General features: G+C 69.5%; 40 protein-coding genes (1 of these 40 running past the window's edge). 6 read left to right on the forward strand and 34 right to left on the reverse strand.

The genetic code is table 11. The features are described from left to right. From H7347_RS03365 to H7347_RS03385, 5 genes are all read right to left on the reverse strand, one after another. Window positions 1-4,561: VaFE repeat-containing surface-anchored protein (locus H7347_RS03365; RefSeq protein WP_186337198.1), on the reverse strand; the 4,561-nt coding region annotated here is incomplete at its 3' end. A 1,408-nt stretch (window positions 4,562-5,969) separates the two neighbouring features. Beyond that, complete coding sequence (locus H7347_RS03370; protein WP_152821381.1) at window positions 5,970-7,634, reverse strand: SIP domain-containing protein; 1,665 nt, start codon at window positions 7,632-7,634, stop codon at window positions 5,970-5,972. Window positions 7,635-7,637: 3 nt separating this feature from the next. Beyond that, complete coding sequence (locus tag H7347_RS03375; RefSeq protein ID WP_152821383.1) at window positions 7,638-8,885, reverse strand: SidA/IucD/PvdA family monooxygenase; 1,248 nt, start codon at window positions 8,883-8,885, stop codon at window positions 7,638-7,640. Continuing rightward, on the reverse strand, window positions 8,882-15,388 hold the full coding sequence (locus H7347_RS03380) for a condensation domain-containing protein (RefSeq protein ID WP_152821384.1): 6,507 nt from the start codon (window positions 15,386-15,388) through the stop codon (window positions 8,882-8,884). The genes H7347_RS03375 and H7347_RS03380 overlap by 4 nt, the downstream gene beginning before the upstream one ends. A gap of 53 nt (window positions 15,389-15,441) precedes the next feature. Beyond that, entirely contained in the window at window positions 15,442-17,013 is a 1,572-nt protein-coding gene (locus tag H7347_RS03385) for an amino acid adenylation domain-containing protein (protein WP_152821386.1), read from the reverse strand. Window positions 17,014-17,092: 79 nt separating this feature from the next. On the opposite strand from H7347_RS03385, the gene H7347_RS03390 reads away from it, so the two are divergent. Then, the gene (locus H7347_RS03390) at window positions 17,093-17,719 is read left to right on the forward strand and encodes a GNAT family N-acetyltransferase (protein ID WP_152821388.1); all 627 of its coding nucleotides are present in this window, start codon (window positions 17,093-17,095) and stop codon (window positions 17,717-17,719) included. Window positions 17,720-17,763: 44 nt separating this feature from the next. On the opposite strand, the gene fepB is transcribed toward H7347_RS03390, so the two are convergent. The 10 genes from fepB to H7347_RS03440 form a co-directional block, all read right to left on the reverse strand. Next, window positions 17,764-18,801 carry a Fe2+-enterobactin ABC transporter substrate-binding protein gene (gene fepB, locus H7347_RS03395; RefSeq protein WP_152821390.1) on the reverse strand — a complete coding sequence of 346 codons (1,038 nt, stop codon included), beginning with the start codon at window positions 18,799-18,801 and terminating at the stop codon, window positions 17,764-17,766. 122 nt (window positions 18,802-18,923) lie between these two features. Next, window positions 18,924-19,703, reverse strand: a complete 780-nt coding sequence (locus tag H7347_RS03400; protein ID WP_152821392.1) for an ABC transporter ATP-binding protein — start codon at window positions 19,701-19,703, stop codon at window positions 18,924-18,926. Continuing rightward, a complete protein-coding gene (locus H7347_RS03405; protein WP_370513900.1) occupies window positions 19,703-20,761 on the reverse strand; it encodes a FecCD family ABC transporter permease in 1,059 nt (352 codons plus the stop codon). The genes H7347_RS03400 and H7347_RS03405 overlap by 1 nt, the downstream gene beginning before the upstream one ends. Before the next feature lie 17 nt (window positions 20,762-20,778). After that, window positions 20,779-21,813 (reverse strand): FecCD family ABC transporter permease, encoded by a 1,035-nt coding sequence (locus H7347_RS03410; protein ID WP_370513901.1) that lies wholly within the window; start codon window positions 21,811-21,813, stop codon window positions 20,779-20,781. 73 nt (window positions 21,814-21,886) lie between these two features. After that, window positions 21,887-24,166 (reverse strand): phosphoribosylformylglycinamidine synthase subunit PurL, encoded by a 2,280-nt coding sequence (purL, locus tag H7347_RS03415; RefSeq protein WP_152821394.1) that lies wholly within the window; start codon window positions 24,164-24,166, stop codon window positions 21,887-21,889. A gap of 11 nt (window positions 24,167-24,177) precedes the next feature. Further along, window positions 24,178-24,849: a phosphoribosylformylglycinamidine synthase subunit PurQ gene (purQ, locus tag H7347_RS03420; RefSeq protein WP_186337199.1), complete on the reverse strand. Its 672-nt coding sequence runs from the start codon at window positions 24,847-24,849 to the stop codon at window positions 24,178-24,180. Beyond that, window positions 24,846-25,091, reverse strand: a complete 246-nt coding sequence (gene purS, locus H7347_RS03425; RefSeq protein ID WP_186337200.1) for a phosphoribosylformylglycinamidine synthase subunit PurS — start codon at window positions 25,089-25,091, stop codon at window positions 24,846-24,848. The genes purQ and purS overlap by 4 nt, the downstream gene beginning before the upstream one ends. Window positions 25,092-25,158: 67 nt before the next feature. Next, on the reverse strand, window positions 25,159-25,860 hold the full coding sequence (locus H7347_RS03430; RefSeq protein WP_152821398.1) for a DUF2334 domain-containing protein: 702 nt from the start codon (window positions 25,858-25,860) through the stop codon (window positions 25,159-25,161). Window positions 25,861-25,903: 43 nt separating this feature from the next. Next, complete coding sequence (locus H7347_RS03435; protein ID WP_152821400.1) at window positions 25,904-27,376, reverse strand: cation:dicarboxylate symporter family transporter; 1,473 nt, start codon at window positions 27,374-27,376, stop codon at window positions 25,904-25,906. Between the two features lie 141 nt (window positions 27,377-27,517). Continuing rightward, the gene (locus H7347_RS03440) at window positions 27,518-29,641 is read right to left on the reverse strand and encodes a S9 family peptidase (protein WP_152821402.1); all 2,124 of its coding nucleotides are present in this window, start codon (window positions 29,639-29,641) and stop codon (window positions 27,518-27,520) included. A 153-nt stretch (window positions 29,642-29,794) separates the two neighbouring features. On the opposite strand from H7347_RS03440, the gene rhuM reads away from it, so the two are divergent. Continuing rightward, window positions 29,795-30,751 carry a virulence protein RhuM/Fic/DOC family protein gene (rhuM, locus tag H7347_RS03445; RefSeq protein WP_152821403.1) on the forward strand — a complete coding sequence of 319 codons (957 nt, stop codon included), beginning with the start codon at window positions 29,795-29,797 and terminating at the stop codon, window positions 30,749-30,751. Here the strand turns inward: rhuM and H7347_RS03450 are convergent. From H7347_RS03450 to purD, 6 genes are all read right to left on the reverse strand, one after another. After that, entirely contained in the window at window positions 30,735-31,364 is a 630-nt protein-coding gene (locus H7347_RS03450; protein ID WP_152821405.1) for an aminotransferase class IV, read from the reverse strand. The genes rhuM and H7347_RS03450 overlap by 17 nt on opposite strands. Then, the gene (pabB, locus tag H7347_RS03455; protein ID WP_152821407.1) at window positions 31,361-33,136 is read right to left on the reverse strand and encodes an aminodeoxychorismate synthase component I; all 1,776 of its coding nucleotides are present in this window, start codon (window positions 33,134-33,136) and stop codon (window positions 31,361-31,363) included. The genes H7347_RS03450 and pabB overlap by 4 nt, the downstream gene beginning before the upstream one ends. A gap of 29 nt (window positions 33,137-33,165) precedes the next feature. Then, window positions 33,166-33,597 (reverse strand): MarR family winged helix-turn-helix transcriptional regulator, encoded by a 432-nt coding sequence (locus tag H7347_RS03460; protein ID WP_152821409.1) that lies wholly within the window; start codon window positions 33,595-33,597, stop codon window positions 33,166-33,168. A 108-nt stretch (window positions 33,598-33,705) separates the two neighbouring features. Next, the gene (locus H7347_RS03465; protein WP_152821411.1) at window positions 33,706-34,599 is read right to left on the reverse strand and encodes a phosphoribosylaminoimidazolesuccinocarboxamide synthase; all 894 of its coding nucleotides are present in this window, start codon (window positions 34,597-34,599) and stop codon (window positions 33,706-33,708) included. 48 nt (window positions 34,600-34,647) lie between these two features. Continuing rightward, window positions 34,648-36,087: an adenylosuccinate lyase gene (purB, locus tag H7347_RS03470; protein ID WP_152821413.1), complete on the reverse strand. Its 1,440-nt coding sequence runs from the start codon at window positions 36,085-36,087 to the stop codon at window positions 34,648-34,650. Window positions 36,088-36,108: 21 nt separating this feature from the next. Beyond that, window positions 36,109-37,386: a phosphoribosylamine--glycine ligase gene (purD, locus tag H7347_RS03475; RefSeq protein ID WP_152821415.1), complete on the reverse strand. Its 1,278-nt coding sequence runs from the start codon at window positions 37,384-37,386 to the stop codon at window positions 36,109-36,111. A gap of 36 nt (window positions 37,387-37,422) precedes the next feature. On the opposite strand from purD, the gene H7347_RS03480 reads away from it, so the two are divergent. After that, window positions 37,423-37,866 (forward strand): HIT family protein, encoded by a 444-nt coding sequence (locus H7347_RS03480; protein ID WP_152821417.1) that lies wholly within the window; start codon window positions 37,423-37,425, stop codon window positions 37,864-37,866. Then, window positions 37,866-38,540, forward strand: coding sequence for an alpha/beta fold hydrolase (locus tag H7347_RS03485; protein ID WP_152821419.1), 675 nt, complete (start codon window positions 37,866-37,868; stop codon window positions 38,538-38,540). The genes H7347_RS03480 and H7347_RS03485 overlap by 1 nt, the downstream gene beginning before the upstream one ends. Here the strand turns inward: H7347_RS03485 and H7347_RS03490 are convergent. From H7347_RS03490 to H7347_RS03505, 4 genes are all read right to left on the reverse strand, one after another. Beyond that, window positions 38,491-39,891: a HAMP domain-containing sensor histidine kinase gene (locus H7347_RS03490; RefSeq protein ID WP_186337201.1), complete on the reverse strand. Its 1,401-nt coding sequence runs from the start codon at window positions 39,889-39,891 to the stop codon at window positions 38,491-38,493. The genes H7347_RS03485 and H7347_RS03490 overlap by 50 nt on opposite strands. Window positions 39,892-39,968: 77 nt before the next feature. Next, window positions 39,969-40,688, reverse strand: a complete 720-nt coding sequence (locus H7347_RS03495) for a response regulator transcription factor (protein ID WP_227658991.1) — start codon at window positions 40,686-40,688, stop codon at window positions 39,969-39,971. A gap of 130 nt (window positions 40,689-40,818) precedes the next feature. Continuing rightward, window positions 40,819-42,156: an aspartate aminotransferase family protein gene (locus H7347_RS03500; RefSeq protein WP_186337202.1), complete on the reverse strand. Its 1,338-nt coding sequence runs from the start codon at window positions 42,154-42,156 to the stop codon at window positions 40,819-40,821. Between the two features lie 92 nt (window positions 42,157-42,248). Continuing rightward, entirely contained in the window at window positions 42,249-43,016 is a 768-nt protein-coding gene (locus H7347_RS03505) for a MerR family transcriptional regulator (RefSeq protein WP_152821421.1), read from the reverse strand. Window positions 43,017-43,480: 464 nt separating this feature from the next. Between H7347_RS03505 and H7347_RS03510 the strand changes: the two genes are divergently transcribed. Then, window positions 43,481-44,461: an ornithine cyclodeaminase family protein gene (locus H7347_RS03510; protein ID WP_152821423.1), complete on the forward strand. Its 981-nt coding sequence runs from the start codon at window positions 43,481-43,483 to the stop codon at window positions 44,459-44,461. A 16-nt stretch (window positions 44,462-44,477) separates the two neighbouring features. Here H7347_RS03510 and H7347_RS03515 read toward each other — a convergent pair whose 3' ends face one another. Then, window positions 44,478-46,214: a pyruvate dehydrogenase gene (locus tag H7347_RS03515; protein WP_152821425.1), complete on the reverse strand. Its 1,737-nt coding sequence runs from the start codon at window positions 46,212-46,214 to the stop codon at window positions 44,478-44,480. A gap of 171 nt (window positions 46,215-46,385) precedes the next feature. Between H7347_RS03515 and H7347_RS03520 the strand changes: the two genes are divergently transcribed. After that, window positions 46,386-47,822, forward strand: a complete 1,437-nt coding sequence (locus tag H7347_RS03520) for an MFS transporter (protein WP_152821427.1) — start codon at window positions 46,386-46,388, stop codon at window positions 47,820-47,822. 22 nt (window positions 47,823-47,844) lie between these two features. Here the strand turns inward: H7347_RS03520 and H7347_RS03525 are convergent, their stop codons facing one another. From H7347_RS03525 to H7347_RS03560, 8 genes are all read right to left on the reverse strand, one after another. After that, a complete protein-coding gene (locus H7347_RS03525) occupies window positions 47,845-49,146 on the reverse strand; it encodes a C1 family peptidase (protein WP_152821429.1) in 1,302 nt (433 codons plus the stop codon). A gap of 23 nt (window positions 49,147-49,169) precedes the next feature. Further along, a complete protein-coding gene (locus tag H7347_RS03530) occupies window positions 49,170-50,471 on the reverse strand; it encodes an aminopeptidase C (protein WP_152821431.1) in 1,302 nt (433 codons plus the stop codon). A 512-nt stretch (window positions 50,472-50,983) separates the two neighbouring features. Next, a complete protein-coding gene (locus tag H7347_RS03535) occupies window positions 50,984-52,090 on the reverse strand; it encodes a type II toxin-antitoxin system HipA family toxin (RefSeq protein WP_227658992.1) in 1,107 nt (368 codons plus the stop codon). A gap of 67 nt (window positions 52,091-52,157) precedes the next feature. Continuing rightward, the gene (locus H7347_RS03540; RefSeq protein WP_152821433.1) at window positions 52,158-52,370 is read right to left on the reverse strand and encodes a helix-turn-helix domain-containing protein; all 213 of its coding nucleotides are present in this window, start codon (window positions 52,368-52,370) and stop codon (window positions 52,158-52,160) included. Between the two features lie 59 nt (window positions 52,371-52,429). After that, window positions 52,430-53,227, reverse strand: a complete 798-nt coding sequence (locus H7347_RS03545; RefSeq protein ID WP_152821435.1) for a heme ABC transporter ATP-binding protein — start codon at window positions 53,225-53,227, stop codon at window positions 52,430-52,432. Beyond that, the gene (locus H7347_RS03550; protein WP_370513902.1) at window positions 53,224-54,270 is read right to left on the reverse strand and encodes a FecCD family ABC transporter permease; all 1,047 of its coding nucleotides are present in this window, start codon (window positions 54,268-54,270) and stop codon (window positions 53,224-53,226) included. The genes H7347_RS03545 and H7347_RS03550 overlap by 4 nt, the downstream gene beginning before the upstream one ends. Beyond that, entirely contained in the window at window positions 54,267-55,361 is a 1,095-nt protein-coding gene (locus tag H7347_RS03555) for a hemin ABC transporter substrate-binding protein (protein WP_152821437.1), read from the reverse strand. The genes H7347_RS03550 and H7347_RS03555 overlap by 4 nt, the downstream gene beginning before the upstream one ends. Continuing rightward, a protein-coding gene (locus H7347_RS03560) for an HtaA domain-containing protein (protein ID WP_152821438.1) crosses the window boundary here: on the reverse strand, window positions 55,351-57,671 show its 3' portion. 112 nt of this gene lie beyond the right edge of the window; the window shows 2,321 of its 2,433 coding nt (coding positions 113-2,433); the start codon falls outside the window, past its right edge — the gene reads right to left on this strand; the stop codon is at window positions 55,351-55,353. Before H7347_RS03560 ends, H7347_RS03555 begins: the two co-directional genes overlap by 11 nt.

The raw sequence follows: 57,671 nt of genomic DNA on the forward strand, positions 1-57,671 counted from the left end.
GACCATTGCCCTCAATCGCGGCATCCGTAGTGATCTTCGGGGCCTTACCCGGCTTCGGCTTCGGGGCCACAGCCTTACCCGGCTTAGCAGGCTCGGCGGGCTTGTCCTTAGGCTTAGCAGGCTCGGAGGACTCCTCGCCCGGCTTCGGGGTCACGGCGTGCGCAGGATCCTCGTTCGAGGGCACCTTCGTCTGATCCACGCCGGGCTCGTCCGGATTCTCCGGGCTGGGGGGAACGCCCTCGGCCTTGGCCACGTCCTTGTGCTCCTCGCCCTCGGCAAGCGTCAGCTCGCCGGTGAACTCAGCGGACTCGCCCACGTTGAGGCGATCGATCTGCTCGGGAGCGATGTTCTCCACGGTGCCAACGCCCTCCACCGTCTTATCGGACAGCGCGATGTTGAACAGATCCACGCCGCCGGTGTTGATCACCACGAACTTCACGGTGGCCTTCTCACCCGGCTTCAGCGCCTCGGCGGTGGCCCAATCCTGAGCGTCGTTGTCGTTAATGTACTTCTTCAACTCCAACTTCGGCTCGCCCGGCTCCGAGGAATCATCGGAGGGCGTGGTGTTCTCCTCCGGGTTGTCCCCCTCGGGCTTGCCCGGGGTGGGCTTGGTCGGGCGGGCTGGCTGAACCATGCCCTTATCCGAGGTCACCGTCTGCTTCTTGTCGTTGATGTCGTGGTGCACGGCGATCACCCCGCCGCGCTCCACGCCCTGCGGCAGGACGACGATGCCGCCCTTATCCGGGGAGCCATCGAGAACGGCGTCGGCGGCCTTAGCGGCCAGGGCCTCCTCGTCGGACGAGGTCAGCGTCTCGAACGCCACCGCGGCGGGCACCGGCTTCTTGACGTCGGAGTTCACCACGATGGGAACCTCGACCTTGCCCTTGCCGTGCTTATCGGCGGTGAACTTCTGGGAGCCAGAGCCCACCACCGCACCGGTGGTAAAGGGCTTCTTCTCGCCCTTGCGCTCGATCAGCTGCGCCTCCAGGGTGTAGGCCTTGCCCGGAACCAGACCGGAGTAGGTCACCTTATCGACGATCGTCGCACCGGCGACCACGACCTTATCCTTACCGTTGAACTTGGCGGAGGTCTTCAGCACCGGCTTCGCCGCCTCCGGCGTGAGGGCGTGGGCCTGATCCTCGTTGGACTCCACCGGCGTGCCCGCTTGCTGGGGCTTGCCCTTGGCGTTCACGAACGACGTCGGGTTGCCCTTCTCGTCCACCGGCGTACCGGAGGTCTTGGCCTTATCGGCGTGCAGCTTACCAGCCTCGGGGGCCTTGAGGTCGGCTACAAAGACGACCTTCTCGCCCGGCTTGAGCAGCTTCTGGTTCTCCGCGTTACCCGCGAACTCGGCCAGGCGGATGCCCGTGACCTGCGGGGTCTTCTTGTCCAGTCCGGCGCGAGTGCCATCCAGCTGATTCTGGAAGGCCTTGGTGATGCGCTCGTCGGACGGAGTAGCGACGTCCTTCAGGGTCAGGTCACCGGTGTTCTTGACCACGAAGGCGACCGTGAGGTCCGCACCGGCGGTGGCCTGGTGGGCCGTCTTCTTCTCCTGGGAGTCGTTCAGCTTCTCGGCATCGGCGATGGAGGCGATCTCCGTCTTATCGCCGATGTACTTCTTGAGCTGAATGTCCGCCTTCTGCGCGTCCTTCGGAGTCACGGCGTGCGCGGGGTCCTCGTTGGACGGCACGAAGCCGCTGCCGGGGACGTCCTGCACGAGCGGGTTGCCCTTCTCGTCCACCTGCGGGTTGCCCTTCTCGTCCACCGGAACGAACGTGGTCACGGGGTTACCCTTATCGTCCACGGGTTTGCCCTGCGCCTGGGCGACATCCCCGTGCACCTTCTCCGCGCCCAGGGCGGGCAGGGTGACGGTAAACGTCTCCGACTTGCCCGGGGCCAGCTTCTTGACCGTGGCGGGCTTGACCTTGACCAGGTCGATCGCCTGACCGGCGGTATCGACGTCCTTGATGAGGTCATCCTTGCTGATCGAGACGTCCGTCATGGTCGTCTCGCCCACGTTGGTGACCACGTAGGTGATCGTGAGATCCTGATCCGCCTTGGCCTTGTAGGCCCGATCCTGCGTCTGGGCATCCAGAACGCCCGAGGAACCAAACTCCTTATCGCCGGACTTCTGCGGCTTCTCCGAACCCCGGAACTCGCGGTCGCCGATGTACTTCTTCAGCGACAGGCCGGACTTCGGGGTGTCTTTCGGGGTCACCGCGTGCGCGGGATCCTTCTCGGAGCGCACCGTATCCGTACCCGGCTCCTCCGGGTTGCCCGGCTTCGGGGCAAGACCCTTGGCCTCGGCCTCGTCAGCGTGCAGATCGCCCGGCTTCGGCGCGGGGATCGTACCGGTAAAGGTCACGCTCTCACCCGGAGCCAGCATCGTGGCCTTGGCCGCATCCTCGTCCGTGGCGGGCTTGGGATCCTTCACCCACACCTTGGAATCATCCGTGGCCAGCAGGCGATCCCTCACCTCTAGGTTGAAGACGTTCACGTCACCCACGTTCTTCACCACGAAGGTCACCGTGAGGTTCTCGCCCTCCTTGGTAGCCTTCACGGCCTCGTCCTCGGTCTGAGCGTCCTCGCCGTTGATGTACTTCTTCAGCGCGATCTTCGGCTCACCCGGCTGCACCGGAGGGGTGTCCTCCTTGGGCTGGGCGTACGCGGTGTCCTTGTTGGACGCCACCTTCTCCTCCGGGGACTTCTCCACCGGGGTGTTACCGGAGTTATCCACCCACGCGATCGGGGTGGGATCCTCCTTGCTCTTCACCGGGGTACCCATCGCCTCCACGTAATCGGCATGGAGGTTCAGCTTCTCCGCCTCCGCAGCGGTGATCGTGCCCGTCACCCGAGCGGTCTCGCCCGGGGCGAGGAAAGCAATCTCCTCGAAGCTCTCCACCTTCACCTTGGACTCATCAGGATTGGGCAGCACGTCTTCAACGGTCACGCCCTTGAGCGTGGTCTCGCCGGTGTTCTTCACCACAACGGTGATCTTCAGCTCGCGGTTATCCGGCGTGAAGTTGGTGAACTTGGACTGAGCATCCTGTGCGTCCTGCACCGTATCCAGGCCAGTATCGTGCACGGGCTGCTTGGTGCCGGCCTTCTCCTTGGTCACAATGGTGAAGTCGATCGCGGCATCCTGGCTCTGCGGCAGGAACTCCGTACCGATGAACTTCTTGACCTTCAGCTCCGCAGAAGGAATTTCCTCCTTGGGTTCCTCGGGGGTGAGGGCGTGCGCGGGATCCTTCTCGGAGCGCACCGTATCCGTACCCGGCTCCTCCGGGTTGCCCGGCTTCGGGGCAAGACCCTTGGCCTCGGCCTCGTCGGCGTGCAGCTTACCGGGCTCCGGAGCGGGGATCGTGCCGATGAAGGTCACGCTCTCCCCCGGAGCCAGCATCGTGGCCTTGGCCGCATCCTCGTCCGTGGCGGGCTTGGGATGCTGCACTCGCGTCTGGGACTTATCTATGGCCAGCAGGCGATCCTGGAGCTTGAGGTCAAAGACGTTCGTGTCGCCCACGTTGGTGACCACGAAAGTCACCGTGAGCTCATCGCCAGCCTTCTTGGCCTGGAAAGCATCCTGCTCGGTCTGGGCATCGATCACGCCCTCGGCACCAGGCTCGGCCTGCTTCTTCTCCTGGCCCTGGAAGACCTCGGTACCGATGTACTTCTTCAGCCCGATCTTCGGGGTACCCGGAGTGGGCTCCTCCGGCCTCTCCGTCACAGTGACAGTCTGAGCAGCATCATCAATATTCTCATGCTTCGCAATCTCCACCGGCTCCCCAGGAGTCTCAGCAAGATCATTACCCGAAGCATCCACCTCCGACGAAGTCAAACGCTCAAACACCACACCAGACTCACCCGGCTGCAACGCCGACGCACCCGGAACCTGAATCACAATCGAACCCGACACCGAACCATCAGCGTTCTCCACCAGACCCGTCAAATCCGCCGACGTAAACTCCCTCGGCTTAGACGTACCCAGATCAGACGAATCCGACTTCTTCTTCAGAACACCCTCCAGGACATACTTCTTACCCGGAACAATGTTCTCCACCTTCACCGTGTCAAACACAACATCCGACGGAGCCACACCCTCAACAGACTTCTCATCCTTCTCCTCAGAAAACGACGCAGACGTCGAAACCGCAGGCTTGAAATCCTTCTTCGGCTCCTCCGGCCTCTCCGTCACAGTGACAGTCTGAGCAGCATCATCAATATTCTCATGCTTCGCAATCTCCACCGGCTCCCCAGGAGTCTCAGCAAGATCATTACCCGAAGCATCCACCTCCGACGAAGTCAAACGCTCAAACACCACACCAGACTCACCCGGCTGCAACGCCGACGCACCCGGAACCTGAATCACAATCGAACCCGACACCGAACCATCAGCGTTCTCCACCAGACCCGTCAAATCCGCCGACGTAAACTCCCTCGGCTTAGACGTACCCAGATCAGACGAATCCGACTTCTTCTTCAGAACACCCTCCAGGACATACTTCTTACCCGGAACAATGTTCTCCACCTTCACCGTGTCAAACACAACATCCGACGGAGCCACACCCTCAACAGACTTCTCATCCTTCTCCTCAGAAAACGACGCAGACGTCGAAACCGCAGGCTTGAAATCCTTCTTCGGCTCCTCCGGCGGCGTAACAGGTCCATCAGGATTCAACCCAGGCTGATCAACGGGCATAACACGCTGATATGCATCAGCAGAAGCATCTCCAACCGGCGGAACGTAGACAACGTAAGCATTAGGATTGGCCTTGAAGGAGAAATTACTATCATCGACTTTTTTAAGCTCACGATTATCAGTAATCTCAAAGCCCGTCAGATCCTTAAACTCTTGACGACTCAGCTTCGGAGTTTCAGCACCCTCCACATCTCCCACAGGCTGGAGTTCTTTTTCTTTAACAATATTACTCCTGGCAGACCGAAGACCGTCAGCTTTTTCCGTGGTAAGTGCCCGCAAGTAATTATGATACCTGGGCAGCCTAACGTCCCAACCACCGCGCGCATCTCCACTGCGCACCTCTTCAATCTCCTTATTCATGAGAGTGGCGAGATTAATGACAGCGTCGAAGTACCCTTCGGGGTAATTTTTAGAAAAATATGATTTATCTAATTTTAAGGCATTTTCAGCCCTGTAGACAGGAAATTCTTTAACCCCAGTATGCTTTTGGCCAGGATTTAATGCCTCAAGGTCTATACACCATCCCCAACCAACATCATTGGTCGGATGACCAACGCCCTGATTTCCATCGGCCGGACCACCAGCCCAGAGAAGATCTCCAAACTTTGAATCCTCATTACCCGCAGCAGGACCCACAATAGGATCTTTCGGATCCTTCATCTTTGGCAGGTTAGAGTTCTCATCAAAGGACTCTCCATAGTCCGGGGTGAACAACCCCTCCTCGGCCCGCGCCTGCCCAGCAGCCACGACAACACCGCAGAGCAGCGCCAGGGCAGCGAGGAACGCCACCATGATTCGTGAATACCCTACAGGCAGCACAGGGTCGAGGCTGTATTTTTGTTTATGCATCAAAATAGTTCTCCCTCTTCCGTATACCGTTTCGTACGCTGTCTAGGCCACCTACAGAGCCTAGACCAAAGTGACAACTAATAATTATATCCAATCCGTAAAAAACTTATACAACTTTCAGGGTTCTCAGAAGTGAAGAGACATCATTCGTCCTACCTCCATCGTGATCATTCCGTTACCGAGGCACCCTGGAACCACACGAAGCACGATATCTTACTGGGAAAATAGAAAAATCCGGCGGACCTCGCCCCCTCTCGGGTTCCGCGATGGCCCCGGGTTCCTTCTCCTCCCCCTAGCACACCCACCACGCGAGCCGCTCGTCCGGTCTTTACGCACCGCAGCGGAGCAAGACCTTTTCCCTTATCTCTCTTTTCTCACGGCGCATGGCGGAGCGATACAGCCCGCGCAAAGGAGACGAATCCCCCTACCTCCCCAACCGCACCAGCGTGGAGGACCACCCAACACGGGCGGTGTCACGCACCGCCCACCCGGCCTTAGCGGCCACGGCGTCGATGTCCTCGGCGGTGGGCACGCGGGTGCCGTCCTGGCATAGCCGCACGATGTCCTCGGCAAAGTCGTGCTCGCTGTTGTTGTCCTGCGGGGTGATCTTGGTGAGCACCACCACCTCGGCGGCCTTGACGCGGCGCAGGTAGTCAGCCAGCTCCTCGCCGCCCAGGTGGTCAAAGGGGTCGAGGAGCACCAGCAACCCCGCGCGCTCTGCCGGGGCCTGAGCCAGCGGCACCGCCCTAGCCGTCATGCCCCGGCGCGCGCATTCCTCCGCGTACACCCCCGCTCCCGGGCCCGCCACTACCACGGGGCCGGGGGAACCCAGGGCCTCGGCCAGCGCCGGGGCCACCCACTGGGCGGCCTCCTCGGTTTCTTCCTCCCACTCGGCGGCGTCGTAGGGCACCGGGCGCGGCGCGCCCGTGCGCAGCACCTCCTCGATCCCGGCCACGGCTAAGGTGCGCTGTGCGGCCACCCCGGCGAGGTGTTCGACGAGGTGGGAGTCCTCATCCGCCAGCTCCCGGGAAAGCGCGGTGAGCGCGTAGGCGTGGCCGTCGTAAACCACCAGGTCGAGGGATTGCAGGTAGCGCAGGAGGCGGCGCAGCGCGTCCGAGGTGATGCCGGTGGTGCGGGCGAGCACCGCGAGGGTGGCCTCGGGGGCGTCCGCGATGGCGCTGAAGACCCCGGCTCGGATCGCGGCGCGCACGGCGAAGCCGGGCACGGGGTCGAGCAGGGCGGCCAGCTGCGCGTACATCGCGTACCCGGTGGCCTGGGGCTCCTCGCTGTCGGCCACCTCGCGCTGACGCCAGTAGCCTGTAACCTCCAGGTTTTCCGGGGCCACACCGCGCTCCTTGAGGTCGCGGCGCAGCTGGCGGAGGTTGCCCGCCTCGCCCGCCACCCAGGCATAGGCCTCCCCCTTGGGGAAGTCCAGCCCGCGCACGGCCTCCACCATGCCGCCGCCCTCGGCGCGCACCACCCAGTGGGCCTCCACCTCGGCGGCGCTGGGCAGAGGCTGGATGTGGGAGCGCTGCTCCACCTCGATCACCGCGAGGCAGCGGTGCCCGGCGGGCAGTTCCTCCAGGCAGCGGCCGATGGCGGGAAGGGCGGTCTCGTCGCCCACCAAAAGCAGCCAGTCGGTGTGCGTGGGCAGGCTCAGGCAGTTCTTGGGCCCGGCCACCCACAGGCGATCACCCACCTGCGCCCGGCGCGACCACGCCTCGGCCAGCCCGGCCTCGTGGTGGGCGAAATCGACGGTCACCCGGCCCGCCTCCGGTTCCCAGCGGCGCACGGTATAGGTGCGAAAGAGATCCTTAACCTCGACCGACCACTGGGGCAGGCCGCGCTCGTCCGGCTCGGGTCGGGGGCGCTGCCCGGTGACGGGATCGGGGAAGATCAGGCGGACGTCGTCATCGAAGCCGTGGCTGACCAGGCCCGGAACCTCGAATCCGGCGTAAGCGTGGGCGGATAACTGCTCCCCGCCCAGGACGATGCGCCGCATACCTGGGGTGAGGTCGATCACCTCCACCACCTCGAGGTCGCGCACGCAGATGGGGTGGATCTCGCGGTTCCTGCTGTTCTTGCTCACTTTTTATAGTCCTTTCGTGCCGGTGACAATCCTATCCGAGAGCTCGCCTAAGCAGCTGAGGTTGGCAAAGCCCGGGCCGTGCCGGTACCCGGCCAGCGTGGGCAGGAACAACCGGCCGTCCAGGCCCTCGAAGCGCAGGGAGGCGTCGATGCGCTCCTCCAGGTGCTGGGGTCGCAGCCGCGCCCACGCCTCAGCACCGGCCTCCCGGGCCAGACGTTCGCGGGTGTCCTCCCCGAGGAGGGCCCCGAACCAGAGCGCGGAGTTGCCCCGGGCGTCCACCACCAGGTCGGCCTCCAGCGCTCCTTGCCCGGTGTCCCCGCCGGGGAGCCGGTAGCGGTAGCTCACGGCCAGCGCCCGCGAGGGGGTCCGTTCCACCGCCGCCACCGTGCCGCGCCGGTGTTCCACCCGCTCGTCCAGGGCCGCCCGCTGCTGGATGCGCACGGAATACACGCTGCGATCGGTGCGCGCCAGGATCTCCCGGCGCGCCTGCTCGTCTAGTTCCCCCCAGCGGTGCGGGTCGGTGTACAGGCGATTTTCAAACTGGCCCTCGCCCCGGGTGTAGATCGCGGCGCTGGGCGAGACCACGGTGATCTCCCCGGCCGGGCTGGCCAGCAGGTGCTCGACCACGCTGGCCGAGGACTCCCCGGAGCCGATGACCGCCACGCGCGCGCCCTCCGGCACGGGCTGGGCCCAAAAGCTCGCCAGGGAGAACACCCCCGGCGCGGTGGCGATGCACCGATCGCTGCTTCCCGGGCCGGTGGGCATGAGGGCGCGCGCCCGGTGCGTCCCCTCGGTGGTCTCCACCTCCCAGTGATCCTCGCGCAGGTGGGCGGCGGTGACGGCGGCGCGCAGCACGGGGATGCCGAGGCGATCGACCACCCACTGAAGATAGTCCGCCCACTGCTCGTGGGCGGGCGCGGGGCGGCCGCGATCCACCCAGGCGGCGTACCGGCCGGAGTCGATGAGGAAGGCCGCCCAGCCGTGCCGGGCCAGTTCCTCGTCCACCCGGCGCGAGTGCTCCCCGGCGATGCGGGTGCGGTAGGGGAAGCCCACGTCCTTTTCCGGCGGGGTGCCCAGCCGGTGGCGGCCGTCCGTCCAGCCGCCCCGGGCGCGCCAGTACCCGCCCACCCCCAGGGGGTCTACCAGCTGCACCGTGGCCGTGGGCAGGCCCAGCTTCCCGAGCACCGCGGCCTTGGCCGCCACGGCCACCGCCTTGGGTCCCGCGCCAATGGTGAGTAGATCAGCGGTCATCGTTCTTCCTCCTCGATTGCGGTGAGTGCGTGCGCGATCAGCGGGGCAACGTCCCGCCAGCCCTCGGGGCCGACGAGCCCCACGTGGTTGGTGTCCACCTCGAACGCCTCCACCTCGGCGCCGGCGCACGCCCAGGCCGAGGCGGGATCCCAGGACTGCGGCCCGCCGGCGGCGCCCCTGGTGGCCACCACCAGGTGCACCTTCCCCGCCCAGGGCAGCGCGGCGGCCTGGGCCATAAGCCTGCCGCTGGCGGTGAGGTTGGCGGCCACCAGCTCGCGCAGCGCGGCGGCCTCCCTCTCCCCCAGCTCCGCGAGGCCCTCGATCAGCGGGCCCGGGTCCGGCTCGCCCGCGACGGCCGCCTCGGTATCCTGCCCGGCCGGGGGTAGCGCCCCGGCGGGGTAGGCGTCCAGCACGCCGAGGAAGGCCACCCGCTCGGGCCCGCCCAGGGCGTGCGCCACGGCGTGCGCCAGGACCCCGCCGAAGGACCATCCCAGCAGGTAGTAGGGACCGCGGGGCTGCTCGGCGCGGATGAGGGCGGCGGCTTCCTCGGCCGCCTCGCCCAGGGTGGCGTGGGTGATCTCCCCGCCCCAGGTCACCGCGCGCACCGTGGCGGACAGCCGCCGCGCCAGCGGTTCCCAGGGGGTAGCCAGGCCGTCGCCGGGCGGCAGGCACCACAGGATCGGCCCGCCGATGGTGCGCGCCGTCAAGGCCCCGGGGGTGGGTGCGGAGGCGTCCTCGGCTCCCAGGCGGGCGGCGATGCCCCGGGGGCTGCCCCCGGCCATGAGGTCGCCGATGCCAAGGTCCAGCCCCGCGCGCTGGAGGCGGCCCAGCAGGCGCACCGCCAGCAGGGAGTGCCCGCCGGCCTCGGCAAAGTGGGTATCCGGCCCCACGGTGGTGCCCAGCAGCTCCGTCATCTCCGCGGCGATGAGCGCCACCGCCTCGGGGCCCGGTGCGGCGCGGCGCGGCGCCGGGGTCGGGGCGCTCCCCTCGGCGGGGGCGGACTGCGGGGCCGCCGGGCGCGGCGGGGTGCTCGGCGGCAGCGGACGGCCGAGGAAGGCGCGCAGCGCCTGGCCCAGCCGGTCGGCCGCCCACCGCGCCGTGTCCGGGGCCACCAGGGCCGGGCGATAGGCCAGCACCACGTCGAAGTCCCGCCCCGGGCGGGCCAGCACCGTCAGGGGATAGTGGGTGCGCCCGCGCGACTGGGTGCCCGCCACCCGCAGGCGGCCCTCGGGGCGGGCCGCCGGGGCGTTTTCATACACCACGATGGTGTCAAAGACCCCGGCCGCGCCGATGTCCGCCGCCGAGACCGCCGTGTGGTGGCCCATCCGGGCCCGGGCGGCGTGGTGGGCGCGCAGATCCGCCAGGGGATCGCCGCTGACCGCGATGCGCGCGGGCAGGGTGGCGGCGAACAGCCCGATGGCTTCCGCCGCCTCGGGCAGCTCCGGGGGTCGCCCGGAGACGGTGATCCCGCAGACCACCTCGCCGGAAGCGCCCGTGAGCTCGGCCAACACGCGGGCCCATGCCACCTGAAGCAGCTCGGCGGGGGTGGCCCCGGCGGCCCGGGCAGCGGCCACGAGCGCCCCGGCGTGCTCGGCCACGTCCACCTCGATCCCGCGCTCCTCACCGGAGGCGGTCTCCGGGGTACCCGGGGCCACCAGCGTGGCGGGGCCCGCCCCGGAGAGGTAGTCGCGCCACGCCCGGGCGTCGGCCTCGCGGTGCTCCTCGATCCAGCCCACCAACGCCTCCGGCGGGGTGGGCTCGGGCAGTGCCTCCCCGGAATACAGGGCCACGAGCTCGCGCAGCATGATCCCGGTGGACCAGCCATCGGTGAGGAGGTGGTGCGCGCCCAGGATCAGCCGGAGGCGATCCTCGCCGTGGTGCACCGCTGTGGCGCTCACCAGCGGGGGCGCGGCCAGGTTCCGGTGCCGAACAAACTCCGCTTCCAGCAGGTGATCGGCCAGTTCCCGCCACTGCGGGCCGAGGTCGCGGGCGTCGATCGCCCGGAAAGTGGGGCCGGTGCCGCGCGGGATGAACTGCACCGGGCGCTCGCCCGTGGTGGCGTCGAAGCCGCCGCGCAGCACCGGGTGGCGGCGCACGAGCTCCTCCCATGCGGCGGCCAGCCGATCCATCTCCAGCGGCCCACCCGTGGATTCCAGGTCGATGCTCATGGCCAGGCCGTAGGCGTCCTCCCGAGCGACCAGGGCGTGAAAGAGCAGGCCCTCCTGCTGGGGGTTGAGCGCCAGCACCCGCTCGATGGGGCCGTGCGCGGCCTCCAGTGCGCGCACCTCGGCCGGGCCCACCCCGCCCGCCGCGGCCGCGCGCAGCGCACCCAGGTGTCCCACGATCCGCTCGTGCACCTCCTCGACGTCGAAGCGCGCGGGGTCGGCGGTGTATTCGATGCGGGATCGATCAAGAAAGACGTTCACGGTCATCGCCTCGGTGAGCCTGCGGCGGGGGTGATCCGCCACGCGGAAATCCCCCGCGCCCGGCAGCACGTTGAGCACCACCTCGGGGGAACGCAGGCCCACCCCGTGCAGCCCGCCGCGCGGATCCCCGCCAGCAAGGTAGCCATACCCCGCGCCCTGGCCCGGCACCTCCCGGCGTGCCGCGCGCGCCGCCGCCAGCGCATCGGCCGCCGCGGCCACCGGATCGCCCCCGCGCGGCGGGCGCACCGCCACCGGGTACTCAGTGGTCAACCAGCCCACCGTGGCCTGGGAGCCGGTGCGCCCGTGGCCCTCCACGCCGAGGTAGCCGCCCACGCTCAGCGCCAGGGCGGCCAGCATCGCGGCCTCGGGTTCCTCCGCTAAGGCAGCCGCCGCGGCCGGGGGGATGGTCAGGGTACGGTGGGTGGCCTCGGCGCGGGCGGGCAGCGCGGCGGCGACGGGCCGCCCCGCGCGCTGCACCTCGCACCAATGCCCCAGCTCCGCCGCGTAATCGCCGGCGGCGGCCGCGAGCACCTCGGCGCGCCAGCCGTCCGCGCGGTGCCCGAGGCGACCCCCGCGCAGCAGCCGACCCACCTCCGCGCGCAGGGTGCGCCAGCTTAAGGCGTCCACCGCGCTGTGGTGGATGACCAGGCCCACCCCGCCGCCCTCGAGGGCCACCAGGTGAAGCAGCCGACCGGCCTCCGGATCGAGCAGGCCGGGGCGCGCGGCCACCTCCGCCAGGTCGCCCACCGGGACCCGACCCACGCACTCGGCCGGGTCCACCAGGGCGCCGCGCGGCACCACCAGCTCCCCGGCGGCGGAATCCAGGATCATGCGCAGGGCGCCGTGGGCAGCGAGAAGCTGGGCGGCCATGCCCGCCAGCGCCTCCGCGCCCACCGGCGGGCCGGGGACCCCGGCGTATTGCACGAAGCCGGCCCAGGATTCCCGATCCGGGGCGGCGGCGCGCTGGCGGCGGGCCACCGGGGTCTCCGGCAGCGCACCGATGGGCTGAAAAAAGGCCTCCTCGGCCCCCGAGGCGGCCTCCTCCCGGCGCATCGACGCGGCGAGAACGCCCAGGGGCGTGCCGGAAAGCAGGTCCTTGGGCCAGACCCGCCAGCCCTCCTTGCGCAGCCGGGTGGCCACGGTCAGGGCGCTGATCGAATCCCCGCCCTGGCTGATGAAGTCCTCCTCCGGCCTCATCGCCACGCCCACCTGCTCCCGGCAGGCCGCCAGCAGGGCGCCCTGGGCGGGGCTGTGGGTCGCGTCCTCTGGGCGCGCGGTCAGGGTGTCAAGGAGCGCCCGGCGATCCGCCTTGCCCGAGACGGTGGTGGGCAGGGCGGCGACGACCTCCACCCGGCCCGGCACCAGGGCGGCGGGCAGCGCGGCGGCCACGGACCCGCGCACCGAGCCCGGCGTGACCCACGCGCCCGGCTCCGGCACCACCCAGCCGACCAGCCCGGCCCGACCGTGGCGGGCGGCCACCGCGGCGCGCACCCCCTCGGTGGCGCGCAGCGCGGCCTCGATCTCCCCGAGTTCCACGCGGCGGCCATTGATCTCCACCTGGTCATCGGCCCGCCCCAGGTATTCGTAGCCGCGTCCGGGTATCCAGCGCACCAGATCCCCGGTGTCGTAGAGCCGCTCCGGGCCTCGGCGCGGATCCACGGTGCGGATGACAAAGGCCCGCCCGGTGGCCTCCTCGTCCAGGTAGCCCCGGGCCAGCTGCGGGCCGCTCAGGAAGAGCCGGCCGCGCTCGAAGTCCCCAACCACCCGGTGATACTCGTCCAGGGCGTAGGCGCGCATGCCCGCCACAGGGGAGCCGATCACCGGGGTCCCGGGGGTGACCTCCGCCATGAGGGCGTCCACGCAGGCCTCGGTGGGCCCGTAGGCATTCACCGCGGCCACCCGACCGGCGGCCAGGGCATCCCACAGCGGCCCCGGCAGCTCCTCGCCGCCGAGCACCACAAGCTCCAGATCCGGCAGCTCGCCCAGGCCCGCAGCCAACAGCGCGCCCACCAGGGAGGGGGTGCTGTCAAAGACCGTCACGCGGTCGCGGCGCAGCGCCGCCACGGCCGCCTCGGCGTCCTCGGTAATCCGCTGCGGGTAAAGGCGCACGCAGTGCCCGGCGAGCAGCCACAGGAGCTGATCGAGGGCGGCGTCGAAGGCGAAGCTGGCGGTGTGGGCCACCACGCAGCGGGGGCGGCGATACAGCCCGGCCAGGTGCCCGGCGAGCAGCGCCTCCAGCGCCGCCCGCGTGACCTCCACGCCCTTGGGCACCCCGGTGCTCCCGGAGGTGAAGATGACGTAGGCGAGGTCCCCCGGCGCGGGCTCCGGCTCCGCACCGGGGGCCTCGGGGGGCTCGGGCAGCGGGTCACGCCCCGCCACCCAGGGGTGGCCCAGGGCGTCCAGGATCGCGCGGCGGCGCTCGCCCGGCAGCCCCGGCTCCAGGTAGCTCAGTGGCACGCCAGCGTACAGGGCAGCCAGCACCATCACCGCCAAGTCGATGCCGCGCGGCAGGTCGAGGGCGATCACCCTGCCGCGCGGCAGCCGCCGGGCGGTCTCGAGCACGCGGCTATGCAGCTGCGCGCCGCTGAGGGTTTCCTCCCCCGCGCTCAGGGCCGGGTGCGGGGAATCGGCCAAGGCGTCGATGAGACGGCGCAGGCTGGCCTCAGCGGCGGGGGCGGTGGCGGCGCGGGCGTCGATCAGCTCGGTCGCCGCGCGCTCGCCGCCCAGGAAGTCGGTCACGGTGGCCTCCGCGTCTCCGGCGGCGAAGCGCACCAGCAGCGCGCGCAATTCCTCAAGCCGGGCGCGCGCCAGCGCGGGCGGCACGCGCGCGGGGTCGGTCTCCAGGCCCAGATCCAGGCCGCCGTCGGGCGCGGCGGTGACCACCAGGCCGAAGTCCTCCGGGGGGCCGCCGGCCACGTTGCGCAGCACCCCAGTGACCTCCCCGAAGCGGAAGGTGACGTCGAAGATCTTGGCGTTGATGCCCATGCCGTGCAGCAGCGCGCCCGCCGCCGGAATGCCCAGGTCGCGCGGCAGGTTTTCCCCGCGGTAGCGCTGGTGCTCGCGCAGCCGGGAAAAGCGTTCGGCGGTGGCGGCCACCAGCTCGCCCATCGAGGTCCGCCCGCGCACCGGCACCGGCAGCGGCAGCACGTTGACCGCCATGTGCGGGGTGGCGCGCTGGGCGGCGGTGGCCCGCGCCATCACCGGCATGGCCAGGCACACGTCGGCCTCGGGGCGGCCGGTGATCTGCCACAGCTGGGCGGCGTAGACGGCCACCAGGCAATCCACCCAGGTGGCCCCCGCCCGGCGGGCGGCACCCACGAACCGCTCCCGATCCTCGGCGGCGAGCCGCACCGTGGTGGTCACCGTGGTCCCAGAGCCCAGGGCCGTGCCGGTGGCGGCGTTGAGGCGCTCGCGCTCGGCCAGGTTCGGCGGGGGATCGAGCAGGTCACGGAAGAAGGCGCGGTCGGCCTCGGCCTGCGGTGAGGCCGCGTAGGCGGCGTCCTGCTCCACGATCCGGGCCAGGCTCACCCCGCGATAGGCCCGGGGTGCCCGGCCCGCCAGGGCGGCGGTGTAGTGCTCCCCGATCCTGCGGGTGAGCAGCGCCGCGGAGTATCCGTCCACGATGAGATGGTGGTAAAGCTGGATGACCCAGGTGCGCTCCTGCCCCAGCAGCAGCACCTCATAGCGGCACAGGGGCACATCGATCATGGCGGCGGCGCTTTCCGCCAGGGCGGTCTTGGCGGCGTCGACGCGCGCGGTGGCCAGCGCCCGGGGGTGGGGCGCGGAGCGCAGATCGCGGACGAGGACCGGGGCGATCTCCTGGCTCACGCGCTGCCGGGGTTCCTCCGCGCCCTCGGGGCGGGTGACCCGCACGCGCAGCGTCTCCGCCTCCCGCTGGGTGGCCTCGATCGCGGCCACCAGGGTGGGAACGTCGATCTCCCCCTCCAGTTCCAGCACCTCCCCCACGACGTAGTGCGGGGAGCGGGGGTCGATATTCTGGGCGTCAAAGACGCCGCGCTGCGCCCCGGTCAGCGGCAGCGCGGCGGAATCGGTGGTGGGGTGGGCGGGGGCCGTCATGGCAACCACGTCAAGCCTTTCTTGGTTTCTTCTTTAGCGGTATGTCTGCGTCGTTATCGTTGCTGCGGCAGGGCGGACTTATCGAGCTTGCCGTTGCGCCCGAGCGGCAGGCGCTCCAGCCGCACGAGGCGGCCGGGCACCGCGTAGCCCGGCAGCACCCCGCGCAGGTGCGCGCGCACCCGATCCGGGTCGACCTCGCCGGTGACGTAGCCCCACAGCTCCTCGCCCACCAGCAGGCAGGCCGCCCCCGTGACCCCCGGCGCGCCGAGCAGGGTGGCCTCCACCTCCCCCAGCTCCACGCGGTTGCCACGCACCTTCACCTGTTCCCCGATGCGCCCCCGGAACTCGTACATTCCCAGCTCCTCGTCGAAGCGCACCAGGTCGCCCGTGCGGTACATCCGCCCGGCCTCGGGGTCATCGAGGAAGGCCGCGGCGGTCAGCTCGGGGCGGCGGAAATACCCGCCGCCCACCTGCACCCCGGCGATGACCAGCTCGCCCACCTCGCCGGGGCGCACCCGCTCCGAGGTCTCCGGGTCGATCACCCGCAGGCCCACCCCCGGCTCCGGGAGGCCCAGGAGGCACTGTCCGGGGCGCAGCGGCACCTCGGGGGTGTATTCCACCCACATCACGTCCATCGCCGTCTCCGAGGGGCCGTAGAGCCCGTGGATGCGCGCGGGGGTGACCTCGCGGACCCGGGAGACCAGGTCGGCGGCCACGGCCTCGCCGCCCAGCAGGAGGTGGCGCAGCGCGGACAGCGCCCCGGGGCGCGGGCCCGCATCCAGCAGGGCGCGCATCATGCTCGGGACGAGGGACATGACCGTCACCTCGTGGCGCGCCACCATCTCCGCTAGCGCCAGGGAATCCCCGGGCCACCAGTCCGGCGGGGGGATGACCACGGTGCCGCCGGAGGCCAGGGGGCTGAGCATCTCCGCCACGCCCACGTCGAAGGAGACGGGGGCCTTGTTGAGCACGGTGTGCCCCTCGCCGCCAAAGGCCTCCGCCATCCACCCCAGGTGGTGCGCCACACCCCGGTGCAGGTTGATCGCCCCCTTGGGGGTGCCGGTGGTGCCCGAGGTATAGATCACGTACACCGGGTCGTCCCCCGTCACCGGGCGGGCGGGGGTGACCTCGCCGCCGAGCGCCTCGGCCTCCGCCGCTAGGTCCTCCCGGATCGCCGGGTCGCCGAGGTTGAGGCTGGGGGCCAGCGTCAGCGCGGGGACGTCGAGGCCCGCCGGGGCGTCGTAGAGCACCGCCGCGGGGGCGCAGTCGCCCAGCAGCCACTCGATGCGGGCGGCGGGGTTATCCCGATCCACCGGGACGTAGACGGCCCCGGCGCGCAGGATCGCCACCGCGGCGATGGCCTGCCACGCCGAGCGCCCCGCCACCACCGCCACCCGGGTGCCCGGCGCGACCCCCGCGCGCACCAGGCGGCGCGCCAGTGCCCCGCTGAGCGCGCACAGCCGGGCGTAGGTGAGGATCTGCGCCTCGCCCCCGGCCCCGGCGTCCACGACGATCGCCGGGGGAAGGCCCCTGGCCCCTCCCTCCTCCTCGGCGGTGCGACGGGCCAGGGTGCGTTCCAGCAACTCCGTGACCGTGCGGGCGGAGTCGGTGGTGAGAAAATCCATGAGATCCTTTTACAGGTATGCGGGAAAGCTACTACGGTTACTAAGGATAGATTTACCAAAATAGCGAAAGAATGCCACCATGACCCCCGACGCAACGCCCGCATCCCCCCTCCACCGGCTGCGCACCGACGTCCCCGCCGAGGCCGTCCAGCCCGCCGCGCCGCGCCTGCCCGAGCTGACCGGGCGCTACCGCCTGCGCGCGGCCACGCCCGACGACGCCGACCTCGTCGCGGACTGGATGAGCCGCCCCCACCTGGCCAGCACCTGGGAGCAGCCCTGGTCCCCGCAGCGCTGGCGCGCCGACATCGATGCCCGGCTGGCCGGCACCTACTCCCTGCCCGTGATCCTGTCCGTGATCGACCACGACCCGGCCGAGGTCGGCTACCTGGAGATCTACTACCCGGCCCGGGACGACATCAGCTACTGCCTGCCCTGCTCCCCCCTGGACCTGGGCGTGCACATCGCCATCGGGCTCGAGGAGCTCACCGGGCGCGGTTTCTTCCGCCCCTTCTTTGACTCCCTGCCGCAGGCCCTGCTGGCGGCCAATCCCCAGGCCCCCCGGATCATCGCGGAGCCGGATCACCGCAACACCCGCATCCACTCTCTGCTGCGCAAGACCGGCTGGACCGACCTCGGGGAGTTCCAGCACCGCCCGGATCGCCGAGTGCGGATCTTCGAGATGCGCCCGGCCGGGGGCGCGCAATAAAGCCCCGCCCCGGGTGCCGGGGCGGGGCTGAGGGCCTCACGACCTTAGGAGAAGTCCTCCAAGAGGTGCTTGACCAGGTCCTGGGCCGCGATCGCGTCGATGCGGAAGAACTCGCCGTCCAGGCCGTAGACGCGGTCCTCGGACACCGCGGTGGTCTGCGCCAGCTGCTCGTTATCGCGGACCTTATGGTCGGCGTCGCCATCGGAATCGATGTTGAGCACGAACACGGTCTTGCCGTCGAGGGCCAGCGGGACGTTCTCCGCGTTCACGGCCTTGACGTCGGAGCGCGCCGAGCCTTGCTCGGAGCTGCCCACCAGGTCGTCGCCGGGCACGGAGAGCTCGATGCCGAGGTCGGTGAAGATCTTGCCCTGCGGGGACTCCTTGGTGAAGAAGTTCACCGCGCCCTCCTTGGACAGGGCGATCACGTTGACCGGGCCGTCGATCGTGATCTTGTCCTTGGCCTTGGCCACGGACTTCTCGTAATCCTCGATGACCTTATCCGCCTTCTCTTCCAGGCCGGCGGCCTTGGCCACCTCGCGGGTGGTCGCCTCCCAGGACTGGCCGGTGTAGTCGATCACCTGCACCGGGACGACGTCCTTGAGCTGGTCGTAGATCTCCACACCGTTATCGGCGCCCACGTTGGACATCACCACCAGATCCGGGTTCTGGGCCAGGATCGCCTCGGCGTTGGCCGAGCCGATGGTAAACAGCGGCTCCACCTTTTTTTCCTCGGCCAGCTTGTCCCAGGACAGGCCGAAGCCCGTGTCGTCCGCGAACATCGGGGCCTTGGGGTTACCGCCGCCGGAGCCGACCACGGGGGCATCCAGGGCCAGCAGCGCGCCGGTGAGGCTCACCGAGGCCGAGACGATGCGCTGCGGGCGCTGCTCGATGGTGATCTCCGTGGGGTGCTTGTCCTTATCCTGCGTCTCCACGGTGCGCGGGAAGGCGGAATCGGACGAGGAGCTCTCCGAGCCCTGGGCGGAGGAGGAATCGGTGTCCTCGCTGGAGCAGGCGGCGAGGCTCACCGCGAGGGCGAGGCCGGCGGCGACGGCCGTCACGCGGCGGGTAAGAGAGAAAGTCATAGGATCTCCTGGGATATACGACGCTTTCACATGGTTGGATAACAGCGAAGCTACAGCTTCGACCTCCCCAAGGGTAGCCTATCCAAGGCTACAAAAGGAGAAGGAGCTCACCGGCTACCCCCTCACCGGGGCACCACCAGCGGCCCCCCGCTGACCGGATCCGCCACCACCAGGGCATCCAGGCCAAAAACCTCCGCCAGGTTCTCCCGCGTGAGCACCTCCCCCGGTGCCCCCGCCGCCGCCAGCGTCCCGGTGCGCGAGAGCAACACGAGGCGATCGGCATACCGCGCCGCCAGGTTGAGATCGTGGAGCACCATCACCACCGTGCGCCCGCCGTCCTCCCTCAGGGAGCGCACCAGGCGCAGCACCTCCACGGAGGTGGACAGGTCGAGGTAGGTGGTGGGCTCGTCGAGCAGCGTGGTGGGGGTATCCTGCGCGATCGTCATGGCGATCCACACCCGCTGGCGCTGCCCCCCGGACAGCGCCGCCAGCGGCCGATCCACCAGCTCGCTCAGCCCCGTGGTGGCAATCGCGGCAGAGACCACCTCGTCATCCCGCGCGGACCACTGCGCAAGCCAGGACTGATAGGGGTGCCTGCCGCGCGCGATGAGCTGGCTCACCGTAAGCCCCTCCGGGGCCACGGGGGTCTGCGGTAACAAGGACAGCTCGCGCGCCCGCTCCCGGCGCGGCCACTGGGCGATACCGCGCCCCCGAAACTCCAGCGTGCCGCCATAATCGAGCAGCCCGCACATGCTCTTGAGCAGGGTGGACTTGCCGCAGCCGTTGGGTCCGATGAGGCAGGTGACCTCGCCCGCGGCGATGTCGAGGTCCAGATCCCGGATCACCCGGCGCTGCGCGTAGCCCACGCTCAGGCCACGGGCGGAAAAGAGCGGCTGATGCATCAGATGGTTTCCTCTCGGCGGGTGCGGAAGATCATGAACGGCAGGAACGGGGCCCCGAGGAAGGCCGTGACCACGCCCACCGGAAGCTCCCAGGGCAGGATCACCCTGGCCAGCAGGTCCGCCCCCAGCAGCAGCGCGGCGCCCAGCAGGGCGGAAAAGATCAGCGGCGGGGTGGCCGTGCGCGCCAGCGCGCGCGCCAGGTGCGGGGTGACAAAGGCGAGGAAGCTGATCGGCCCGGCGGCCGCCACGCCCACCGCCGCGAGCACCACGGCCGTGCCCAACTGCACCAGCTGCGCCAGGCGCACCCGGTGCCCCAGCACGTGCGCGGTGGTCTCCCCCAGCACCAGGGCGGAGAGCTGGAAGGCCAGCCAGCCACCCAGGGCCACCGCCACCAGCAGCACCGCCAGCGGCGCCCAGGCGTGATTCCAGTCCCGCCCGTTGAGCGAACCGGTCAGCCACATCCGGGCCGAGGCCGCCCGCCCCAGCTCGGCGGAGGCCAGCAGCCACGTGGTGCAGGCGGACAGGAAGATCGAGGCGCCCACCCCGATGAGCACCACCCGGAGCATCGAGCCGCGCGTGGGCCCGGCCACCAGCCAGATCGCCAGCGCCGCGACGAACGCGCCGATCATCGCCGCCCCCGGCAGCCCCACCGCGCCCAGTACGGTGGTGGCTCCAGCCTCGATCACCCCTCCCTGGCCCGCGCCGGCAAAGACGATGACCACCACGGCCGCCAGCGACGCCCCCTGGGTGATCCCCAGGATGTCCGGGCTGGCCAGCGGGTTGCGCGCCACGGACTGGGTGAGCGCGCCGGAATAGGCCAGGGCCGCGCCCACCAGGCAGGCGACCACGGCCCGCCCCATGCGCATGTCAAAGACCACCACCCGCTGGATCTTGGTGCCCCCGCCCAGCAGCACCTCGACGACCTCGCCCAGGCTCATGCGGTATTCGCCCTGGGTCACCGACCAACACACCCCCAGCACCACGAGCACCGCCGTGCCCGCCATGCAGGCGAGCAGGCGCGGGTTCCACCGCACGGAGACCCGCCCGTACCTCACCACCCTCGTCGCACCACCGCTCACAGGGAACCTCCGATCCGGCCGCGACGAATCAACCACACAAAGACCGGCACGCCCAGCAGCGCCAGCACGATGCCCATCGGCAACTCCCCCGGGGCCACCAGCATCCGGCCAAGAACGTCCGCGCCCAGGGCCAGCGCCGTGCCCGCCAGCGCGGACAGCGGAATGATCAGGCGATAATCCGGCCCCGTCAGCCCGCGCACCATGTGCGGGGCCGCCAGGCCGATGAAGGCCACCGGGCCCGCGGCCGCCACCGCCGCCGCGCTCAGCGCGGCGATGACCACCACCCCGCCCAGCTGGGCGCGGCGCACCGAGACGCCCAGGGCGTGCGCGCTTTCCTCGCCCAGGCTCAGCAGGTTCACCGCCGGGGCCAGGGCCACCGCCGCGATCAGGGCCACCGCCGCCAGCGGGGCCACCACGACGACCACGGAGAAGTCCCGCCCCGCCACCGAGCCGGTGGCCCAGGTACGCAGGGCGTCCAGCACGTGATCGTTGGTGATGACCAGGGCATTGACCACCGCCATGAGCAGCGCCGAGAGCGCCGTGCCCGCCAGCACGAAGGCCAGGGGGCTGCCCGCCGTGGGGCCAGCGGAGGCCAGGAAGAACAACAGGGCGGTGACCGCCAGCGCCCCCAGCATGGAGGGCCACAGGTAGCTGCCGACGCCGCCGAGCCACCCCAGGCTCAGGCCGATGGCCACGGCCGCGGCCGCCCCCGCGCCCACCCCGAGCATCCCGGGATCGGCCATCGGGTTGCGGGTAAAGCCCTGCATGAGTGCTCCCGCCGCCCCGAGGGCGCCCCCGGCGATCAGGGCGAGCGCGGTGCGCGGAATGCGCTGGATGGCCAGCACCAGCTCCACGTCGGTGGCCCCGGCCTGGGGGTTCACGGCGTGGCGCACCCCCCCGGGGATGGCGGCCCAGACCTCGGAAAACCCGAGGTCGCGGGCGCCGGTGAGTAGGCTGAGCAGGATCAGCGCGGCGATGAGCAGCGGCGCCGCGACGCTCGCGGCCACGGCGCGTACCCGGGGAGAACCCACGGTGGCTCCTAGACAACACGATCGGGGATAAAAGGACTCAGGCGAGTATAACCTAAGCCGGGCCCCTGGCCGCCTACTCCACCACGGAGTTGGCCCCCACGGCGTGCCCGAAGAGCTCCGGCAGGGTGGACTCCCAGGCCTGCCGCAGCTCGTCGAGGGAGACCTCCAGGGCGGTGCCGATGCGCAGCGCGCGCCCCTCGGTGGTGGTGCCGATGCGCAGGCAGGGCACCCCGGCCTCGGCGGCGCGGCGCTCCAGGGCCTCGGCCCGATCGGCCGTGGTGGCCACCACGGCGCGGGAGGCGGACTCGGAGAACAGCGCCGCGTGCAGGTCCTCGTGCACCCCGGACAGGTCGAGGTCGAGGCCGCGCCCGGAGCGCAGCGCCATCTCCACCAGGGCCTGCGCCAAGCCGCCCTCGGAGACGTCGTGCGCGGCGGTCAGCAGCGTGGTGCCCACGAAGAAGTCCGCCAGGCGCGCCTCGTTGGCCAGGTCCACCCGCGGGGGCATGCCCTTGAGCTCCCCGGTGGTGACCTGCTGGTAGATGGAGCCGCCAAACTCCGCCTCGGTGACGCCCAGGACGTAGAGCACCTCGTCCTCCGGCACGGAGCCGAGGTCGTGGCCGATGGCGTTGTGCACGTCCTCGATCACGCCGAGCACGCCCACCACCGGGGTGGGCAGGATCGGGGTCTCCCCGGTCTGGTTGTAGAAGGAGACGTTGCCGCCGGAGACGGGAATGCCCAGCTCCTGAGCGCCGTCGGCCAGGCCGTGCACGGCCTCGCGGAACTGCCACATCACGTCCGGGTTCTCCGGGGAACCGAAGTTGAGGCAGTTGGTCACCGCCACCGGCTTGGCACCCGTGACCGCCACGTTGCGGTAGGCCTCGGCCAGGGCCAGGCGCGCGCCGGTGTTCGGGTCCAGGTAGGTATAGCGCCCGGAGGCGTCGGCGGAGACGGCCACGCCGCGGCCGGTCTCCTCGTCGATGCGCAGCACGCCGGCATCGGAGTTCTGCGCCTTGACGGTGTTGCCCAGCACGTAGCGGTCGTACTGCTCGGTGATGTACGCCCGCGAGCACAGGGCCGGGGAGGACACCATCTGGCGCAGCGTCGCCGCCAGGTCGGTGGGAGCGGGCACGGCGGCCTCCCGCTGCACCGCGTCCTGCCACTCGGGCCGGGCGTAGGGGCGCTCGTAGACGGGGGCCTCGTCGGCGATGGTGGCCGCGGGCGCGTCCACCACGACCTCGCCGCCGTGGGTGATCACCAGGTGATCGCCCTCGGTGACCTCCCCGATCTCCGCGCAGGTGACGTCCCAGCGCGCGCAAATCTCGCGGAAGCGCTCCGCGTTCTCCGGGGTCACCACGGCGCACATGCGCTCCTGGGACTCGGAGGCCAGGATCTCCGCCGCGGTCATGTTCTTGGCCCGCAGCGGCACGGCGTCCAGGTTCACCCTCATGCCGCCGTCGCCCGAGGCGGCCAGCTCGGAGGTGGCGCAGGCCAGGCCCGCGCCGCCGAGGTCCTGGATGCCCACCACCACGCCGGCGCGGTAGAGATCCAGGCAGCACTCGATGAGCACCTTCTCCGCGAAGGGGTCGCCCACCTGCACGGCGGGCAGCTTGCGCTCCGCCCCGTCCTCAAAAGTATCGGAGGCCAGCACGGACACCCCGCCGATGCCGTCCAGGCCGGTGCGCGAGCCGAAGAGCATGACCTTGTTGCCGGTGCCAGAGGCGAAGGCCAGCTTGAGATCCTCCACCTTGAGCGTGCCCACGCACAAGGCATTGACCAGGGGGTTGCCCGCGTAGGTGGGGTCGAAGACGGTCTCGCCGCCAATGTTGGGCAGCCCCAGGCAGTTGCCGTAGTGGGAGATGCCGTCCACCACGCCGGGCAGCACGCGCTGGGTGTCCGGGGCCTCGGCGGGACCGAAGCGCAGCTGATCCATCACCGCGATGGGGCGCGCGCCCATGGCCATGATGTCGCGCACGATGCCGCCCACGCCGGTGGCCGCGCCCTGATGCGGCTCCACGTAGGAGGGGTGATTGTGGGACTCCACGCGGAAGGTCACGGCGTTGCCGTCCCCGATGTCCACCACCCCGGCGTTTTCCCCGATACCGGCGAGGATCTTGGCATTCATCTCCTCCGTGGTGGTCTCCCCGAAGTAGCGCAGGTGCACCTTGGAGGACTTATAGGAGCAGTGCTCCGACCACATCACCGAGTACATGGTCAGCTCGGCATCCGTGGGGCGGCGCCCCAGGATCTCCTTGATGCGCGCGTATTCGTCGTCCTTGAGCCCCAGCTCGGCGTAGGGCTGCGCGGTGTCTGGCTCGGCCAGGGCCCGGGCGACCGTATCGTTATGGATGGTCATGGCTTCTCCCTTCACGCGGCAATCGAGCCGACGGCGGATAGGAACAACTCCAGCCCGTCCGTGGACGGGCCGGTCAGCGTATCGACGGCGTGCTCGGGGTGCGGCATGAGCCCCACGATCCGCCCGGTGGCGTCGCTGATCCCGGCGATGTCGTTGAGGGAGCCATTGAAGTTATCCGTGTAGCGGAACACCACGCGCCCCTCGCCCTCCAGCTCCGCCAGGGTGCGCGCGTCCGCCTGGAAGCGCCCCTCGCCGTGCTTGGCCGGGATGAGGATTCTCCGTCCCTCCTCCAGGGTGCGCGTCCAGGCCGTCTGCGCGTTGGCCACCTCGAGGTAGGCGTCCGTGCAGTGGAAGTGCAGGCCCTGATTGCGGGTCAGCGCGCCCGGCAGCAGGCCGGCCTCGTTGAGGATCTGAAAGCCATTGCAGATGCCCAGCACGGGCATGCCGCCGCGGGCGGCGTCGATCACCGCGCGCATCACCGGGGCCAGCGCGGAGATCGCGCCGCTGCGCAGGTAATCGCCGTAGGAGAAGCCGCCGGGAACCACCACGGCGTCCACGCCGCGCAGGTCCTCGTCCGCGTGCCACAGGCTCACCGCCTCGGCGCCGGCGTAGCGCACGGCGCGGGCGGCATCGACGTCATCGAGCGTGCCGGGGAAGGTGATCACCCCGATGCGTGCCGTCACTGGGCCTCCTCCGCGGTCAGGATCTCGAAGTCCTCGATCACGGTGTTGGCCAGCAGCACCTCGGCCATCTTCTGGATGTCCTCGCGGGTCACGGTGTCATCCGCCTCGATCTCAAAGCGCTTGCCCTGGCGCACATCGCTCACGCCGGAGACCCCCAGGCGGCCCAGCGCGCGCACCACGGCCTGGCCCTGGGGGTCGAGAATCTCCGCCTTGGGCATCACATGAACTACTACACGGGCCACGGTCGAATCCCCTATATCTCGCAGGTTCTTATTACGCCCACAGCGTACCCGGGCGCGGCAGGCTTTCCTACTTTCCGCCCACCTTCCCGTAGGCCGTGGGCACCGCCCCCTCCTCGCGCGCCGCGCGCACCGCGCCGAGAAAGTCGCGCGCCACCTGAGGGTCGCGCAGATTGCGCGCCGAGGCCGAGAGGCGCACCAGCGCGCCGCGCTGCGCTCCCCGGCGCGCCGCCGCCCATACGTTGCGCCGCCACCACCCCGGCGCGCCGAAGCCCTCCCCCACCGAGAGGTTGCGCGAGCCCACGCACTCCCACGGCTCATCCCCGCCCGCCGCGGCCCGCACGTAGACCCCCTTGGTGGATCCCACGACCCGGAAGCCGAACTCCGGGAGCACGGCGAGGGTGCCCGGGGAGAGACGCCAGCGCGGCGGGGCAAAGACGGGGGTGGCCAGGCCCAGGTTCTTCATCTGCCGGGTGGCCCCGCGCAACCGCAGCCGCGCCTCGTGCTCGGCAAGCTGCGCGAACTCCGCGTGGCGGCCCTGGGCGGCCTGGTCGAAGCCGTTGAGGATCCACTCGGTGCCCCCGGCGATGCGCTCGCGCACCCACCCCAGGGTGGCGGGATCGTGGGCGAGGCTCCAGGCGCCGTCGATGTGCGGGGCGATGAGGAGGGAAAACGCGACCCCCTGGGCGTCGAGTTCCTCGGCCACGGCCTGGGCGGCGCGCCTGGTGTCATCGACAATGCCGGAGAGGGAGACCAGGAGTTGCGCGCTCATGGTGGCGATTATCGCACAGGCGGCGCGCCCGCCGCGCCCCCGATTACGACCGATCCTGGTAATCGTCGAGGTTGATCTGCGGGGTGGGCTGCACCCGATCCTGGGCGGGGTTGGTCACGGAGGGATCGCGGCGGAAGTCCCCGTGCTCGTCGTCCTCCTCCGAGGGCACGTAGGGCAACTCGCCCACCAGCACGCGCTGGGCGCGATCCTTATCCAGGGTACCCGTCCAGGTGCCCACCAGCAGGGTGGCCACGGAGTTGCCAGCGAAGTTGGTCAAGGCGCGCGCCTCGGACATGAACTTATCGATGCCCAGGATGAGATCCACCCCTCCCAGCAGCGCCGGCTTGTAGGATTGCAGGCCCGCCGCCAGGGTGGCGATGCCCGCGCCGGACACCCCGGCGGCGCCCTTGGCCGCGATGATCATAAACAGCAGCAGGCCCACCTGCTCGCTGATATTCATGGGCATGTCCATCGCGTCCGAGATGAAGATCGCCGCCATCGTGAGGTAGATGGCCGTGCCGTCGAGGTTGAAAGAATAGCCGGTGGGCACCACGATGCCCACCGTGGACTTGTCCACGCCCACGTGCTCCATCTTGCGCATGAGGTTGGGCAGGGCGGATTCCGACGACGAGGTGGCGAAGATGAGCAGGAACTCCCGACCCAGGTACTTGGCCAACCGGAAGATGGACAGCCCGGTAAAGACCTTGAGCACCAACCCCAGCACCACGAAGACGAAGAGGAAACAGGTGATGTAGAAGGCCACGATGAGGTAGCCCAGCTGCACCACCGCGGAAAAGCCGGTGCCGCCCACCACGGCGGCGATCGCACCGAAGGCCGCGAGGGGGGCCAGCCACAGAATCCAGCTGAGGATGCGGAACACCAGCGTCTGAAGGCTGGCTACGAAGCTCAAGATCGGCTCGCCCTTGCGGCCCAGCGACTGCACCGCGAAGCCCACCAGCAGGGCGATGAAGAGCACCTGGAGGATGGAGACGGTGTGGCCGGGAGAGTTATAGGAGCCGGTGAACGCGGAGAAAAAGGAATCCGGGATGATGCCCTGGATGAAGTGCATGGCCCCGCCGGCCTCTTCGTTCTTGCTGAGGGTCTTTTGCACCGTGTCGCTGACCGCCTCCTGCTGAACGTGGAGGCCGCCACCCGGCTCCAGGATGTTGCCCACCACCAAGCCGACGAACAGGGCGAAGGTGGACATGGTGAGGAAGTACACCAGGGCCAGGCCCCCGGCGCGACCCACCGAGGCCGCCGCGCGCACCGAGCCGATGCCCAGCACGATGGTGCAGAAGATCACCGGGGGCACGATCATCTTGATCAGATCCACGAACATGGTGCCCAGGATCTTGAACTTCACGGCCACCTCGGGGGCCACCAGGCCCAGGGTGATGCCCAGGGCGATGGCCACGATCACGGCGATGTAGAGCCAGTGGGTGCGATCCTTGCGCGGCTTTTTGGGCTCTGCGATCTTCGGTGCGGCGTCATAGACGCCGGCGGAGCGAGGAGACATCAACTTTCTCGATTCAGCATCCGGGGGTGAAAACGTCACCCGCATTATCGCTCCCGGCCCACCCATGTCCCAATTCACTCGCCGGCAATGGGGGTAGTCTACGCCACCCCCATTCGACGATGACGATTGCGTCTCCCTGGTCTAGACCTCACGGCCCGTGGCCTTATTGACCGCCCAGGCGTACTCGAAGGCCGTCTGCTTCCAGCGGGCGTAGCGCCCCGAGACCCCGCCGTGCCCGGCGGACATCTCCGTCTTGAGCAGGAACTCCCCGCCGGTGGCGGTGGCGCGCAGCCGCGCGATCCACTTGGCCGGCTCCACGTAGAGCACCCGGGTATCGTTGAGCGAGGTCACCGCCAGGATGTCCGGGTAAGCCTTAGCCGCCACGTTCTCGTAGGGGGAATAGGAGGCCATGTAGTCGTAGACCTTCGCGTCGTGCAGGGGATCGCCCCATTCCTCCCACTCCCCCACCGTCAGCGGCAGCTCCGGCATGAGCATGGAGGTCAGCGGGTCCACAAACGGCACGATCGCCTGGATTCCGGCGAAGCGATCCCCCGCCATGTTCGCCACCGCCCCCATGAGCATGCCTCCCGCCGAGCCCCCCTCGGCCACCATCGACTCCGGGGAGGACACTCCCCGGGCGATGAGGTCGTCGGCCACCGCGATGTAGTCGGTGAAGGTGTTCTTCTTCTCCAGCATCTTGCCGTGGTCGTACCACCCCCGGCCCCTCTCCCCGCCGCCGCGCACGTGCGCCACCGCGAAGATCATGCCGCGATCGAGCAGGGAGAGCCGGGAGACGGAAAACGCCGGGTCCGTGGAGGCCTCGTAGGAGCCGTAGGCGTACAGCAGGGTGGGGGTGGGCGAGGAGGTATCGAGGTCGGCGCGGTGGACCACGGAGACGGGTATCCGGGCGCCGTCGGCGGCCCGGGTCCACAGCCGGTAGGCGGTGTACTCGGCGGGGTCGTATCCGCCCAGCACCGTTTGCTGCTTGCGCACCTCGCGCCGCCCGGTGGCCACCGTGAGGTCGATGATCTGCGCGGGGGTGATAAAGGAACCGTAGCTCAGGCGGATGACCGGGGCGTCCCACTCCGGGTTGCCCAGCACGCCCACGGTGTAGAGCTCCTCCTCGAAGTCCAGCTCCGTAAAATCCGTGTAGCCCTCCTCGCCGAGCATCATCACGGCGGCCCGCCCGATGGCGTCGCGGCGATAGGCCACCACGATCTGCCCGGCATAGGTGTCCACCCCCTCCACGCGCACGTCCTCGCGGTGGGCCAGCAGCTCGCGCAGCTCGGTGAGCGCGGGCAGCGGCGCCCCCACCGCGCACTCACCCACCGCGAAGTTCGGCCCGGTGGCGTTGTGCGTGACCACCCAGCGGTCCTCCCCCGCCACCACCGCGTGATCCACGGAGTACTCCACCCCGGTGCGCCGGGGCCACAGCACCTCGAACTCCCCCTGAGGATTCGTCATATCCAGCACCCACGTCTCCGAGGTGATCTTGGAGGCGGACTCGATCACCAGGTAGCGCTCCGAGCGGGTGGCGCCCACCCCGGTGCTAAACCGACCGTCGGGCTCGTGGAACACCCGCACGTCGCTGGACTGCGGGGTGCCCACCTTGTGCCGCCACACGGAATCCGGCCGCCAGGCCTCGTCCACGCGCTGATAGAACAGGTAGTCCTCGCCCGCCCAGGTGGCGCCGTAGAAGATCCCCTCCAGGCGATCCGGCAGCAGCTCGCCCGTGGCGAGATCCTTGATGCACAGGTCGAAGCGCTCGTCGCCGGAGGTGTCCACGGAATACGCCAGGTAGCGCCCCGAGGTGGTCACGCTGGAGGCCCCGAGGGAGAAGAACTCGTGGCCCTCCGCCAGCTCGTTGAGGTCCAGCAGCACCTCCTCGCCCGGGACCTCGCCCTCCTGGGGGATCTCCGGGGGCGTCCAGGGATCGTGGGCGGCGTCCACCGGCAGGCGGCAGGACAGCCCGTAGTCCTTGCCCTCAATGGTGCGCCCGTAGTACCAAAAGTCCCCGGCGCGGGTGGGCACGGACATGTCCGTCTCCTGCACGCGGGACGTGATCTCCCCGTAGATCGCCTCCGTGAGCCCCTCCAGGTGCGCGGTGCGGGCCTGCGTGTACGCGTTCTCCGCCTCCAGGTAGGCCAGGGTCTCCGGGGACTGCTTATCGCGCAGCCACTCGTAATTGTCCACGAACTCCCGGCCGTGGTAGCGGCGGGTGACGGGATGGACGGGGGCCACGGGTGCTTGTGCGTTCTCAGGCATGGGCTCGATGGTAGCGCCTCGGCGGGACGCCTATCGACGCCCCTTCGCCTCCAACGCTTTCCCTTTCCCCCGAAAGCGTTGATGATAGAAAGCATCATTTCCCCAGGGGGCCGCACCTCAGGCGGCGGGGATAGTATTTTCGGGAGGACAATCATGAAGCAGGACGCTTCCCAGGCGGTAGCGCTCTATACCTCGCGCAACGGTGAGGTCACCCTCGAGGTGACCACCACAGAGGGATCGGTGTGGTTGAACCGGCGGCAGCTGGCCGCCTTATTCGGCCGCGACATCAAGACCATCGGCAAGCACATCGCCCGCGCCCTGGCGGAGGAGCTCAAGGGCATGGCAACTGTCGCAAATTTTGCGACAGTTGCCCGAGAAGGAACACGCGAAGTCACCCGCCAGGTCGAACACTACAACCTAGACATGGTGCTCTCCGTGGGCTACCGGGTAAAATCCGCCGAGGGCGTACACTTCCGCCGCTGGGCCAACACCGTGCTCAAGCGGTACCTGGTGGAGGGCGCGGCCCTCAACGAGCCCCGCCTGCGCGATCTCCAACGCATAATAGAGATCATGAAACGCTCGGATCACCCGCCGCTCTCGAGAGCCGCCGACATCATCGCCCGCTACCTGCCGAGCCTCGCGCTCCTCCAGGATTACGATAACGGCGCGGTGCCCACCGAACCCCGCACCACCGCCCGCTGGGTCTTGACCGAACAGGAGGCCCGCGCGATCGTCGCGCGAGTCGCGTCCGAGTTCCCCGACAACACCCTGCTGGGGCGCGAACGCGGCGACTCCCTGGCGGCCGTTCTCGGCGCGATCTATCAGAGCTTCGATGGGCGCGACCTCTACCCCACGGCGGAGGAGAAGGCCGCCAACCTGCTCTACCTCATGGTCAAGGATCACCCTCTGTCCGACGGCAATAAGCGCAGCGCCGCCGCCCTCTTTGTCACCTTCCTCGAACACCACGGCCTGCTCACCGACGCCGCCGGCACCCGGCGCATCGCCAATAACACCCTGACCGCGCTCACCCTCATGGTGGCGATGAGCCGCCCCCGGGAAAAGGACCTGATGACGGCCCTGCTGGTGCGCATGATCACCGAGGAGCACTAGCCCCCCACCACCCCACCACCTCGGTCGCCCCGTGCAGGCTGCTCAGCGCCCAGCACCGCAAAGAAGGCGCCTCCTCCAGAAAGACGGCCTGAGTGCGCACCGGCCCCGGCCAGCTTCTCGCCCACAGCCGCTCGGTCACGCTCGGCAGGCGCGGCCCCGGCGGACGGATCAGGGTCCTTCCCCGAGCAAAAAGCAGCGTGGCGGTGGCGGCCTCCACCACCGCGCCGTCGCGATGGAGCACGGCGTCATCCGCTCCGTGTGCGCGCGCCCGTTCGCGCAGGTTCAGCAGGGCGGGCATGTCCGGCCCCTTGTGCCCCGGGTGGCTGCGCCCGTCGGGGTGCTCGGGGATCCACAGCGTCGTGGTGGCTCGCCGCGCGGGCGCCGGGCGCATGGTGAGCTCCCAGCGCCCCTCGCGGGCCTCGATCTTGGGGAACCACTCGCCGCGCGCCCGGGCGCAGGCCGCGCGCACCTCGTCGAGGAAGGAGGCGGAGGGTGGTTGCCCCGTGAGCTCCCGGCAGGAGGCCGCGAACCTTTCCAGGTGCAGCTCGAGGCCCGCCGCCCGGCCGTCGCGCACCAGCCAGGAATCCAGCACCACGGGGTGGGCGGGGCTCACGGGAACTCCACCTCGGCGAGGGCGCGCACCGGCCGGGCCTTGGTGATGATCTCCCGGTATTCCTCCTCCGGGTCGGAGGCCGCCAGGATCGCCCCGCCCACCCCGTAGCTGAGGCGGCCGGCCTCCTCCACCAGGGTGCGGATGGTCATGGACAGGTCCACGGTGCCGTCGAGGCCGACGTACCCGATCGCCCCGGAATACACCCCGCGCTCCCCCTCCTCCAGGTCGGCCAGGATCTCCATCGTGCGCTTCTTCGGCGCACCCGTCATGGAGCCGCCCGGAAAGGCGGCCCGGATCAGCTCCCAGGGGCTTGCCGCCAGCTCGGCGCGCACGGTGCTCACCAGCTGATGGACGGTGGCATAGGTCTCCACCTCGAAGAGCGGTTCGGCGCGCACGGTGCCGGGCCGGGCCACGCGGGTCAGGTCGTGGCGCACGAGGTCCACCACCATGAGGTTTTCCGCGCGATCCTTGGGGTTGCGGGCCAGGTCCTCGCGCAGCGCCGCGTCCCGGCTCGCGGTGGCCCCCCGCGGCCGGGTGCCCTTGATGGGGCGCGACTGCACCACCCCGCCGCGCACCCGCAGAAAGGTCTCCGGGGAGGTGCTCATGATCTGCGTGCCGCCCCAGCGCAGGTACGCCCCGGAGGGGGTGGGGTTGGCTCTCCGCAGCGCGAGGTAATCGGCCAGGCCCAGGCCCGGGGACTCGCCGCGCAGGGAGGTGGTCAGGCAGGCCTCGTAGGTCTCCCCCGCGGCGATGGCGCGCTGCAGCCGCGCGATCTTATCCAGGTACTCCGCCTCGGTATCCGCGCAGCACAGGGTGGGGCGCGGCGCACGGGGGTCCATCGCGCGCGGCGGGCCGGACAGGGCGCGCTCGGCCTCCTCGAACCAAGTCTCGTCCAGGGCCAGCAGGTGGACGCCCGTGGGGCCGACCACCGCGGCGGCGTCGGCGAAGCGGAAGTGCTCGCCGTGGGGGTAGGTGAGGTAGCCCACCCAGCCGAGGGTGGGGGCAAAGGGCAGTTCCGGCACCATGACCTCGGCCGCCCCCGCCACCGCCTCCGGGGCGTGCGCGCGGGGGGCGGACAGGAAGCTGTAGCCTTCCCCGGTGGAATCGTCCAGCCACAGGGCATACTCGGCCGTGGCGTAGAGGCGTCGGTAGACCCCCACCGCGTCGAGGGGACAATCCGCGAGATGGCGGTGGTGTATGCGCACCGCGTGACGACGCCGCACCATCGCCACGAAGTTATGGATCACCCGCTCCGCCCGGGGCGCGCCGATGGATTCCGGGTGAAACTGCACCCCCCACCAGGGCTTCTCCCGGTGGCGCAGCCCCATCACCAGACCCTCGGCGGTGCGCGCGATCACCTCCAGGCAGTCCGGCACCTCGGTGACGGCCAGGGAGTGATAGCGCACGGCGGCAAAGGGGGACCCCAGGCCGGCAAAGAGCTCGGCACCATCGTGGTATATCTCGCTGATCTCCCCGTGCGCGGGCGGCACCTGCTCCACCGCGCCGCCGCATTCCTGGGCGATGAGCTGGTGGCCCAGGCACACCCCCAGCACCGGCAGGCCCCGGCGCAGGGCCGCCGCGCTGCTCCCCACGTCCCCGGGCACCCCGGGGTGGCCGGGGCCGGGGGAGAGGACCACGGCCTGGATGCCTTCCCAGCGCACGGGCTCGGTGTTCCCCTGCACCCGCACCCTGGCCCCGGCGCGGCGCAGGGCCTCGACGATGTTCAGGGTAAAGGAATCCTGATTGTCAATCACCAGCACCGAGACGGACATGGGCACCGATGCTAGCCCACCGCGCGGGCTCACTCGTCCAGGAGGGATCGGAAAAATCTCTCCAGGACGGGCAGGGCGCGCGCCACGTCCTCGCGCTCGCGCTCGGACAGCCGCGCCATGGCCGGGGACAGGCGCTTGTTGCGGGCGGTCACGGTCAGGTGCAGGGCGTTGAGCCCGGCATCGGTAATGGCCACCAGCACGCCCCGGGCATCCATGGGATCCGGGCGGCGCTCCACGTATCCGGCGTTTTCCAGCCGCGTGACCTGTTGGCTGGCGCTGGCGGTGCTGATCCCGCTCAGCGTGGCGATGGTGGTGACCGGAAGCGGCCCCTGCTTGAGCGCCATGAGGGTGCCCACCTGCGTGGTGGCCAACTCGCCCTCCCGATCCAGCAGCCGCAACGCGTACACCCCCAGGCGGAGGCTTTCGCGGAGTTGAGCGGCGAGGGCATCGGGGGTGTTCATGCCAGGGCAGTATATTGCGCCTGGACCATTTCTCCAACATCGCGCCGCATTAATATGCTGTACCGATTCAGGGCACGGTACCAGCGGCTTTTCCCGATCACCGGCGCGCTACACGCACACCCCCACCCAGCGGCAGAACTTCTCCCCGGAAATCTTCTCGTAGGCCTCCACGTAGCGCTCCCGGGTGGCCTCCACCACGGAACCGGGCAGGGCGGGCGGCTGCTCCCCGGAGTTCTTATCCCATCCGGACTTAGGCCCGGTGAGCCAATTGCGCACGTACTGCTTGTCGAAGCTGGGCTGCACCTTGCCCGGCGCATACCCTTCGGCGGGCCAGTAGCGGGAGGAATCCGGCGTGAGCACCTCATCGGCCAGCACCAGGGCTCCGGAGGAATCCACCCCAAACTCCAGCTTGGTATCCGCCAGGATCAGGCCACGCTCCTCCGCGAGGGCCGCCGCCTGGGAATACACCGCCAGGGTGGTATCGCGCAGCTGCTCGGCGCGCTCCTGGCCCAGGCTCTCCACCACGTAATCGAAGGAGACGTTCTCATCGTGCTCCCCCTGCTCCGCCTTGGTGGCCGGGGTAAAGATGGGCTCCGGCAGCCGGGAGGCCTCCGTCAGGCCCTCCGGCAGGGCGATGCCGCACACCATGCCATCCTTCTTGTACTCCGCCAGCCCGGAGCCGGTGAGGTAGCCTCGGGCCACGCATTCGAAGGGCTGCATGGCCAGCTTCTTACACACCATCGCCCGGCCCAGCACCTTCTCCGGGATCCGGGGATCGTCGGCCGGGCCGGCCAGGTGATGGGGCACGTCCAGGGCACCGAAGAAGTAGAAGCTCATGGCCGTGAGGATCCTGCCCTTATCGGGGATCTCCGTGTCCAGGATGTGATCGTAGGCGGAGATTCGATCCGAGGCGACGATGAGCAGGTGATCCTCGTCGATCTCGTAGATCTCCCGCACCTTGCCCGCCGAGACGTGGCGGTATTCCGACAGTTCAGGACGCATGACTGGGAGTCTAACCCCGCGCCCCACGCGGCGGTAATCAGGCGGGTCTTAAAGTATCTCCCCGCCCGCGTACTGGGCGGCCTGCGGGTATCGCTCCACCCAAACCGTCGCCCGCGCCAAAACCCGGGACACCTGGGACTGCGCCGCACCGATGAAGGCGCGGCGATCTGCCAGGGCGGCATCCAAGTCGGCCGCGGACAGCGGCAGGCGGTCATCGGCCGCCAGGCGCTCCACCAGGTTCTGCTCGGCGCCGTTTTCCCGCATGTCCAGGGCCACCGCCACCGCGTTTTCCTTGATGACCTCGTGGGCCACCTCGCGGCCCACCCCGGCACGCACCGCCGCCATGAGAATGCGGGTGGTGGCCAAGAAGGGCAGGTAGCGCTCCAGCTCCCGCTCGATTATGGCGGGAAAGGCACCGAACTCCGCCAGCACGGTCAAGAAGGTCTCGCACATGCCGTCGAAGGCAAAGAACGCATCGGGCAGCGCCACGCGGCGCACCACCGAGCAGAACACGTCGCCCTCGTTCCACTGCTGGCCGGCAAGGTCGGCGGTCATAGTGAGGTAGCCGCGCAGGATCACCTGGAGACCCCCCACGCGCTCGCAGGAGCGCGCGTTCATCTTGTGCGGCATGGCGGACGAACCCACCTGCCCCTCCTTGAACCCCTCCGTGACCGTCTCGTTGCCCGCCATGAGCCGGATGGTGGTGGCCAGCGAGGACGGGCCCGCACCCAGCTGCACCAGGGCGGAGAGGGCGTCAAAGTCCAGCGAGCGAGGGTAGACCTGGCCCACGGAGTCGAAGGTGCGCTCGAATCCCAGGTGAGCGGCAATGCGCCGCTCCAGCTGCTCCAGCTTAGCCTCGTCGCCGCCCAACAGATCCAGCATGTCCTGGCTGGTGCCCATCGGCCCCTTGATGCCGCGCAGCGGGTAGCGCGACAGCAGCTCCTCCACCCGCTCCAGGGCCACCAGCATCTCATCGGCCGCAGACGCAAAGCGCTTGCCCAGGGTGGTCGCCTGGGCGGCCACGTTGTGGGAGCGCCCCGCCATCACCAGGGCCTGATACTCGGCGGCGCGCTCGGCCACCCGGCGCACCACCGCCACCGCCTTGTCCCGCGCCGCCTCTAAGGAGCGGTGAATCTGCAGCTGCTCCACGTTTTCCGTGAGGTCGCGGCTGGTCATGCCCTTGTGAATGTGCTCCCACCCGGCCAGGGCGTTAAACTCCTCGATCCGGGCCTTGACGTCGTGGCGGGTGACCTTTTCCCGCCGCGCGATGGAGTCCAGATCCACCCGCTCCACCACGGCCTCGTAGGCCTCGATCGCCTCGGCGGGGATATCCACGCCGAGGTCGCGCTGGGCGCGCATGACGGCGATCCACAGCTGCCGCTCCAGGACGATCTTGTGCTCGGGCGACCACAGCAGGGTCAGCTCCGGGGAGGCGTAGCGAGACGCCAGGACGTTTGAGATCTTCTTTTTCTCAGCCACGCGCCTCATTCTACGGCCCCGGGCGGGCCGTCAGGGCACCGCGATCCGCCCCTGCTCGGCGGCCAGGCCGATGTCCCTGCGGTAAAAGGAACCCGGCAGCTCGATGCCCTCGATGAGCTCGTAGGCCCGGCGGCGGGCCTGGGCCAGGTCGGCCCCCGTGCCCACCACGGACAGCACGCGCCCCCCGGCGGAAACATAACCCCCCTCCGCCGCAGCCGCCGTTCCCGCGTGGAGGGTGTAGACCTGCTCCTTATCGCCCGGGATGCCCGCCAGGGCGTCCCCCGTGCGCGGGGACGCCGGGTAACCCTCGGCCGCCAGCACCACGGTCACCGCGGAGCCTTCCCGCCACTCCAGGGGCGGCTGCTGGGCCAGGGTGCCGCGGGCCACGGCGTCGAGCAGCCCCGCCAGAGGCGTGCGCAGCAGGGAGAGCACCGCCTGGGTCTCGGGATCGCCAAAGCGGGCGTTGAACTCCACCACGGCGGGCCCGTCCGCGCCCCAGGCCAGCCCGGCGTAGAGCAGGCCGGAGTACGGGGTGCCGCGGGCCACCATCTCGTGAGCCACCGGCTCGCACACCTCCTTGACGATGCGCTCCACGCCGCCCTCCGGCAACCACGGCAGGGGCGCGTAGGCCCCCATGCCCCCGGTGTTGGGGCCCTCGTCGCCGTCGAAGGCGCGCTTGTGATCCTGGGCCGGCAGCAGCGGCACCACCGTCTCCCCGTCCACCAGGCAAAACAGCGATACCTCGGGGCCGTCCAGGAAAGACTCCAACAGCACCGGGTTGCCCGAGGCCAGCACCGAGTCCACGTGGGCCCGGGCGGCAGGCCGATCCGGGGTCACCACCACGCCCTTGCCCCCGGCCAGGCCGTCGTCCTTGACCACCCAGGTGGGGCCGAAGCGATCCAGGGCGGCCTCGATCTGCGCGGCCTCGGCGCCGGGGGCGATCTGCTCGGCGGTGGCGGTGCGCACCCCGGCGGCCGCCATGACCTCCTTGGCAAAGGCCTTGGAGCCCTCCAGCCGCGCGGCGGCGCGGGAGGGACCGAATACCGCGAAGCCGGCGTCGCGCAGGGCGTCGCTGACGCCCGCCACCAGGGGCACCTCCGGGCCGATGACCACGAGGTCGGCGGCCAGCTCGCGGGCCAGAGCCACGGTGGCCGGCGCATCCGTCACGGACAGGGGGTGCGCGGTGGCCAGGGACTCCATGCCCGCGTTGCCAGGGGCCACGTGGAGGCTGGGGTGGGCGGGATCGAGGGAAAGGCCCCGCAGCAGGGCGTGTTCGCGCGCGCCGGCGCCGATGACCAGAATATTCATGGCCCCGAGTCTAACGGGCCACTACGCTAAGAACCTATGAGTAGCGTTTTTAGCAGGATCATCGCGGGGGAGCTGCCCGCGCGCTTTGTCTACCGGGACGACACCGTGGTGGCGTTCTTAAGCATCGCGCCCGTGGCCTACGGGCACACCCTGGTGGTGCCGGTGGCCGAGGTGGACCGCTGGACGGATCTGCCCGCCGAGACCTGGGCTCACGTGGCCGAGGTCTCGCAGCAGGTGGGCCGGGCCGTGGTGGAGGCCTTCGATTGTTCGCGGGCGGGCACCCTCATCGCCGGCTTCGAGGTGCCGCACACCCACGTCCACGTCTTCCCCGCCGAGGACATGTCCGGCTTCGACCTCTCTGCGGCCATGCCGATGGATTCCACCGACCCCGACGCCATGGACGCCGCCGCCCGCGCCCTCCGGGCGGCGCTGGGCACCGCCGACCAGTTCGACGACCAGTTCGACGACGCCCGGCGCTGATGCACCTGCTCGATCTGGTGCCCCCACACGGGGTGGCCCCCTACCTCCCGGGGTTGTCCGCCTCCGCGGCCACGGGGCGGCGCCCGGTGCTCATCCTCCACGGGGCGGCGGGCTCCCCCGGCAACTTCGAGGATCTGCTGCGCCTGCTGGCCCACCGCAGCGATCGCACCGTGGTCGCGCCCGCCTACGGGCGACGCGGCACCGCGCGGCTGGAGCGCAGCGCGGCGGAGCTCGAGGCGCACGCCCGGCGCCTGGTCGCGGCCTCCCCGGACGGCAGCATCGACATCGTGGGCCACTCCCTCGGCGGCCTGCTCGGGCTGCTGCTGGCGCAGCGTCTCCCCGTGGCCCGCCTCATCGGCCTCGGCGCCTGCTTTCGCGGCTGCCCGCCCCGATTCCCCCGGCTGCTGGGGGCCTGCGTGGGTCCGGTATATCCGCAGATCATGCGCCCCCTGGACATCGCCCCGCCCGCGGAGACGCGGATCGTCTCCTACGTCTCCGACCTGGACGCCGTCGTGCCGCCGGAATACTCCGACCTTTCCGACTACCCCGGCGCGCGGGTGGAGACGGTGCCCGCGCCGGGTGTTTTGCACTATCGCCTCCCCCTGGACACCGCGACCGAGGTGTTTACTCGCCTCTGCGGACCGGCTGTGGCTCCGGCTTGCGCTCCAGGGTGATGGTGAAGGTGGAACCCACCGACTCCCGGGATTCCACCTCGATGGTGCCCCCGTGCTTTTCCACCAGGGACTTGGTGATCGCCAACCCCAGCCCGGAGCCGCCGGAGGCCCGCGAGCGGGAGGTATCCGCCCGGTAGAAGCGCTCGAAGATGTGTGCCGCATGATCCGGGGACATGCCCACGCCGTCGTCGATGACCTGGATGCGCACCTGGGAGTCGCGCTCGCCGCTAAAGGAGAGGCGGATGGTGGCGGTGGCCTGCTCGCCGCCGTGGCGCAGGGCGTTGGTGATGAGGTTCAGCAGCGCCTGGTGCAAGCGGCTCGCGTCGCCCACCACCAGAGGTACGGCGGAGGTCCGGTTATCCACCGATACCGCGCGACCGGGGAAGGCAGCGCGCGCCGTGCCCGCCACCGAGAGGGAGAGCTCCAGGAGGTCCACCGTCTCGGTGTTGAGGCGCTGCCCCTCGGCCCGAGTCAGGGCGAGTAGGTCTTCTACCAGCAGGCTCATGCGCTTGGACTCCGCGTCCACTTTGCCCAGCACCAGGTCGATGTCCGTGGTGGCGCCCGAGCGGTACAGCTCCGTGTATCCGCGCAGGGAGGTCAGCGGGGTGCGCAGCTCGTGGGAGGCATCGCCGACGAAGCGCCGCATCTGCTCCTCCTTGTCCCGGGACTCCTCGATGGAGCGCTGGAGCCTGCCCAGCATGACGTTGAGCGCGTAGGCCAGCTGGCCCACCTCGGTGTTCATGGGCCACTGCGGCAGGCGTCGATCCAGGTTGCCCTCGGCGATATCCCCGGCGGTGCGTTCCACCTCGCGCAGCGGCTTGAGCGAGCGGTACACCAGGTAGTGCGCCACCATGGCCAGGACCACCAGCACCGTGAGGGAAATGATGGCCTGGACGGCGCGCAGCCGCCCGATCATCGTTTCTTCCCGCGCCAGGCTCTTGGCCACCACCACGATCACGCCGTCCTGGGTCTTGGCGGTGGCCCGCCAGCTCTGGTTCGAGGCAGATTCCTCGGCGGAAGGCAGGGTCTGCGGGCCGGCATCCACGGTGAGGCCGGAGATGTCCGGGGTGGATTGCAGCCAGCTGTTCTCCCCGGCGGGGGTGCCGTCGGGGTAGATCACCTGCACGTAAAAGTCGAGGGGCACCCGGCGGATTGCGCCGCCCTCCGGGGGCATGGCGGTGGCCGCCGAACCCCCGGGGCCGGCCAACCCCTTGAGCACGGATTCCAGCTCCTCATCGACCTTGTCCAGGGAATATCCCCGCATCACGGCGGAGACCGCCAGGGAGCTGCCCGCCAGGCCCACCCCCGCCACCGCGACCACGAGCACCACCAGCCACACCCTCAGGGGCACGAAACGCAGCGGGCTCTCGTGCCTGCACCGGGATCCCGCCGCACCCCACTGCTCCTCGCGGGGACGCCTGGGCCGCCTCACTGGCGCGGCTTACGCAGCACGTAGCCCACGCCGCGCACCGTGTGGATGAGCGGCCGACGCCCCGTGTCCACCTTGCGGCGCAGGTAGGAAATATAGGACTCCACCACGTTGCCATCGCCACCGAAGTCGTAGTGCCACACGTTATCCAGGATCTTCGCCTTGCTCAGCACCACCTCGGCGTTGATCATCAGGAAGCGCAGGAGGTTGAACTCCGTGGGGGAAAGCTCCACGATCTCCCCGGCCTTGGTGACCTCGTGGGTATCGTCGTTGAGGGTGAGGTCGGCGTAGGTGATGGTGGCGTCGCGGGCCTCGTCCTTGAGGCTGTGTCCCCGGCGCAGGATCACCCGCAACCGGGTAATCACCTCCTCCAGGGAGAACGGCTTGGTCACGTAGTCGTCCGCACCGATGGTCAGGCCGTGGATGCGGTTTTCCACCGCATCCTTGGCCGTGAGGTAGAGCACCGGGCCGTCGAGGCCCTCCTCGCGCAGGTGCGGCAGCAGCTCGAAGCCGTCCATGCCGGGCATCATCACGTCCAGGATGAAGGCGTCCGGGCGGAACTCCCGGGCCACCTCGAGGGCGTCGTGGCCGTCGGTGGCCGACTTCACCTCGAAGCCCTGGAACTTCAGGCCGACGGTCAGCAATTCCACGATGTTGGGCTCGTCGTCCACCACGAGCACCCTGATGTTCTTGGCCTTGTCGTTCATAGCGTCTGCCATTGTGGCTTCGTCCTTACATTCCCAATCCGGCCCGCCGCACGGGATACCACGGCGGGCGCACTGCACTATGGGACAGTATGGCGCGGCGTTCTGCCCCCGCCCTGCCCGACACCTGAGAGAAGACTGGGAGTTACAGGGCGGCGTCCGCGCGCGCCGCGGCGGCGTCGATCACCTCCAGGCACCGGCGCAGGTCCTCCTCGGAGATGTTCAAGGGTGGGGCGATGTGCGTGCGATTGGCGCTGACCATCGGCCACACCCCCTGCTCCTTGCAGTGCGCGGCGAACCCACCCAGATCGGTCAGCGGCTCCTTGGTTGCGCGATCGCGCACGAACTCGATGGCCCAGAAGAAGCCCCGGCCACGCACCTCCCCCACGCTGGGGTGGTTCCGAGCGATCTCACGCAGGCGCGGGCCGATGACCTCCTCGCCCAGGCGCTCCACGCGGGCAAAGATTCCCTCGCGCTCGTAAACCTTCAGGGCCGCCACCCCCGGCGCGCAGGCCAGGGGGTGACCGGAGTAGGTCAGGCCGCCGGGGTAGGGGCGCTCGGAGAAGGTCTCCACGATGGCCGGGTGTATGAGCACCCCACCCAGCGGCACGTACCCGGAGTTCACGCCCTTGGCGAAGGTCACCAGGTCCGGGGCAAGGTCCGCGCCGCCGTGCTCGTAGGCGAAGAGCCTGCCGGTGCGGCCAAAGCCCACCATCACCTCGTCGGCGATGTAGAGGATGCCATATTTATCGCACAGATCGCGCACCCCCCGCAGATAGCCCTCGGGCGGGGCGATGACCCCGGAGGAGCCCACCATGGACTCCAGCATGATCGCCGCGATCTGATCTGGCCCCTCAAACAGGATCGTCTGCTCCAGGTGCTCCAGGGCACGGGAGCACTCCTGCTCCGGGGAGTCCGCGTGGAAGGCCGAGCGATACAGGAACGGCCCCCAGAAGTGATAGATGTCGCCGTCGGTGGTGGGATTGCCCAGGCGGCGCCCCTCGCCCGTGGCCATGATCGCGGACCCGGTGGCGCCGTGATAGCTGCGGTAGGCGGCAAGAATCTTGTTCTTTCCGGTGTGCAGGCGCGCCATGCGAATGGCGTGCTCCACCGCGTCCGCGCCGCCGTTGGTGAAAAAGACGTGGCTAAACTCGCCCTGCGCGGACTCGACGATGCGCCGGGCCAGCTCCCCGCGCACGTCGCTGGCGAAGGCGGGATTGAGGTTGGTGACCCGGCCCGCCTGTTCGCGGATGGCCGCCACCAAATCCGGGTGGTTGTGCCCCAGGTTGGCGCTGACAAGCTGGCTGCCCACGTCGAGGTAGCCCTTGCCCTCGTAGTCGTAGATGCGCGAGCCCTCGGCGGCGGCCACGGGCATGGGGTCGATCTTCCCCTGCGCGGACCAGGAGTGAAAGACGTGCGAGCGGTCGTCGCTGCGCACCTGGGACTCGGTCGCGCGGGAAGCAGCGGTATGGGATGCAGTCACGGGAAACCTCTTCTCCTCGGGAAACTCACCGTTGCCCGCTACTGTATCCCACCCCGCGCGCGATGTTCCACACACCCGCGACCTAGAGGTGATTAGCACCACCGAACATCGTCGAGGTTCACTCCCTCCTTCTCCGCGCGGGCCTCTACGAGATCGCGCAGGTAATCGCGGTATTGACCGTAGGCCTCGGCAAACCGATCGTCGGCCACGTACATGCGCGCCAGCAGCACCTGCTTGCTCGGGGTGACCTCGTACCAGCGCCCGATCTCGGCCCGGTGGCGCAGCGCTAGTCCATCGGCCTCCGGCGAGCCGGGTGCGACGCCGCGCTCGGCGGCTTCGGCCAGGGCTTCTCGGAACGCCGCAGCCTCCGCCGCGGCCTCCTCCCAGTCCCCGGCGGTCATCTCCTTCATCCGCTCGCGGGACTGCTCCCACTCGGGCGTATCGCCCCAGCGCTCCTGCGCCTCGGCCCGATACTGGGCCCAGCTCCGTGCTTGTTCCTCCACGCTCATGATGGTCTCTCCCTCCAGGATCTCGTCGACCGCGCGGATCATTCCGCGCAGGCGAGCGATTTTTGCCACCAGCACCTCGCGTTGCCGCTGTAGGCGTTCGCGGCAGGTGCCGGGGGTATCGATCAACTCCCCGATCTGCGCCAACGGCACCCCGGCCTCCCGGTACACCAGGATCTGCAGGCCACGCTCCAGATCCCCCTCGGTGTACAGGCGATACTCGCTTAGCGTTCGCCACCGCGGTTCTAGCAGGCCCACGGATTCCCAGTGCCGCAGCGTGCGCGGGGTGACGCCAAGGATCTCGGCGGCCTGGCCGATGGTGTAGTCGTCGGTGTTGTTCTCGCTCACGGCCATGATCCTGCTCCTTGACGCTGCGTGAGGGTCAAGGCCACCGGCGCCCCGGCTCGTGGCCCCTCACGCTAGGATACGTTGTGCTGGGAAATTTCCCGGCTCCTCCCGGTGGTACGACCGTCTCCACCACCGTAGTGGAGGTGAGACGAATGGCCCACCATCGCCGCGCAGGCGGAGATAACAGAAACCGCCGGCGGAGCAGCAACTCCGCGCGACGGTTCCTGGGGCGGCTGGAAGAAAACGTCATCGCTCGCGCAATAGTAGAAGCGATCACGGGACTGCTCAGCTAGTCTCACGAAGAACCTCACTTGCCCTCAAAAGCGGTGGGGTTCTTCGCCTTTCTACGAAAGTCAAGGTGGGCTGTCATCACGTAGCATACCCCATCTCCCCGAAACGCACCCCGCCGCCCGAAAACGCACACATAGCGGATCCATATCGGGCCACCTCGGGACTGCTACGGTAGGCCCATGCATTATCTTGACACCCAGCGCGTGGCGGCCTTCGGCTATACGAACGCCGCCGACGCCATCCTCGCCGCCCTTGACCAGGGCATCGATCCCGCCACCGACCCGCAGCGACTCACCACCCCCCTAGCGCACGGATCCTTCCTCCTCATGCCCTCGCAGGGCGCCTCCCACGCCGGGATCAAGATCATCACCCACGCCCCCGGCAACGCCGAGCGCGCCGTGCCCACCATCCAGGGCCTCTACCTCCTGTGCGACGGCACGACGCTGACCCCGCAGGCCCTCCTCGACGGCGAGGCCCTGACCACCCTGCGCACTCCGGCGCTCTCGGTCGCGGCGTCTCGCCCCTTCCTGCACCGCCAGTTCGCGCGCGCCCATGCCCGCGGCGAGCAACTCCGCGTGGTCATCTTCGGGGCCGGGCCCCAGGGGGTGGGCCACGTCCACGCGCTGCGGGAAGAGGCCGACGCGCTCGCCGCCCGCGGCGACGCGGCCGCGCTGGCACCGATCACCCTCCTCGTGCGCACCCCCGACAACGCCTCCCCGGAGGCCCACGCGGCGGGCACCGTGCTGGCCGCCGGGTCCGCGGCCGCCGTGGAGGCCCTCACCGAGGCGGACGTCGTCGTGTGCGCGACCGGGACGAGCACCCCCCTGTTTGCCGCCGAGGACGTGCGCGGGGACGCTCTGGTGATCGCCCTCGGCTCCCACACGCCCGAGGCGCGCGAGGTTCCCGCGGAGCTGATGGGCCGCGCCACGGTGATCGTGGAGGACGAGGGCGCGGCGATGCGCGAGGCCGGGGACGTGATCCAGGCCGTCGACGAGGGAGTCCTGCGGCCCGAGGACCTGATCTCCCTGGGCGCGCTGCACGCCCCGGGGGCGGCCGAGGCGATCCTGAACGCGGCCGGGGAGGGGCCGGTCGTGGTCAAGACCGTGGGCATGGGGTGGCAGGACCTGGCCGTGGCGACCGCGATCGCGCAGCAGGCGTAGGCGGCCCCCACAGGTCCTAAGGGCGCGGGATATTGCGCAGGTTCGAGCGCGCCATCGTGAGCATGGCGCCCACCCCGCCGCCGAAGACGGTGCGGGTGGCCGCCTTGGAGAAGCCCATGAGCATCTCCCAGGTAATGCTCGGCGGAATGGAGAGCGCGTTGGGGTCGGTCACCATGTCCACCAGCACGGGGCCGTCGTAGGCCAGGGCCTCCCGGATGCCGGCGCGCAGCTGCTTGGGGTCCTCGATGCGGATCGCCTTGATGCCCACCCCGCGCGCGATCTGGGCGTAATCCACCTGGTCGTGATCGGTCTCGTACTCGGGCATGCCCTGCACGAGCATTTCCAGCTTCACCATGCCCAGCGAGGAGTTATTGAACACAAACATCTTGATGGGCAGATCGTGCTGCTTGACGGTGATGAGCTCGCCCATGAGCATGCTGAGGCCGCCGTCGCCGCTGAAGGTCACCACCTGGCGCTCGCGGTCGGCGCACTGGGCGCCGATGGCCTGCGGCAGGGCGTTGGCCATCGTCCCGTGGCGGTAGGAACCCATGTCCACGCGCTTGCCGTTGGGGGTGAGGTAGCGCGCGGCCCACACGTTGCACATGCCGGTGTCCACGGTAAAGACCGCGTCCTCGGCGGCCAGCTCGTCGATGAGCGAGGCCGCATACTCCGGGTGGATGGGGGTGTGCTTGTCCACCCTGCGGGTGTAGGCCTCCACCACGTCCTCGAGGGCCTTGGCGTGCTTCTTGAGCATCCTGTCAAGGAAGGAGCGATCCTTCTTCTCCGCCACGTGAGGCAGGATGTTCTCGATCACCGCGCCCGCGTCCCCCACCACCGGGTAGGCGATGGTGGTGCGCCGCCCGATGTGGGAGGCATCGACGTCGATCTGCGCCACGTTCTTCTTGGGCAGGAAGTCGTTGTACGGAAAGTCGGTGCCGATGAGGATGAGCAGGTCTGCCTCGTGCGAGGCCTCGTGGCAGGCGCCGTAACCAAGCAGGCCGGACATGCCCACGTCAAAGGGGTTGTCGTACTGGATGTAGTGCTTGCCGCCGAAAGCATGTCCGATAGGGGCCTTGATCTTTTCCGCCAGGGCCAGCACCTGCTCGCGGGCGTCCTTGATGCCCGCCCCCACGAAGAGCGTGACCGACGACGCCTCGTTGATCGCCTGCACCAGGGCGGCGGCTTCGCGCCGATCCGGGTAGGCGATGGGGCGGCCGGCGGCGATCGTCGAGTCAATGATGGTGGTGTCCTCGACGTCCTCGGCGGCCAGGTCACCGGGGATCACGAGCACGGAGACGCCCTTGCCGCCCATGGTGGACTGGATGGCGTGGTGGGTGATCACCGCGCCCTGATCGGCGGAATTCACCATCTCGCAGTAGCCGGAGCACTCCTCGAAGAGGCGCTGGGGATGGGTCTCCTGGAAGAAGTGGGAGCCGATCTGCCGGGAGGGGATGTGGCTGGCCAGGGCCAGAACCTTGGCCCCATTGCGGTGGGAGTCGTAGAGCCCCTGAATCAGATGGGTGTTGCCCGGCCCGCACGACCCCGCGCACACCGCCAGGCCCCCGGTGAGGAGGGACTCCGCCCCGGCAGCAAAAGCCGCGGCCTCCTCGTTGCGCACGTGCACCCACTCGATGGCGGAGCCCCGCACCGCGTCCACGATGGGGTTGAGCGAATCGCCCACCACCCCATAAATACGCCGCACGCCCTGCCTTTCCAGGGCGTGCACCAAAACCTCGGCATAGTTGCGCGCCATTGTGCCTCCTTAGAAGCGTCCGCGGAGCGACCCCAGCCGCGGGGCGTCGATACCCTCCGCGACGATCGTGGGATCACGCCCGGTTCGTGTCTGTTTGTGTGGATATGCCACCAGTATGCCCCCGACTCGCCCCTCATGCCAGGGCCACCCTATTAGGTACAGTATTCCTTCATGCAGCACTCCCCCTCCGCGGCCGCCACGCCCCGGCAGCGCTGGACCTTCCTCGCGGTGATCAGCGCCGGTCTCTTCCTGATCAGCATGGATAACTCCGTGCTCTTCACCGCCCTGCCGCAGCTCAAGGAACAGCTGCACGCCACCGAGACCCAAGGACTATGGATCATCAATGCCTATCCGCTGGTGCTCAGCGGCCTGCTGCTGGGCACCGGCACGCTGGGCGACCGGATCGGGCACCGCCGCATGTTCCTCCTCGGCATGGCGATCTTCCTCCTCGGCTCCCTGGCCGCCGCGTTCTCCCCCTCCCCCTGGGCCTTGATCGCCGCGCGCGCCGCACTCGGCCTGGGCGCGGCGACGATGATGCCCGCCACCCTGGCCCTGATCCGCCTCACCTTCCTCGACGAGCGCGAGCTCAGCACCGCCATCGGCATCTGGGGCGCCGTGGCCGTGGTGGGATCGGCCTCCGGGCCGGTCATCGGCGGCCTCCTGCTGGAGCACTTCTGGTGGGGGTCGGTGTTCCTCATCAGCGTGCCCGTCAGCGCCCTGGCCCTGCTGGCCACCGCCGCGCTCGCGCCGCCTAACACACCCAACCCCACCGCGCACTGGGACGCGGCCTCCTGCCTGCTGGCCTTGGTGACGGTCTCCGGCCTGGTCATGGCGATCAAGGAGGCCGCCGGCGCGCACCGGCAGTGGTGGCTGCTCGGCGCGGCATCAGCGGCGGCGCTCGCCGCCGGATTCCTCTTTACCCGCCGCCAACGCCGCCTGCCCCGCCCCCTGCTGAGCGCGGACATCTTCCGCGACCGCATGTTTACCGGCGGAGTACTCGCCGCAGCAGGCGCCATGTTCTGCCTCGCCGGGGTTCAGTTGATGACCACGCAGCGCTTCCAGCTCGTCGCGGGATACAGCCCGCTGCGGGCGGGCCTCGTGGTGGCCCTGGCGGCCATCTGCGCCCTGCCCCTGTCCATCCTCGGCGGGGCGAACCTGCACCGCCTGGGCTTTCGCACGCTCATCAGCGGCGGCTTTAGCCTCATCGCGGCGGCCGTGCTCCTGGCCGCGGGCGCGCTCCGCGCCGGGAGCCTGCCGCTGTTCTTGCTCGGCATGGCGCTGATCGGGGCGGGGGCCGGCGCGGTCATGTCCGTGTCCTCCGTAGCCATCATCGGCTCGGCGCCCCGCGAGCGCGCCGGTATGGCCTCCGGCGTGGAGGAGGTCTCCTATGAGTTCGGCAGCCTGCTCTCGGTGGCTCTCGTGGGTAGCCTCTTTCCGGTCTTCCTCGCCGCGTCCTCCGGGCCGGACATCGACGATACCGCCGCCTACGATCACGCCTACCGCGCGATCCTGTGCCTCCTCGCGGCGGCGGGCGCGCTCGGCGCGGGCGTCACCGCCCGGTGCTTCCGAGGCAACCCGAGGAGCACCCGCTACGGCTCGGCGCACTAACCGCCTCGCGACACCCCCACCCTCACCGGCGCGTCGCCAAGGCCCCCATCGGGTCCCAGGCCGGCAGCACGATCGGCTCGTCCTCCCCGGCCGCCAGCACCTCCGCCGGCAGGAAGCGCGGCGGGACGGCGATCTCAAACACGTAGGGATCGAACCAGGAGTCGTCCATCGTCCAAAAGCCCTTGTCCGCCTTCTCCGCACCCCAGGAGTTTTCCACCCGCCACCGGCGCGGGGCACCCTCTTCGTCGAGATCCACGCCCGTGAACACCATCGCGTGCTCCATCAGGGACTCCCCGGTGCGCAGGCGCTGCTCCTTGGTCATACCCATCTCCACGCCGTAGACGGCCTCGTAATCGTAGAGGTCGGCGGCCCACACACCGGTCTCGCGCTCCGCCTGACGGGTGGTCTCGCAACCAAACCACACCGGCAGCCCCTCGGCCACGGCCCGGGCGGCGGCGGCCTTGAGCACCCCGACCGGGGCGTTCAGATAGGTCACCGGTCCCGCACCCACCACGTTGCCCAGGTGCTCCACGGTGTAGCGGGCGTAGTAGTCGTGGCGGGGATCATGGACCACGCACACGTAATCCCCGAGGTCGTCGGGCAGGTAGCGCCGGGCGAACTCGCGCGGGCTCACCTCCCCCTCCCGGTGAAAAACACCCTCCTTGTCCCGATACTGCCAGATAAACCGCTCCGGCGGCACCCCCAGGTGAATCACGAGGATGCGATAGACATCCCCCAGCACCTCGCCGCGCACCCGGGCCGCCTCTCCCTCCGGGGCCTCGCGCAGCAGCACCGTGCCCCGGCGCAGCACGGAGAGCAGATCCCGGTTGAGCTTGGCGGTGTGCGAGCTGGAATGAGTCTCCGGCATCACATACTTGGGCACCACGCCGTACTTGTCCACCACGGAGACAAACATGTTCCACTGGCCGCCGTCCTCGAGCGGCGTGGCGAGCAGGTGGGAGACGGTGCGATCGTCCAGGGGCCGCTCGCGCAGATCGAACATCGCGGAGAGGAAGTAATTGGCCTTTTCCAGCTTGTCGTAGAAGTGGACGTAGGCCTGGGAAAATTCGAAGTCCTCGATCCCGTGCCGGGCCATCACCGCGCCGCGCAGCGAGTTCAGCCCCGCGAAGATCCAGCACCGCCCCGAGCGCTTTTGATCCGCCACCGCCCACTGATCCACCTTGTGCGAGACCGAGGTATCCAGGGACGTCACCGCGCGCCGGTTCAACGCGATGCGATCGATATCGGTACCCGCCACCATGCTGCCCGCCAGGCGCGCGGCGGCATCGTCGACAAGATCGCGGTTCCACTGTGCATAATCCATGATGTCTCTCCTCCGTTGCTTCCCTAGGCCATCGCGTCCCACACCGGCAGCACCCTCGGCTCCGCGCCCAGCGCCGCGCGCAGGTGCTCCGGAACAAACTGCGGGCGCACCGCCACCGCAAAGACGTTCTGATCGAACCACGCCTGGGACATCACGCCGTAGCCCTTATCCGCGGCCTCGTTCTTGGCGCTGTGCTTCTCCTCGCCCCAGGAGTTTTCCACCCGCCACCGCGCCGGGGAATCGTCGTAGCCGGTGAGCACCATCGCGTGGGTGAGCACGGACTCCCACGTCTGCATCCGCTGGGCCTTGGTCGTGGTGGTATCCACGCCGTAGAGGGCGTCGCGCCCCAGCAGATTCGCGTCCCACACACCCATCTCCCGGTGGAACTGACGGTTCACGTCGCAGGCGAACCACACCGGCTCGCCCGCTCGCACGCTCTCGGCGGCCGCCCGGGTGACGTCGGGCATCTCGGCGTTGAGGTAGGTAAACAGCGAGGTTCCCGGCACGTTTGTCTGAGTATCGATGGCGTAGCGCACCCCCGCCTCGCGCCGCGGGCGAGGATCGTGGCCCAGCACGACATAGTCGCCGAGGTCGTCGGGCAGGTAGCGGCTGGCGAACTCGCGCGGGCTCACCTCCCCCTCCCGGTGAAAAACGCCCTCCTTGTCCCGATACTGCCAGGGGAATCGCTCCGGCGGCACGCCCAGGTGAATCACGAGGATGCGATGGGTGTCGCGCAGGATCTCCTCCTTGGTGGTGTGCCCCTTGCGCAGGCGCAGTACCCCGCGGCGCAGCACCGTGTTGAGCGCCCGGCGCAGGTGCACGGTGTGCGAGCTGGAATGGGTCTCCGGCATCGCATACTTGGGCACCGCCCCGTAGCGCTCCACCAGGTGCACCAGGTAGTTCCACTCCCCGCCATCGCCCACCGGGGCCTGCAAGAGGGCGTGGGCGCGGCGGTCATCCAGGTCGTCCAGGTGCTGCGAGATCGCGTCGAGGAAGACCTCCGCCTTGCCCAGGAGGTCATAAAACTGAAGGTAGGCCTCCGAGAACTCGAAGTCCTGCACGCCCAGGTCCCTCGCGATCCGGTGTCGGAACACGTTGAGCGCCGCGAACATCCAGCAGCGCCCGGACTGCTTCTGATTGGTGACCTTGAGGGAATCGAGCCTGGTCTCCGGGGGCGCGCTTAAGGCCACCACCGCCCGGCGATCCAGGGCCACCTCATCGACGTCGGTGATGGTCACCGCGTTGGTGGCCATGCGCACCTGCGGGGTATCGACAGACTCGCGCAAGCGCGCAAGCTCCTGCGGGGTCAAGGTGAAATCAGCCATGCACCTGAAGATAACAGAACCTGCCGGTGGCTGAACTCATGAGAAAAGGGACAGCACGATTTTCATGTTCTCATGGTAAGAAGGCCCGCTCCCGTGACATCCATCTAGAAAAGGCATATGGCCATTCCTACTCGCCCAGGCTTTCACCTTCGCCAAGGTAGGGCCCAACCTCGCCGCGGCCGCCTCGTAGCCCTGCGGTAGAGTTAGCTATTCGAAAACTCTTCCTTCCCGTTATCACGTGCGCCGGGATTGTTGTTTTTGAGCCCCCATACCGAATTGACCTTCAGCCCAGGCAACCTCATCGCCTTTATAACCGGAGCCTTCGGAGCGGGATTTCACCGATTCATCGGCACGATCTCCGACCCTACCCCGGCCGTCAAATCACGACGGGGATAAGTTCCACTATCTCGAGATAGCGGTAGAACAGCAAGAAATACCTGGCACTCCCGCCGCCAACACCCGTGTTTTACTAGGTACGCTAGGCGCCCCGCCATGCTGCGCCAGAGGTATATTTAGGCAAATTGCATTCTGCGCCGCTCCAGTTCCCGCACCGCGCCGTTCAAAGGTGAACCATTCAGCGGAAAAATAGAAAGATCAATCCTTGCCACCACGCGGAGAACCTGCTCATTAGCACTGGCGGCCGCCGCCGGAGCAAGCCCAATGGAGTTCACAAACTCCGCCCAGTGTTCCCTTTTGAGGTTCTTGCTTTTACCCGCCAATGGGAGCGCCATCGCCATATCCCGGTACAGCACGGTACAAGGAATGTCATATACCGGGGCCACGCCCCACCTGCCGCTTCCACCCTCCACGACGGAAAGATTCTTGGCATGCACATCCCCATTTCCGGTGAGCCAGGCAAAAAGAAACTGCATGTAAAGGTTTCTCGTGGCCACCACGGGTGAGTTTGTTCGCGCCGCTAGGGCACGCACCACTCGCTCACTGTCCACCGAGTATTTCGCCGCTGGGAGTACATCCAAGACCTGCGCGGCGTCCTCTAGGCCATTCCTCACCACGGAACCATCGGATACCGCCAGGCGATCAAACCGCCTCACCAGCAGTCCTGGCCGATCATTCTTATCCCGCACCACCTGGTGATGGACCACGGGAATCCCCAGGTGGCGCGCATGGCTGAGATGCAAGGCCTCAGTGAGCACAAGGTGGGGGCGTTCCGGCGGATCAAGCTTCAGGATGGAATACGCACCCCGCCAGCCCACCGGAGCATTCACCATCGAGGCGGAGGCCTTTTCCTGCACCCCCGCTAAACCATACTGATCCACCATCTCCGCGACGTCCCGACAATCTATCTCGCTAGGCAACCCGGCAATAAACGGTTCCGGGGTTCCCGGCCGATCCCCAGCAGGCACAATCTGAACGTCACCGGGGGTGTCCTCCCCGATAGCAAGCAGCAGGGTGAGTTCATCATCCAGAGAGGTTTTTGTCGCACGTCGCAAAACACTAAGTCGATGCCCCTCGGGCAACAGCCCCGCAAAGAACGCAGGAACACCGCCGCCCGGCCCCAACACCGGTTTCGTGCCTACGGGCAAGGTTGAGGACACCGGCGGCCCCTCGTATTCCGGCAGGTAGTCAAAGAAAACCTCGCCGGCGTCGCCGCGCTCCAAGACCGCAGCCGCCGCCCTTTCTTGTTTACGTCCGCCGCCCGCACGAATCTCAGTTGCGCAACATCCCTCATTCCACTATCTCCACCCTCATCCCCAGCACCCCGGCCACGGTGAGCACGGCACGCAGCCCGGCGGTGCCGGTTCCCTTTTCTATGTCCCGCACGGTGCGGTCGGACAAGCCCGCCAGTTCCGCTAATTGCCGTTGGGTGAGCATGTATTCCTTGCACATGGTGCGGATAGCGGCCCCGATTCGCCGGGCTTCCTCGCATGCGTCGATCATGGCGCTTCCATCATCATTCGGAAGAATCCTTCCGCCATACCCTGGCCACGCTCGGCCCGCTATCGCGCAGGCACCGGCGGAAACTCCACCCTCGCGGCGGGGGCGGGCCTGATCCACAACCCAGCCCCCGCCGCTGCGTCCACCGCCACCGGCCACTGGTACACCTCGCTGAGCCGCTCGGCGGTACACACCTGCCCGGGGGCGCCCACCGCCATCAGACGGCCGCCGCGCAGCAGCGCCACGCGGTCGCAGAACCGGGAGGCCGCCCCCAGGTCGTGCAGCACCACGATCACCGCGACCCCGGTGGCGGCCAGGTGGCGGGCCAGGTGCAGGGTGTGTTCCTGGTAGCCCACGTCCATCGCGGCGGTGGGCTCGTCGAGGAGCAGGCAGCGCGCCTGCTGGGCGATCACGCGGGCCAGGGCCACGCGCGCCCGTTCCCCACCCGAGAGCGTGGTGACCTCCCTCTCCTGCACATCGTGCAGGCGCACGACGTCGAGCGCGTAGTCGATGATCTCCCCATCCCGCCGGGGATCCCGGGGCCAGGAGGTGCGCCCCAGGGCGACCACGTCGCGCACGAGGTGGGCGAAGGAGACGGTGGTGTCCTGGGTCATCACCGCCCGCAGGCGCGCGGCCTCGCGCGGGCTATAGGAGGCGTAGGGCTTACCCGCCAGCAGCACTTCTCCCCCGTCCGGGGAGCAGTCGCCGGCCAGGGCAGCCAAGAGCGTGGACTTGCCAGCCCCGTTGGGGCCGATGAGGCCCAGCACCTCGCCGGGGCGCACGCCCAAGGAGACGCCGGTGAGCAGTTCCCGGCCGCGCACTCGCACGCTGACGTCACGGGCCTCAAGAAAATCCGTCATGCGTGACCCCCTCGGCGCAGGCTGCGGCGCAGCAACAGGAAGAACATGGGACCGCCGACCAGGGCGGTGAACACGCCGATGGGCAGATCGGCGAACGGGACGAGCGTGCGGGCCGCCAGGTCGGAGAGCGTGACCAGCACGCCTCCGCCCAGGCAGGACAAGCCCATCAGCCATCCGTGGGAGGGGCCCGCGGCCTGGCGCAGGATGTGCGGCACGATGAGCCCCACGAAGCCGATCACCCCGGCGAAGGCCACCGCGCAGGCCGCCAGCGCGGTGGAAAGACCCACGATCAAGACGCGGGTGGCGCCCACGTTGAGGCCAGCGTGCTCGGCGGCATGCTCCCCCAGGCTCAGCACGTCGAGGCGGCCCGCGATCAGGCAGGCCACCGCCACGCAGACCAGGATGGGCGCGGCCACCGTGGCCACGTGCGACCACAGCGCCCCGCCCAGGGAACCCATCTGCCAGAAGATGATCTGCTCGCGCGCGGAGGTGGGCGCCAGGAAAATCAGGACGGAGATGACCGCCCCGGCCACGGCGTTAACGGCGATGCCCGTGAGGATCAGGGTGACCACCCGTACCTGGCCGTCGAAGGAGGCCAGGCGGTACACCGCCACGACGGTGAGCAGGCCGGTGGCCAGCGCCAACAGGGGGATGGTGACCAGCCCGGCGAAGTTCAGGCCGCACACGATCCCGACGGCCGCACCCACGCCCGCCCCGGAGGTCACCCCGATCACGGAGGGCTCGGCCAGGGGGTTGCCAAAAAGGCCCTGGAGCAGGGTGCCCGCCACCGCCAGGGCCGTGCCCACCAGCAGGCCCAGCGCGATGCGCGGCAGGCGGATCTGCCAGATCACGCTGCTGGCTAGCTCCTGGCCGCCGGGCCCCGCCCGCAGGGCCCGGCCAACCTCGCCCAAGGAGAGGCTGAACTGCCCCAGCGCGAGGTTGGCCGCCAGGGAAAGCAGCAGCGCCACCGCGAGCACCGCCAGGGTGATGCCACGCGCCCGGGCGCGCCGCGCCAGCGCCGAGGAGGGCTGTCTCCGAGTCACTGCGCCTCGCCCAGGTAGACGGCCTTGGCCGCCCGCACCAGGGAGAGGCCGGCCTGCGGTCCCATCGAGATGGCCTCGGAATCCGGGAGGGAAACCACGCGCCGATTCTTGCCTGCCGCCGTTTGCGCCACGCCGGGCCGCGCCAGCAGGCCGTCCACCCCGCCGACGGATTCCAGGCCCTTGTCCATCACCACGAGCACCTCGGGATCAAGCTTGGCCAGGGACTCCGCGGTGGCGGGCTTGACGTCCGCGATCCCCGCCTCGCTGGCCACGTCGCGCCCGCCCAGGGCCGCGATCATGGCGTCCGCGCCGCTGCCCTTGCCCAGGAGGAAAAACGGCCCATTGCTGCCCCGCATGTAGAGATAGGCGAGGCGCAACCGATCCTCGCCGGACGGCGCCAGATCGCGAACCTCCGCGGTGGCCTGCTCCATCTGTGCGCGGGTGCGCTCGGCCAGAGCCGCGCCCTCCTCGCGCACCCCCAGGGCGCCGGCCACCAGGGCGATGTCGTCGCCGAGGGAGTCGGGCACCCGGCGCGGGTCGAGCACCGCCACCGGCACCCCGGCGTCGCGGAGCTGCTGGATCACCTCGGGCGGGCCCACGGACTCGTCCACGAGCACCACGCTGGGGCGCAGCCCCAGGATGGCCTCGGCGTTGAGGCTGTGCCCGCCTTCGGTGACCACGGGCAGGTCGGCCAGAGCCGGTTCCTCGGAGGAGACGGTGCGACCCACGATGTTCTCCCCCAGGCCCAGCCCGCTGACGGTGCGCGAGAGCGTGCCGTAGAGATCCAGGGCCAGGATGCGCGAGACGTCGGTGACCTCCACGGCGGCGCCGGTGGCATCGGTGAAGCTCACCGGCAGCTGCGGGCGGGCCTGCGGGGCGATCGGTTCAATGTCGCCCACCGGCTGGGCGGACGACGGTCCGGTGAGGGCGCGCGGATCGGGGGCCTGCGCGCGGTCGGGCAGGGACTCGACCGCGTTCGTCGCCGCCTCCTCCTGACCGCCGCGGTCGGGTGCCTGGCAGGCCGCCAGGCCCGGACCCGCCAGGCACAGCACCAGACCCAGGGCCGCCAGGGTGGTTCCTCTATTCCTCATCGTCTGCCTCCGTCGTCGTAGCAGCCCTGCGGCCGGTGAACAGATACACGCCCAGGCCCGCCAGGCCCAGGAGCAGAACCACCAGGGAGGGCGGCGTCATGGGGTTGGCCGCCAGCGCAACCGCGGCGCTGCGCGGCGGTTGCGCCTCGGCGTCGAGCAGGCTGGTGCGCGAGCCGGAGGGTGCGGCCTGCGTGGGCGGCACCGGTGGCTCCGAGCTGGGGTCGGCGGGCTTGCCCAGCGCGGCGATGTCCTCCTGGGAAAGGGTCCTAGCCCCCGCTCCGGCGCCGGTGGCCGCCGCCGCGCCGGTTACCGCGGCGCAGCTCGCGGCCCCGGAAAGCGCCGCCTTGAAGCTCACGGGGGCCATCTGCGTCCCGGCGGGATAGAAGTTGCCCAGCGCCGAGGCCCCGGCCTGGGTGAGCGAGGCCGCCGCGGTGCCGTCAAGGACGTCGCCGCTCACGCCGATGTTGACCGTCAGGTCGGCCACCGCGATGCGCCCGTAGTTCACGGCGTTGCCCTCGGTGTCATTGGAGGTCACCTCCGCGATGAGGGCGCCGGTCCCGCCCTCGAACTGGATCTCCGGGTTGGCGATGGTGGTGTTGAGTACCCCCTCGTGACCGTAGAACGTCACGGCCCCGCCGTGGCCGATGGTGCCGCGCGCCGCGGCGGTATCCACCGCGCCCTGGTTGCCGCTGAACACGAAGTTCCCGCCGGACTCCGTGGCCCCGCTCAGCCGCCAGCCGCCGTAGGCGATGGGCCCGCGCACGTAGGTGCGGAAGGAATCCTTCACGCCCCAGCCCAGGCGCGCGTCCGAGACGGCCTGGGTCGCCGCCTCGTCGCACGTACCGCTCGTGGGCGCCTGGGACGCTCCCCGCCCGCCGACGGCCACGTCCGCGGGGGCTTGGGCCGGGGTCGCCACGGCAAACCCGGGCGGGTCGGCCGGGGCTGTCCGATCCCGCGGGATAGCACCGCGCCCGCCGGGGTTCGTCGTCACCGCGCCCGCCGGGGCACCGGCGGCGTGGTCGCTGAGCCCCGCCCCGCAGTCGCGGGCCCCCTCGACCGAGAGCACGACGTCCAGGGGGTCGGCCTGGTTATTGCCCTCCCCGTAGTTACCGCCAAAGGCGCGGTTACCCTCGGCGGTGATGGAGCCACCGCCGTGGAGGCGCAGCTCGCCGGCGGCCAGGGCCTCCGGCGTGATCGGGGAATCCAGGGTGAACTCCGCGATCACGGCCTGGGTGCCCGTTTCCCGCCCGGTGACCTTGGCCCCGGGAGCGGGCCGATTGACGATATTGGAGCTGAAGTCCGCGATGAACTGCGCCCGGTTGCCGCGCACCTTCACGCTCATGTTGCTCATGTCGATTGCGAGCAGGCCCAGGTGTCCGTGCAGGCTGATCGTTCCGGCCAGGGGAATGTCCGCGCCCTCGGGGGTGACCGTGGCCTGCCCCTGCGGGGAGGTGAAGGCAAACTGGCCCTCCGCGCCGCCCCGAGAGCCGCGGTATTCCACGCCGTCGAGATCCCACCCGCCCGCCGCGATGGGGCCGGTGAGGTAGTTGCGGAAGGACTGCTTGATCCCCCAGCCCGCGGAGGCGGAGGTCACCTCGGCGCAGCGCGCGTCGGGAAGAGCCGCGGTCGCCTCAGCGGGAACCGCCGGGGGAGGCGACGTCGTCTCTGCGGCGGAGGCGACGCCAGGCCGCGGGGCCGAGGCCAGCCGCACCGAGGGATCCACCCCCGCGCACTCTCCCGCGCCCGGCGCGGTGCGCAGGCTCAGCGTCGCGGTATCGCCCTCGTCATTGCCCTCACCGTAGTTGCCGCCGAGGGCCTGGTTGGCCTCCTCGGTGAGCCGGGTCGTCGCGGAGACCACGGCGGTGCCGTCCGCGCCGAGGGCCTGGGGCAGCGGCCGATCCAGCGTCAGCGTGGCCAGGGGCACGCGCTGACCGCTGCCCCCGCCCAGGCCCAGCACACTGGAGACCAGCGCCGGGGACTGGCTGCTCATGCGCCCCACGATCTGCCCCTGGGCGCCGCGAATCTGCACCTCAAGATCGCTCAAGGTGATGGTGAGGGCACCAAAGTGTCCGGTCATGCGCACGGAGCCGCGCAGCGGAATGTCGGCGTCCTCGCCGCTGAGGGCGGCACGCTCGGGGTCTGCGGTAAAGCGGAAGGCCCCGCCTCCGCGTTCCTCCCCGCGAAACTCCGCGCCGTCGAGCTGCCAGCCTCCCCTGGCGATAGGCCCGGTGAGGTAGCTGCGGAAGGACTGCTTGATCCCCCAGTCCAGGGTGCCGGAGTCGATCTTCCGGCACTCCCCGGCCTGCGCTG

The sequence above is a fragment of the Corynebacterium sp. zg-331 genome (assembly GCF_014267345.1).
Classification (GTDB): Bacteria; Actinomycetota; Actinomycetes; order Mycobacteriales; family Mycobacteriaceae; genus Corynebacterium.

What these genes read in the sequence shown, in the direction of transcription:
- H7347_RS03390 (WP_152821388.1), top strand. Translation starts at nt 17,093, where the DNA reads ATGACCCCCGACGCAACGCCCGCATCCCCCCTCCACCGGCTGCGCACC.
- H7347_RS03485 (WP_152821419.1), top strand. Translation starts at nt 37,866, where the DNA reads ATGCACCTGCTCGATCTGGTGCCCCCACACGGGGTGGCCCCCTACCTC.
- H7347_RS03460 (WP_152821409.1), bottom strand. Translation starts at nt 33,597, where the DNA reads ATGAACACCCCCGATGCCCTCGCCGCTCAACTCCGCGAAAGCCTCCGC.
- pabB (WP_152821407.1), bottom strand. Translation starts at nt 33,136, where the DNA reads ATGTCCGTCTCGGTGCTGGTGATTGACAATCAGGATTCCTTTACCCTG.
- H7347_RS03440 (WP_152821402.1), bottom strand. Translation starts at nt 29,641, where the DNA reads ATGCCTGAGAACGCACAAGCACCCGTGGCCCCCGTCCATCCCGTCACC.
- H7347_RS03540 (WP_152821433.1), bottom strand. Translation starts at nt 52,370, where the DNA reads ATGATCGACGCATGCGAGGAAGCCCGGCGAATCGGGGCCGCTATCCGC.
- H7347_RS03530 (WP_152821431.1), bottom strand. Translation starts at nt 50,471, where the DNA reads ATGGCTGATTTCACCTTGACCCCGCAGGAGCTTGCGCGCTTGCGCGAG.
- H7347_RS03480 (WP_152821417.1), top strand. Translation starts at nt 37,423, where the DNA reads ATGAGTAGCGTTTTTAGCAGGATCATCGCGGGGGAGCTGCCCGCGCGC.
- purD (WP_152821415.1), bottom strand. Translation starts at nt 37,386, where the DNA reads ATGAATATTCTGGTCATCGGCGCCGGCGCGCGCGAACACGCCCTGCTG.
- H7347_RS03385 (WP_152821386.1), bottom strand. Translation starts at nt 17,013, where the DNA reads ATGGATTTTCTCACCACCGACTCCGCCCGCACGGTCACGGAGTTGCTG.
- H7347_RS03545 (WP_152821435.1), bottom strand. Translation starts at nt 53,227, where the DNA reads ATGACGGATTTTCTTGAGGCCCGTGACGTCAGCGTGCGAGTGCGCGGC.
- rhuM (WP_152821403.1), top strand. Translation starts at nt 29,795, where the DNA reads ATGAAGCAGGACGCTTCCCAGGCGGTAGCGCTCTATACCTCGCGCAAC.
- H7347_RS03515 (WP_152821425.1), bottom strand. Translation starts at nt 46,214, where the DNA reads ATGGCGCGCAACTATGCCGAGGTTTTGGTGCACGCCCTGGAAAGGCAG.
- H7347_RS03435 (WP_152821400.1), bottom strand. Translation starts at nt 27,376, where the DNA reads ATGTCTCCTCGCTCCGCCGGCGTCTATGACGCCGCACCGAAGATCGCA.
- purL (WP_152821394.1), bottom strand. Translation starts at nt 24,166, where the DNA reads ATGACCATCCATAACGATACGGTCGCCCGGGCCCTGGCCGAGCCAGAC.
- purB (WP_152821413.1), bottom strand. Translation starts at nt 36,087, where the DNA reads ATGAGGCGCGTGGCTGAGAAAAAGAAGATCTCAAACGTCCTGGCGTCT.
- H7347_RS03555 (WP_152821437.1), bottom strand. Translation starts at nt 55,361, where the DNA reads ATGAGGAATAGAGGAACCACCCTGGCGGCCCTGGGTCTGGTGCTGTGC.
- H7347_RS03525 (WP_152821429.1), bottom strand. Translation starts at nt 49,146, where the DNA reads ATGGATTATGCACAGTGGAACCGCGATCTTGTCGACGATGCCGCCGCG.
- H7347_RS03465 (WP_152821411.1), bottom strand. Translation starts at nt 34,599, where the DNA reads ATGCGTCCTGAACTGTCGGAATACCGCCACGTCTCGGCGGGCAAGGTG.
- H7347_RS03495 (WP_227658991.1), bottom strand. Translation starts at nt 40,688, where the DNA reads ATGGCAGACGCTATGAACGACAAGGCCAAGAACATCAGGGTGCTCGTG.
- H7347_RS03430 (WP_152821398.1), bottom strand. Translation starts at nt 25,860, where the DNA reads ATGAGCGCGCAACTCCTGGTCTCCCTCTCCGGCATTGTCGATGACACC.
- H7347_RS03400 (WP_152821392.1), bottom strand. Translation starts at nt 19,703, where the DNA reads ATGCATCAGCCGCTCTTTTCCGCCCGTGGCCTGAGCGTGGGCTACGCG.
- H7347_RS03520 (WP_152821427.1), top strand. Translation starts at nt 46,386, where the DNA reads ATGCAGCACTCCCCCTCCGCGGCCGCCACGCCCCGGCAGCGCTGGACC.
- H7347_RS03380 (WP_152821384.1), bottom strand. Translation starts at nt 15,388, where the DNA reads ATGACGGCCCCCGCCCACCCCACCACCGATTCCGCCGCGCTGCCGCTG.
- H7347_RS03510 (WP_152821423.1), top strand. Translation starts at nt 43,481, where the DNA reads ATGCATTATCTTGACACCCAGCGCGTGGCGGCCTTCGGCTATACGAAC.
- H7347_RS03375 (WP_152821383.1), bottom strand. Translation starts at nt 8,885, where the DNA reads ATGACCGCTGATCTACTCACCATTGGCGCGGGACCCAAGGCGGTGGCC.
- H7347_RS03505 (WP_152821421.1), bottom strand. Translation starts at nt 43,016, where the DNA reads ATGGCCGTGAGCGAGAACAACACCGACGACTACACCATCGGCCAGGCC.
- fepB (WP_152821390.1), bottom strand. Translation starts at nt 18,801, where the DNA reads ATGACTTTCTCTCTTACCCGCCGCGTGACGGCCGTCGCCGCCGGCCTC.